This is a genomic window from Acidiphilium acidophilum, assembly GCF_033842475.1.
Classification (GTDB): domain Bacteria; phylum Pseudomonadota; class Alphaproteobacteria; order Acetobacterales; family Acetobacteraceae; genus Acidiphilium; species Acidiphilium acidophilum.
Genome location: NZ_JAWXYB010000008.1, coordinates 1 through 54,919, shown reverse-complemented (window position 1 = coordinate 54,919; position 54,919 = coordinate 1). Strand labels below are relative to the sequence as shown.

Sequence of the window (54,919 nt, the reverse complement as noted above, 5' to 3'; positions counted from 1 at the left end):
GGTCCAGGACGACCTGAAAATCACAGGCACCATTGTCTCCAAGCTTGCCCAGGATGAGATCAATGCCGCTCACGCGAAAATGGGCCAATCCATCATCCAGTCGATCGCCAAAGAGGTCAAAACCCAGATGCACGCACAGGCACGCGCGGCCTGGGTCATGTCGATCGTCTGCGCGGCCGGACTCATGGTGCTCGCAGGGATCGGTGGGCTCGCCTATGGCTATCACTGGGACCGCACGCGCATAGCGGCGTCGCTCAGGGATGGAAATGCCCTGCTCGGTGCGATCGCAGACACCCAGGGACCCAAGGCCGTCACCGATTGGAACATGCTGATGAGGTACAATCCGATTGTGTCCGTGATGAAAGAATGCCACGGCATCAATGTCTCCTATCAGCAGCATGGTCGTAAGGCTTGCCAAATGGTCTTCTGGATCGCGCCGGTGCCTCAACGAAAACCGCCAGTCTGATGCGATTGCCGATCAGGTGCGCATGCCGGTTCTGATTCATCCTCCTTGGGCTATAACGCGGGTATGAATACCGCCACGTCACCGACAGACACCGCCCATCATACGCAAATCGTTGCCGACGGGCGGCGGTCGATCGGTGACCTTGGCCAAATCAATGCGCGCCCTGGCTGCAAGAGCTTTGATCATGATGGATCTCAAGCAGCTGTCCACCTGAGCAAGGAGTGACCTGGTGATCAAAGCCTATCTTGCAGGACCCGACGTGTTTATGCCGAACGCGGTCGAGCATGCACGCTGCAAGATCGAGATCTGCGCGAAATACGGCATCACCGGTCTCGCGCCCCTCAATCAGGATGCCGAGCCCGCATCTGGCCAGGGCGCTGATATCAAGTGGACCGATATTTTCCACAAAGACATCGAGATGATGGAGGCCAGCGATATCATCATCGCCAATCTGACGCCGTTTCGGGGGGCTTCCGCCGATGCCGGCACACTCGTCGAAATCGGCTGGTTCCTCGGGCGAGATAAACCGATCTTCGGATACTCGAATTCCGCGCGCTTGTTCGATCAGCGCAGCCAGGACCAGACCAGCGTCATACCCGATCCGATGTGTGGCATAGCGGTCGAAGGGTTTGATCTTCCCGATAATTTGATGATTGCCGGTGCCGTGCTCGAAGGCGGCGGAGTTATGATCACTCTTCCTGAGTTGGGCCAGGACGAGCCATTTGACGCGCTCAGCGTGTTTGAAAGATGTGTCAGTCTCGCAGCCGATAAACTGGCTTCCCGGAAAGACCGCGCCTATTAACTCCGGCAATAATTTACTGCAAAAATCAATCGGCCAGGTTTACGGACGAAACAACACAGAACCGGGCAGCCACTGTGGGAAAGAGTTTCCTCTTTATTTATAGCTTTCAATAATCCAATAAAATTGTGTCGCTACGCAGAATTTATGAATCAGTAGGAATTTAACTCCGATTCCACCCTTCTAGGCATAGCCGATATTGGGGTAGAATGGGAGATCGGCGGCTCTCACACTTGATTTTTTTATGAATACAATTATCCTATCGAATTGTTTATTCATCTTTTTAGAAAGACTGCTTATGGTTGATATGACCGAAAACCAACTGCTGCTGCAACTGACAACTCAAATTGTTGTTGCCCATGTCTCGCATAACTCTGTGCCCGCCGACATGCTGCCAACCCTCATACATGACGTATATCAAAGCCTGGGCGGTGTTGAAACGCAAGAAACCGAAGCCCAAGTACCGCCAGAACCCGCGGTCAATCCCAAAAAATCAGTCTTCAACGACTATATCATCTGTCTTGAAGATGGCAAAAAACTGAAAATGCTTCGGCGCCACCTCAAGTCATCTTTTAACATGACGCCAGAACAGTATCGCGAGCGTTGGCAACTCCCAGCTGAATATCCGATGGTCGCACCAGCCTATGCCGCGACGCGGTCGGCCCTCGCCAAGAAAATCGGCCTCGGTACCAAACCCGTCCCTGAAGCCCCTCCCTCACCAGCAGCCGCCGCCTTGCGAAAGAAGAAAGCCGCCTGACACTTGAGTGACCTGGCCTCAAGGATCGGCGACGGAAATTTGATGCTCGGCCGGTCAATTCAAGACCGGCCGGCTTGCTATTTCGGCCCCAGAGATGGCGCCTGACGTGAGTGCGAACGGGGGCGCACAGAGATGGTACGCAGTCTGGCGCGGCGGAGACCACCTATTCGGTAATCTGGACCAAACGGTTCTCGAATATTGGATTCGTCTCCGCCGGTTTCTGATCATGGCCGGGGGCTATCGCTCGGCCCTGCGATTCTCCGCTTCGCGGGGTGAATCGTTCAGGTGATCCGTTCACCGTCCTGTCGCCTTTCCAAGGGGGCCAGCCGGTAGAGGCTCATTGTTTTCTATAATACCTGGTGCTATAAATTGTTCTACTGCGATTCTGGGTTAAGGGCAGGCGGGGCGATGCGCGTATTCAAAAACAAGGCGTTCGTGAGGTTTGCCCGAAAAGCCCGGATTACGGATATGGTTCTTTGCGCGGCGATTTCCGACGTTTCCCGGGGCCTGGTCGATGCCGACCTGGGCGGTGGTGTCGTCAAACAGCGGATCGCCCGGCAAGGCGGCGGCAAATCGGGAGGCTTTCGTACGATCGTCCTGTTCCGCGTGCGAGAGAAGGCGTTTTTTGTTCACGGCTTTGCCAAGAACGAACAGGACAACATTCGGGATGACGAACTCGCCGCGTTCAAGATGCTCGCGGTCGAAATGATGAACTACGACGATGATGCCCTGGCAAGGGCGATAGCAAACGGCACCCTAATGGAGGTGATGTGCAATGACGAAGCAGTATCGTAGCCCGGTGATGGCCTCGATCCACGAAACAGCCGAGGGGCTGCACGCGGCCGGCCTCATGGATAAGCAGACGATGCGGAAGTTTGATGAAGCGTGCCTGACGCCGGTGCGCCCACTCGCCCCCGAGGAAATCCGGAGCTTGCGGGAACGTGAGGGGGCGAGCCAGGCCGTATTCGCGCGCTATCTCAATGTCACCACCGGTCTCATCAGTCAGTGGGAACGGGGCGAGAAGCATCCGCAAGGCGCATCTCTCAAACTGCTCTCACTCGTTGCCAAACATGGGCTTGCCACCGTCGCGTAATTGGCCGGGTTACACGACGATCGAGTTCGACCCTACACTCACGGTTTGCTCTATAATTGTAGCTGCGCGACTTTATCCGCAGCCATGCGCGATTTCATCGGTGATTTCTGCTTAAATTAAGTGATCGCAGACCGTTTGCCGTGCGCAGATTAAGTGCCTCCATGCGCAAATTAACTGATCGGTGCACGACATCAGAGGGTCATGTTCATAATTCGTGATCCCAGGCTGCCCCGTTCAAGTCTACCCCAGCGGTACGGTCGGCTGAGACAGTTTTTCCGCCCCAATAGGATCGTTTTCATCGTTCTGAGGCATCATAGCTCGGACGTATAGAACCTTTCGAGACAAACCAGATGGCTCTCATACCCATTCCAGATCCGACCGACGTGATCGACTAAATCAGGAAATCTCAATGAGATCAAACGGCTAATGTTGTGTCACGATTTTTGCGCATGGGCGGTTGATGTCGCGCACCGATCAGTTAATTTGGGCATGGATGCACCTAATCTGCGCACGGCAAGCGGTCTGCGATCAGATAATTTGAGCAGAAATGGCCGATGAAATCGCGCATGCCTGCGGATAAAGTCGCGCAGCTACAACTAGCGCCTCACGAAGCGCTTCGATACAGAACCCGACTGTGAGGGTGTTGGTGGCTTTGCTAATGAAATTTGATTAACAGAATCGCGCCGGATTTTTGGGGCGTGTGCGCGGAGAGGACGAAACTCCTACGGTAAAACCAGATCCCAAAACTCTCAAAAGTGTGGGGACCGAAAGTCAGACCGGATGTTCACGCTTAAGTTGTCTTCAATGGATCAGATGCCATAAGCGTTCATAGGCCGCTACCAGGCTCTCGATCGATTTTCGACGATTAGGTTCTTCCAGTTTCTTATATGGTTTTTTCAAGAGTTCGTCGGCAATGGCAAGCAATTGCTTAGCGACATCGTATTGGCCTTGATCACAGGATTCGTGGAACAATAAGATAATCTTGTCAGTAAGCCGGCGACCCCGGTTGAGGGGGGCAGCCTCATTGATCCCCTCATATTGATTCCGCAACTATCGTTTGAAGAGAATCGAGAGGGCCGGGTTGGATTTTCGGAAGGAATCGGGATCGGTTGATCCAGGTTCTTTTCGTTCGAATTTTCTGGCTACCCTTGTTCCTCGGTGCACGATTCCAAGGTTGCCCGGCAATCAGTCTGGTTTCTGGAGGATCGGATGGCTGCCAGGAGGAGACCCATGTCGTTTGACGATGTTCAGCGCTTTCTGGAAGGTTTGCTGGGGGAGGACCTGCATGCCAAGCGGATCCTGTCCCTGGCAGGAGCAACGCTGGGGGTCATCGAGACCGCATCGCTGGCGATTGGGGCGATTGGCCAGGGGCTGGCTCTGGCACGTGGGCGACTGACCAAGCATGCGATCAAGCAGGTCGATCGCATGCTCTCGAACCCCGGGATTGATCTGGACGTCGTGCTGCGGCGGTGGGTATCGTTCGTGATTGGTGCGCGTGAGCGTATCGTTGTCGCGATGGATTGGACCGAATTCGACCCTGATGGTCAGGCGACCTTGATGCTCTCACTGCTGAGTTCGCACGGCCGTGCGACGCCGCTGATCTGGCATACGGTCGATAAGGCCAATCTGAAGAACCGGCGCAATGAAGAGGAATACCGACTGCTGGTCGCGCTGGCGGAAATCGTGCCGGCCGAGACACGCGTCTGCATCGTCGCCGATCGTGGGTTCGGCGATCATAAGCTCTACCGGGTGCTGACGGAGGAGTTGAAGTTCGACTACGTGATCCGCTTTCGCGGCAATATCCTGGTCACCGCGGCGAGCGGTGAGGCCAGACCAGCCGCTGAGTGGGTGATGGCCGCCGGACGCGCCAGAACACTCCGCGCAGCCGCGGTCACCGCCGAACGGTTCACCGTCGGCACGGTGGTTTGCGTGCAGGACAAAGGTATGAAGGAACCGTGGTGCCTGGCCGCGAGCACCACCGATGATACCGCGCGCCAACTGATCAATCTCTACGCGAAACGCTGGACCATCGAACCGGGGTTCCGCGACACCAAAAATTTGCGCTTCGGCATGGGGATGGGCGCCCTCCACGTCAGCACCCCGGAGCGGCGCGATCGCCTGTGGCTGCTCAATGCCTTCGCTGTCGCCCTGCTCACTCTGCTCGGTGCCACCGGAGAAGCTCTCGGCTACGACAGGCACCTCAAATCCAATACCTCAAAGCGGCGGACCCACTCACTCTTCCGGCAAGGATGCATGCTCTACGAACTCATCCCCAATATGCCAGAGCATCGCCTCCGCCCATTGATCGGTGGTGTAACCTGACGTCTGGAAATTCATTTTGGGTTGGGAGTTGGTGCCCTTGCCGGGGCATGCCCCGGCAAGGGCTGTTCATTCTGGTATTCCATGCAGTTGTTCACACCAACATGGAGACCGATGAATGGACGCCAAAAAGGATACGATTATCGAGGCACTTTTGGAACATCTGATCGAAAACGGCGCAGGCGATATCGCCACGGTATTTGCCAGGACCTTCGAACTCGCCATGCAGATCGAGCGCGAACGCTTCCTCCACGCCAGTCACTACGAGCGCAACCCCGATCGTCAGGGTTACGCCAATGGCTACAAGCCCAAGCGGATCGATACCCCGGCCGGGTCGATCACCGTCGATGTCCCCAAAACCGCCGGTCACGTGGGCGAACCCTTCTACCCACAGTCCCTCGAACGCGGCCGACGCTCGGTCCGCGCCGTCATGGTCGCCGTCGCCGAAATGTACATCAAAGGCGTCTCCACCCGCGACGTCGAGGCCGTCATGCGCGAATTCGGCATCGAAAGCCTCTCCTCCGCTCAGGTCAGCCGCGCCAGCAAGCTGCTCGATGACGAACTCGCCGCCTGGCGCACCCGACCCCTCGCCGAGATCCGCTACCTCATCCTCGACGCCAGATATGAAAAAATGCGCGATAATGGCGTCGTCCGCGATGCCGCCGTGCTCTCGGCCATCGGCATCGGACCCGATGAACGCCGCCGTGTCCTCGGCGTCTCGGTCGCCCTTTCCGAGGCCGAAGTCCATTGGCGTGCCTTCCTCGAAAGCCTCCATCAGCGTGGCCTGCGAGGCGTCGAATTCATCGTCTCCGATGACCATGCCGGATTGCACGCCGCACGCCGCGCCGTCTTCGGCGCCGCACACTGGCAACGATGCCAGTTCCACCTCGCCCAAAACGCCATCCACCACGCCCCCAACCACGCCATCCGCAAACGCATCGGCGCAGAACTCCGGACCGTCTGGAACGCAAATTCCCTCGCCGCTGCCCAGATCGCTCTCACAACCCTCGTCAATGCCTATCGCGACACCGCACCAAAGCTCGCCGATTGGCTCGAACGAAATATCCCCGAAGGCCTCACCGTCTTCACACTGCCAGAACCCCACCAGCGCCGGCTTCGCACTTCCAACCCCATGGAACGCGGCATCCAGCAGGAACTCAAACGCCGCACCACCAAAATCAGGGTCTTCCCCAACGAAGCCTCCCTCGAACGCCTCGTCAGCGCCGTCCTCGTCGAAATCGATGAAAAATGGGCCGCCGACACCAAGGGCTACATCAAGTGGGACTACCAGGATGCCTGACCCCCGCTCGCCCTATTTTCCAGACATCAGGTTGCTCAATCCATTGATCGAAAACTTCGCCCAAAACCTCGCTCAACAGTCAGTTTTCAATGGAACCTTCGGTACGATATAGGAATGAGGGGAGTCCTGAGAGCTCGAACAGCCGATTTGGTACTTTCGATCTCCGATGTCGAGGCGGACGAAATTGAACGCACCAGCGGCCGGCATGTAATTTATCTTCCGGCGGTCTCGGATTTAGCGTCATCAAGAATAAGCGTACGTCCATTCTCCCGTTTTACGGCGGAAACTAATGCGACGGCGTGTCGTTATGCAGCATTGATGGGTAGTGCCTATTGGCCCAACGTGGAAGGCTTCTTTAGCATATTTCCGGAGGGACTTGGTTTTCTTGCACAAAATGAGCAGATTTGGATTGCTGGCGCGCTTGGCAGTGCGGTACAAGAGGATGAGCGATTTCAAAATTTCATTAGTATCAACGAGAAACGCACTCGCATCATAGGATATCTTAATGAAAGTGAGAAAAGCGAGTTTTTCTCAGCGGCGCACTGTGTCATCGTGCCGGTCGAATTTGGTGCTGGCTCGAAATTAAAGACTGCAGATGCGATCGCTAGCGGTCTCCCTGTTATCTCCACTCGGCATGCTATCGACGGTTATGGTCCTATAGTTAGGGATGCGCTAAACCGTGGTGTTTATATTGCCGATGAACCAGCGACGTTTCGTCGTTTAGTACGAGAGGCGCTGCGCAATGGTTTGCCTGGCTGCGCATCATCGGTGCGTGCAGAGCTAAGCCTTGAGACCATGTCAAAAAATTGGGCTCAGCATATCAACCATCTGTTGGTTCCTGGCATCGCATAAGCAGTAAAAAGCATTCTTTGCCTCGCCCCTTCTTTGCAGCGGAGCTTCTTGTGTCGCATACGGTGCTTTGGGCCTTATTCCTTTTCTGGTTATTGAAACCCAAGACTTTCGGAACACCGGCCGGCCCGTGGCAAACCAAAGGATGGCATGTTTCAGAAACTATGACCGAAATAGAACGTTTCCGGACACTACGAAAATGCGTGACCAAAATATAGGGTTGACGTGGTTCAGCACATAGGTGATTATTGGGCATCCCTTTCGGACGAGTTGATGCCATCATGGCCCGCACATTCCTCTACACTCGCGTCTCCACCACCAGCCAGACCACCGAGAACCAGGTCGCCGAGGTGAAGGCGGCGGGCTTCGCTGTCCAATCGAGCCGGACCATTACCGAGACGATTTCCGGCAGCGCGCCGGCGATGCAGCGACCGGCATTCCGGCGCCTGGTCGATCGATTGGAAGCCGGTGACGTTCTGGTCGTCACCAAGCTCGATCGCCTCGGTCGCAATGCCATGGATGTTCGGAGCACCGTTGATGCGCTGGCGGCAATCGGCGTCCGGGTTCACTGTCTCGCCCTGGGTGGGGTTGACCTGACCAGCTCGGCGGGTCGGATGACCATGCAGGTGATCGCGGCCGTCGCAGAATTCGAACGCGATCTTCTGGTCGAGCGTACCCAGGCCGGATTGAGCCGCGCGCGAAGCACGGGGAAGACTCTCGGTCGCCCGGCAAGCCTGAACGAAGAGCAGAAACGACAGGTTGTTGCCCGGCTCGATGCGGGCAGTTCCGTGTCCGCGCTCGCCCGCGAGTATCAAACCAGCCGGCAGACCATCATTCGGGCGCGGTTTCGCTTGACATCAGAACCCAGCGATCGAACACTCTGATCCAGAGGAATGAACTGAATGACCCTGCTCCCAAACCACATGTCCGATGAGCCAGACACCGAGGCGTTCGTTGCCGTCGTCAAACGCAGCCTCACCTCGGCGGACGCCGGTCGCACCGTTCCCTATGAGGACGTACAGAAATGGTTGCTCTTGTGGGGTACCGAAGACGAATTACCCAAGCCTGAATGCCGGTAGTTCTTCGTCGTGATGGCTACCGCTTCTACTTCTACAGCCATGAACCGAACGAGCCACCGCATGTGCATGTGGACCGGGCCGAAGCAACGGCGAAGCTCTGGCTTGAACCTGTGGGAATAGCTTCAAATGCCGGATTTTCACCCCGAGAGCTCGGCCTCATCCTGCGAATGACCCGCGATCATCAACAGACGCTTTTGGAGGGTTGGCATGGCTTCTTCGGCCGAAACTGAAACCCCGGATATTCGGGTTCGCACCGTTTCTGTGACCGATGACGAGCTGGTCGTTGGTTTGATGGACGGACGAACCATCGCCGCGCCCCTTGCGTGGTTTCCGCGCCTGCTTAATGCCTCACCAGAACAACGCAACCACTGGGAACGGGCCGGAGCCGGACACGGCATCCATTGGCCCGATCTGGACGAGGATTTGAGCACGGAGGGATTGCTGCGGGGGGCTCCGGCACCACGCGGCTCAGCGACCTGGCAATCATCGACAACGTGACGTTTCGGGAGCGTTCTTGTGACCTGCTGCGACGGCTATGGAAAGTAGCAAAAGAGCTATGGGGCACCTCCCGCCATCCCCATTGACCAATCCCCGGCGCGCCTGCGACTACCCGTCGCCCGGCCCCGCTGCCGGGATTATGCCATGTTCCCCGTGACTTCCCACCGCTTTCCATAATAGATGATTCTGGGACAATATGAAACGCTCATTTATTTTTTTGGTATCGGCATTTTCCCTGTTGCTGTTGCTGGTCTCATTGATCCCCTCATATTGATTCCGCAACTATCGTTTGAAGAGAATCGAGAGGGCCGGGTTGGATTTTCGGAAGGAATCGGGATCGGTTGATCCAGGTTCTTTTCGTTCGAATTTTCTGGCTACCCTTGTTCCTCGGTGCACGATTCCAAGGTTGCCCGGCAATCAGTCTGGTTTCTGGAGGATCGGATGGCTGCCAGGAGGAGACCCATGTCGTTTGACGATGTTCAGCGCTTTCTGGAAGGTTTGCTGGGGGAGGACCTGCATGCCAAGCGGATCCTGTCCCTGGCAGGAGCAACGCTGGGGGTCATCGAGACCGCATCGCTGGCGATTGGGGCGATTGGCCAGGGGCTGGCTCTGGCACGTGGGCGACTGACCAAGCATGCGATCAAGCAGGTCGATCGCATGCTCTCGAACCCCGGGATTGATCTGGACGTCGTGCTGCGGCGGTGGGTATCGTTCGTGATTGGTGCGCGTGAGCGTATCGTTGTCGCGATGGATTGGACCGAATTCGACCCTGATGGTCAGGCGACCTTGATGCTCTCACTGCTGAGTTCGCACGGCCGTGCGACGCCGCTGATCTGGCATACGGTCGATAAGGCCAATCTGAAGAACCGGCGCAATGAAGAGGAATACCGACTGCTGGTCGCGCTGGCGGAAATCGTGCCGGCCGAGACACGCGTCTGCATCGTCGCCGATCGTGGGTTCGGCGATCATAAGCTCTACCGGGTGCTGACGGAGGAGTTGAAGTTCGACTACGTGATCCGCTTTCGCGGCAATATCCTGGTCACCGCGGCGAGCGGTGAGGCCAGACCAGCCGCTGAGTGGGTGATGGCCGCCGGACGCGCCAGAACACTCCGCGCAGCCGCGGTCACCGCCGAACGGTTCACCGTCGGCACGGTGGTTTGCGTGCAGGACAAAGGTATGAAGGAACCGTGGTGCCTGGCCGCGAGCACCACCGATGATACCGCGCGCCAACTGATCAATCTCTACGCGAAACGCTGGACCATCGAACCGGGGTTCTGAGCAGGATCACGTTGTTTGATGGTCGTCCGGTCGCGAAATTTGATGGACTTCCGGGTTCCACTTCCCGTGTTCTGTAGGGGTCCCGGGAAGCGGGAAGCGGAAGTATCGCAGTGGTGATGCGGGGCCCGTTGGGCTGGGTAGTTGAGGATTGCCATGCCTTAATTGCGGTTGATCCACGTGGCGCGAAGGGGGTCAGTTTTGGGTGAGGCGGTATCCGTCGGGGGATTTGATGACGCAGCCGTTGTCGATCATCGCGGTGAGGCGCTGATAGAGGGTGGCGGCGCGGATGCGGCAGCGGGCGCGGAGATCGGTGAACGGCTGGGGCTGGCCGGTTTCGGCGAGGGCGGCGGTGATGCGATCGTCGAGGGATTTTGGTGTGGCATTGTCGGGTGATGGTTCGCTCGCGTGAATGGGTTCGAGTGCCAAGGCAGTCTCGTGCTGGTTCAGTTCGAGTGTGATGCTGGGCATGGCGGGCGCGGCGCGATGCTCTGGGGTGAGGATGATGCGATCGTCGCCATCGCGGCGGAGATAGAGGTTGGAATCGCCCCAGGCGTGGAACTCGGATGATCCGCGCAGGGCCTGACCGGCGCGGAGTGTCCCGGCGCCTTTTTTTGCATGGTGGACGACAGCGACGGCGATAGCATGGTGCCGCTGCATGTCGCGCAGGAAGGCGAGCAGGGGTGCGACTTCGCCGCTGACGTTCTCATCGATGCGGTGCAGGCGCACGAACGGATCGAGCACGAGGAGCCGCGGTTTCAGCCTGGCGATGGTGTCGGCGAGACGCGCGCGGTCGTCTTCGAGATCGAGGCGCAGGCTGGGTGCGGTGATCACCTGAACATCGAGTGCGGCGAGTTGGGTACCGGCGGCTGCACAGATGCTTTCGAGGCGCTGGCGGACAATGTGAAGCGCGTCCTCGGCGGGGTAGAGCAGGACGCGGCCGGGGCGTGTCACGGCGAAGCGGCGCAGACAAGGGACGCCCGCGGCGACGGCGACGGCCAGATCGAGGGCGAGGAAAGATTTGCAGCATTTGGGTTCCCCGCCGATGATGCCGACGGCTTCTTCGGCCCACAGTCCCTCGACGAGCCAGCGGTGCTGCTCGGGGCGGTCGGTGAGGTGGTAGGCTGGCTGGACCGGAAGCGGGGTCATCGCCGTTGGCGGGCGGTCGCCTTGGTTGTGTTTGGCGTGGGTATGGCGAAGGTTTCGAAGAACAGCGTCTCGTCGATCTGACGCGCCTCGCGCTGTGCAGCGGCGTCCAGCAGGTCGGCCGCCATGATCATCAGGGTTCGCAGATTGCCTTGGGCGTGATCGCAGATCGTCGCGATCACTTCCGGGGTCATCAGGGTGGCGGCACCGGCCTGGCGGAGGGCAAGCTGCAGGGTCTCCTGCAGATCCTGCGGAGTGGCGCGTTCGATCGCCAGACGTACACGCATGCGGCTGGCGAGGGGAAGGAACTCCTCGGAGCGCAGGCGTTCGGCGAGCCGTCCGTCGCCGGCCAGGACGATGGTCAGGAGGATGTGGGAGTCGAGGTCGGCGGAGGCGAGCAGGCGGAGTTCGGCGAGCACGGCGGGCTGCATCTCCTGCGCTTCATCGACCAGCAGAACCGGCCGGGAGAGGGTCGTCTGGATATGAGCCTGCCAGCGCTGGCGCAGGATTTTAGCCCCGCCCCAGCGATTATGCGGGCGTAACTCGACGCCGAACAACTCGCCCATCTCGCGGTAGAAATCGGCGATGTTGGCCTGAGGCCGGCTGATCACGCCGACGGTCACGTCGCGCAATGTCGCCAGCGACGCGGCCAGAATGCGCAAGGCGGCGGATTTGCCGGAACCCGGTGCACCGGTGACCAGAGCGAAGCCGCCTTCGCCGGCAAGATGCTGGACGCGCCAACAGAACGATTCCAGACGAGGCGAGACATGCAGGGCCTCGTTCGGCACGTTGGGCGTGAACGGGTTCCATTTGAGACCGTACAGTGCGAGCAGTTTGTTGTTCACGCGTCGTCTCCTTCGTGTTTGGGGAGATAGGCTGGGGGCAGTCCGGTTGCCGCTTGCCGCTCGATCATATCGGCCAGCAACGGCGCGATCCCGCGGGTCGGCGGCGCGACCGGGTCGACGCTGACAGGCTGCAAACCGCGGCGCAGGCCGTTGGCGTTGGCGGCCTTGTCCTGGGGGAACAGCCGGCAGAGCACGGTGCCGGTTTGCGGATCGACGAGGTGAACCAGGGCAAGATCCCAGGCGGCGAAGCGGACCTCCAATGTGGTGAGGTGCCGATATTGGTTCGGCACTTCGAACCGGCGGCCTTCGATGACGATCGTGCCATCGCTCCTGCGCAAGGTCCGCTGCTCGCTGCGGGTGAACGCCAGTCTCAGCGCCGCGGCAACCGGGCATGGTCGTGTCACGGCGGGGCCGGCGAGGAAGCGCGCCAGGGGGGTGGCGTCGATCTCGCTGTGGTGTTTGCGATTATAGTCGTAGTCTACCCATGCTTGGGTCGCCTCGTTGAGCCGCGCCAGGGTGAGGTCATCGACACCTTCGAGCATGGCCATCAGCCGACCCTCGACCGATCCCCAGAGGACTTCCTGCTTGCCGTTCATGTAGGGGCTGTAGGGCAGCGTCGTCTGATGAACGACGCCAAGCCGGGCGAGGCCTTCGGTGATCTCGGTTGCGGTCATCGCCGCACCGTTGTCACTCATGGCCGAGCGGGGCATGCCGCGCTTCTGCATGGCCTGCGACAGACCGTGGGCGATAACTTCCGCGCTCTCGGACAGATACCATTGCAGGTGGCAGGCCAACCTCGAGCGGTCATCGAGCACACCGAACAGGATCGGCGTTCGCCACTCCCCTCGCGGCGTCAGCACCTTGCGCGAACCGGAATGACAATCCCAGTGCCAAGTTCCGTTCACATACTCGGCCTCATAGCTGCGGACCTCACGCGCATCGAGCTTGGCTGCGGCAGCCAGCGCGCCGGCGGTCTGGCGCGTCGTCATCGGGCACCGCTTGGTCAAGCCATGGGTCATCAGGAAGCGCCGGACCGTGGCGTAGGAGGGCACCGGGCGCAGTTCGGACCGGGTCTCGGCCAAGGCGACGAGATTGTCGTGATGCAACCGCATACTCCAACTCTTGTGGGCTTGATATTGAGCCCGCAGGGTCTGGCGGATCTCATCAGTCATCGACGCCTGCTGGCCGGCGTCCTCGCGACGTTTGCGCCGCAGCACGCCCACCGGGTCTTGGCGCTCATTGCGGCCGATGTAGAACCATCGCTCGATCGTCGAGACACCAAAGCGAACCGGTTCACCGGTACTCGGATGCCGCCATTCACGGGCCGCCAGTTGCTTCAGGGCCGCGCGCAGCGCGCCCGCCTCCGGCGGTGCGGCCAACAAGTGACCGATCACCGAGAACCGCAGTTGCGCCCAACGCTCCTGAACACGCGATCTGCCTCGTTCCGTCACGTCTGCCCTCCAAACCAATCAGCGGGCTTACGGTAAGCACCTCACCGATCGTCGGCGACGTGCATCTTCTGCGGATCGGCGACGCCCGTCAGAAAGCGCGCATCGCCGAGGCCCCGCCGGTCAACGGTCCGAGCAACCGAAGCAGGGAGATGATCTGTTGTTCGATGCCGCCGCGAAAACGATTGAGCAGCGAGGCTGGCAGGGTCGCGGTGTCGACCGGGGGCATGAAGGCGGCCGCAGCAACCGGTCGGAACGCGCTCGCCTCGGAGGTGAATATCGAGAGCCACCAGACGCGCCAGCGCGCGACCGTCCGCCGATCGATCCCGAGCGTGGCTGACAATTGCCGCAGGCGGGTGGCGCTGAGCCCATGGCACATCGCCGAAATCAACGTCACCACTGTGGCGAGATAGACCTTACGCCCCAGAAAGCGCAGCGATGCCGGGGTGGTTCGCTTGCGACAACCGTCGATCGCGCAGCAGAAGCTGAAGCGTTGGCCGAACGCCTCACTCAAACCTGGGGGACCACCGCGCGGTTTGCGCTGAAATTGCGCCGAATGAAGGACGCCACCGCATGTCGTGCATCCTGCCGCCCTGGCGGTCGCCGCGATATCGCGATCAAACAGGAGCAACTGTTCATGAAACTTGGCATCAGCCAGCACTGCTTGATACAAGGGGCACCATCCTTTGAATTGAAATTGGCGGGATGACCAAAGTCGGACGCAATAATCTCTGTCCCTGCGGCAGCGGCAAGAAATACAAGCGCTGCTGCATGGCCCAAGATGAGGCAACCGCCCGCGAGGCCCGCGCGAGCGCCGCAAGCGCCGCAGTGTCGCCCCTCTCGGCCCATCTCTGCGAGGATTGCAACCACGATCTGGATGATGCCGCCAATGCGGTGTTTGCTTTGATCGAGGCGAAGCAATTCGATGAGGCTGAACGGGGCGCCCACGACGTTCTGGCACGCTTCCCCAACGTCCACGACGGCTACGAGTGCCTGGGCCGGCTGCATCAGGCCAAAGGGGACCATCGCCAGGCGATCGAGTGTTACCGCAAGGTCATCGCGTTCGCCGTCGAGGAACCGCAGTACTACGACCCGGAATTCGTCGATCACTTCCAGGCACTGATCGCCCACATCGAAACTCAGGCATCCAGCGGCTGATCCTTCCGGCCCACCCCTGCCCAGCATCGCCGGGTGCTCGGCAGCGTCAAGGCATCCACGCCTGCGGCGCGGAGCCTCCTTGACCCTGCGTCGAGTAGGCGTGGCAGATTACTCCACCACGCCTCTCACAGAACCGGACATGCGGGCCCGCATCCGGCTCCTTGGGTCGATATCAGAGTGCCAGCGTAAGCTGGTCGCTGACCCGAGGGGTGTTGAGTTCGCTCCAGCGTGTTTTGAGTGAGACCATCCGCTCGCAAAACCAAGCGGGCGGGTAAGCCTTCGTCATGCCAGGCCGGTTCGATTTTACCCAGCTCCCCTTGCCGCAATACGCTGCCCCTGCAGCGGCCTTTTTGCTGATCTTTCGGGCAAGCAGATGCCGATAGAGGAAGCGCGATCGCTTCCTCTGGCGCACAATGATCGCCCTGAGCCGACGGCGAACGTGGGCGTCGATCGCCCCAAGTTCACGCGCCGCTTCCGGCGTACAAAGCCGGTAGTGCGCTATCCATCCGTTCAGGTAACGGCTGAGAGCCTCCATACAGGAGTTAATCGACCGACCCCAATTGGGCGGCGTCAGTTCCCGTATGGTGTTCATCACCGCCCGCTTCGCCTTGTCGGACAGCGTAATCCCCGTATTGGGGGACGCGCGATCGTTACAGAGGAAGCGGAAGCCAAGGAAATGAACCTGTTCCGGTTTGCGGACCGCGCTCTTCTCTTCGTTGATCTGGAGCCGCAGTCGGTGCTCCAGAAATCGCCGAAGAGATGCCATGATCCGTATCCCGGCCCGTTCGCTGCGCACGAAGATATTTGCGTCGTCGGCATAGCGGACGAAGCGCAGCCCGCGCCGCGCCAGTTCCTGATCGAATTCATCGAGTACGATGTTCGACAGCAACGGCGAGAGCGGACCGCCCTGCGGGGTTCCTTCCTCGACGGCGACACGTGTGCCGTCCGGCATCACCACGGCAGCTTTCAGCATCCGGCGTACAAGATTGAGGACACGTCGGTCGGTAATTCGCTGGCTCATACGATCCAGCAGGCGTTGATGATGAACCCGGTCGAAAAATTTCGCCAAGTCCAGATCAACCACCACCCGATAGCCCGCTTCCAGATAGCCGGTCGCTTCGGCAATCGCCGTGTGGGCGCCGCGGTTGGGACGGAAACCGTGACTGCTGGTGTGAAAAGATGGTTCGTAGATCGGCTCCAGGACCTGGAGCACGGCTTGCTGAACCACCCTCGTCACCACGTTCGGAATGCCAAGCCCGCGCTGACCGCCACCGGGCTTGGGAATCCAAACCCGCCGGATGTCGCCCGGACGAAAACGTTCCGCCAGAAGATCACGGCGTAGCACAGCCAGCAGGCGCGGAGCTTGCGCTTCGGCCTCCTCGACTGTCTGGCCGTCGACTCCCGGGGCACCCTTGTTGCGTATTACGTTCAGCAGCGCCCGTGCGAGGTTTGCCTCGGACGCCACTTCCTCCAGCAGCCGATCGGGATCGGCCGCCCGGGCGGCAGGACCTGCCGTGGTTTTGCGCTTCGCTGTATGCAGCAGCCACGGTCGATTCTCGGATGCGTCCGAGCGTCTCCCGTCGTCGCCCCCTTGCGGGCTGTCGGCGAACACGAAGCTCAATTGACGATGTCCCGTCCTTTTCAACCCATCTCTCCCTTTGCTCAGCTGGCTTTCACCAGCTTCATCGCTCCTACGAAGAGATCCGACTTCTGCATGGGCATCGTTCCGTCGTCGTTGCCTCCTCCGGGTCTACCGCTCACGCGGACCCATGCAGATCTCCCTGGGTAAGAGCACTGGATGTCCCGCCGCCTCCGCCCCCATTACCGTCCCGGCCTCGGTTGGATTTTGGGCATCGCGTTCGAAGACACGCTCACCCGACCGGTCCGGCTTGCACAGAGGTTCACTTTCGTTCGGTGCTGCGGTTCGCCTCGGGCTTCTTCTCCACACGGCCTCGCGGCGCCAGGGCCGGCGTCTCACGACGGCGTATCCCTGCATGCAGTTGCCTCTGGCTCGCGGTTGCTACCAACTCGCCCCGCGAAGGACTTTCACCTCCAATCCAGTGCCCATGCCAGGCACACCTCCGCTCCCGGCGGTAGCAAATGCAGGTCGGCGCCGAGGAATGGTCTTTCAGTCTCACCAAGGAATGAATGGAAGGAAGGAACGAGGGAAGGAATACCCTACCCACAGATTATCCACGATCCGCGAGGTCGCCACTCGGCCAAACCTCAAATACCGTGATCAAATACCGCCGAAAACCCATCGCTTTGCATGCTCAGGCTCATTCCGCGACACCAAAAATTTGCGCTTCGGCATGGGGATGGGCGCCCTCCACGTCAGCACCCCGGAGCGGCGCGATCGCCTGTGGCTGCTCAATGCCTTCGCTGTCGCCCTGCTCACTCTGCTCGGTGCCACCGGAGAAGCTCTCGGCTACGACAGGCACCTCAAATCCAATACCTCAAAGCGGCGGACCCACTCACTCTTCCGGCAAGGATGCATGCTCTACGAACTCATCCCCAATATGCCAGAGCATCGCCTCCGCCCATTGATCGAAAACTTCGCCCAAAACCTCGCTCAACAGTCAGTTTTCAATGGAACCTTCGGTACGATATAGGAATGAGGGGAGTCCTGAGGTTGCTGGTTCAAATTTCATTTGCTGATCCGGCCCCGCTCATGAGCGTTGGAACCGGAAGTTTTAGTTGTGGCAGGTGGGATCAAGCATGGATCGATAATCCAACCCAAATTGCGCTAGAGACTCAATGGGTTGCTGGATATGTTGTCGGGTCTGAATCTGTGTATAATAGATACACCAATAAACCAATTAGAATAAAAACAAAGGATCTAGATGGAATAAAGTTTTGGATCAAAGATTTTTGTGAAAAACATCCAACAAAATCTATTGCATGGGCCTCTGGTATATTCACATTAACTCATTTATACCAAAAATAGTTTATTAATTTCTATTTTGCCAATATTTTTTTAATATTAGCGAGACATTGAAGGCTAATTTTGTTTCCTGATTCCGTCTGATCTGTGATGATCTCTGGAATTTCGATTTCGAGGAGAGCGCTTGCTGGGGTCACAAACGCCAAGTCCGGTTCACCTTCGAAGCTGGAAGAAGCTACCCCGAAGACATCTCCTGCGCCATTGAAAACAGGCCCGCCGCTCGATCCCCCATGGAGATGTATGTTGGTTCGATAATAGGGCGGCCTTAGCTTCACCGAGGGACCGCGCTCAGCATAAAATTCTTGAAGAGCACCATCATAGAAGTCTGGTTGTAAATGTATCAATTGGCCTGTTGCTGCATCTCCGACGACTTGGTGGAGAGGGTAAGACCATGTACTAATAATGGATTCTATAGCAGGCTGAGTGGTTGTCAGTGAAAGAACCTTGGCGCGGTATGCCATACCAGTTTTGTCGTCGACAAATTCATAACGCGGAATTCCAAACGCAACGTCGGCCGTTTCGTGCATGAAAAACTTCCAGATTGGGCGGAACTTTATGCTGCCATTCGGTAGTGTGTCGGCTATTCCGACTGAGTCCGGATTCGTCGCGATAAGCTCCTGTGCCTCCTGGGCGACGTGCGCGGCAGTGGCGAATCCTCCTTTTGGCTGAAGATAGAATCCTGTGCCGATTAAACCTATTGATGTTGGGGTAAGTCGCTTGAGAATGGGAAAGATAGCAAGACGCCCGTCTGCTTGATCTCCATCAGCCGTCCCTATCATCCAGCTCCCTGGAATGGCGGTGCCAGCCAACGGATGCAGCGACGGAAGCGGGATCATTTGGCCGTTTTATACGGATTTCTTGAATTTCAACACTATCAGATCGGCTAATCCGGCAGTGACAGCCATCGTTCAAAAACCATGCTCAATAAAACTGAGTGTTCTTAATGCTCAAACCCTAATTTGTGGGCGTGGCAAAATTTTGGGCCCATATACGCACGATTTCGTCCATATAGTCCGGGCAGTGGCTCCCAAGCCGTAGTTTCACCCCTCACATCCCCATCCGTGGTCCCGGACGGTAACGCTGGCTCTCCTGTCTCATTTCCTCCATTTGCGCCTCCATCTGCTCGATCAGATCAAGATCACTGGCAAAATCCCGCAACGCCTTGTGGCTCAGCAATTTCACCTCTCTTGTGAAACGCGCCTTCGCCTCGGCCTCCCGTTTCTCCCGCGCAATCCGCGCCCGGTCGAACTCCGGCGACGCCCAGTATGGTGCTGGGTGCGCCGCGAGATCGTCATCCAGCCACAGCTTCATCTGCCGGTCGACCCACCGCTGGCGCAGGCCTTCAAGATCCGCCGCCTTGCTGATCTGGCTCGGACGATGACGGAACCGCCACACCGCCTGATCGATCAGCGGCGTCGCAGCCGCTATCACATCTTTCGACAGGCACCGTATCACCCGACCGATCTCCTGCAACGCCCCGCGTATGTCAGAAACCACCCGATAGGCGTCCGTCAGATCCTGGAACAAATGCGTCCGCCGGTTGCGCCGCCAGGTCTGCACCAGTGTCGTCGGGTCCTGCCGCTCCGCCTCACGCTGCTCGATCGGCTGAAACCCCGCATGCAACGCGCGCACCGCACCGGTCTGTACCCGGCACGCCCGCTCCAGGAACGACGTCGCACTCTCCGGTACCACCTGTCGCGACAGATTCTCCGCCATATGCGCCCACAGATCCGACAGGCCGATCGGACGCGGATCGCCGAGCGGGCGCCGCGCCATCACCGCGCCCCGCTCCGCCCCTTCCGATGTCACCATAAAACTCGCCACCCGATGCCGGCTCGCCGAAACATAGGCCTTGAACCCGTTCACCGTGCCACTGCCCCCCGGCATCGCCAGGATATGCTCGGTACCCGTCGACCCCTGCGCCGCGTCAATCGTCAGCACATCGCCATAAGTCAGCCGGACCCGGCCATGAACAGGGTCACGCAGCCGGTCCCAGGCAACCATCCCCTCCCGTCCGGTCCCACGCCGCAGGCGCAGCCCAGCGGCATCCACACCAGTCACCTCCAGTACCGAGCCGTTGTTGCCGATCACACCGTGACCACCATCGGCAAAACGCGCCGTCGTGCGCGCAAAGAGACGCACCCGATCCCCTATCGCCAAACGCAGGTCATACTGATCGTCCATCTGATCACACGCAGGCACTACCACCGCATCGGCACCGATCTCCCCCGCGGCACGACGCCGCTCCCGGATCGCCGTGGCAATCGCCCGGGCATCCGTATTGCGCGGCGCGGTCACGCTCAACGTATAATCGGCCTCATTCGCGTGCCGCGCCCGGTGACGCTGCCATAGATCGGCCACCGCCTCGACCGCCTGCTGGTAGCCACCCGGCACCATCATTGCCCGGTCCTCCGCTCGCAATCGTCCCAGGGCAAGATCGGCATAACCCGACCGGAACAACAGCGCCGTCTCACGCTCGCTCACCGTGACCTGCCGTACCGAGCTCAGCAGTTCCGGCACCGCCTGCGGCCCCACCGCCTTGCGTAGCAGATCGATCACCGGCCCCGCCTCGATCGACTGGCATTGCAGCGGATCACCAATCGCAACCAGCGTACAATCGCTCTCCGCCCGCACACGCAGCAATTCCAGCATCTGACGCGTTCCGATCAAACCCAGTTCATCGATCACAATGACACTGTCCCGATCGAGCATGATCTGCCCGGCTCTGATCCGGTCCAGCAGGACCGACAGCGCGGCCCGATCCTCGCTCGCGATCCCCGCCGCCTCCAGATCATCCGACTGCCGCCACGCCAGCGCCGCGCCATAAACCCGCCGACGCTGCGCCTTCCAGGCCGTAACCAGCGGGGCCAGAACGGTCGATTTCCCCGAACCAGCAACCCCGATCCCCACCGCAAACCGTCCACTCGTTCCCAGATGCAGCGCCAGATCAGCTTGCGCCCTCCCCTGCCCGGTCGGCGCATACTTCCCGAACGCCTGGGCAATATCAATCGCCAGATCCATTTCCGGCAGAACATCGCGCCGGTTGCGTGAAGCCCGACGCGCCAGATTGATCAGCTCCGCCTCGCGCGCCGCATGCATGGCCGTCGTCAGCCTCACCCTGGAACGTGGCCCAGTATCCGTCTCACCACGGATCAGACGCACCATCTCCCCATCCTGGCGCACCCCGTACTTAAAGAACATCGTCATCACCGCATCGACATCGGTCTCATCGGCAATGCCACTCACAATCAGACCACGCGCCGCAGCCACGCGCGCCACCGACTCATCGATCACCGCCCGACGCTTCAGATCCCGCTCAAGAAACGGTAGCGCCTCATGATAAGCGACGAGGATCCGTAGCGAATAATTCGCCTCACCGGCTTCCTTGCACCGACGCTCGAAGGCCTCCGTCATCCCCGCACCAGACACGGCGATCGGTGCCGGGAACCGCACCGGCGCCGGCACCTGGTGCAGCGCCCCACTGGCCTCGCCCGGTTGCGTGATGACGCTCCGCGCGCGCCATCCCAATGCCCGTGCCTGTTTCCACCAGGCCTGCCGGTCGCTCAGATCGTCCTGCTTGGCCTGGCGCGGATCACCCTGCACACCGCGTTTCGCGAACCCGATCTGCTGCTCAGGCGAAAGCGCATCCCAATCAAGCCCGGCATCGCGCGCATAACGCCGCGCCGCGTCCACCCCACGCTCGGTGCGTTTCGAGAACGCCTGCCGCAGCGCCTCCGGTATCATCGTGATCCGCGCCGAACCGCGCTGCGGGTCCAGCGACGTTGCAATCCCTGCGCGGCGCAGATTGGCCGCCAGATAGGCCTGGTACAGCGCACCCCATTCATGGACGCGCCCCTCCAACTGCTGCAGGTCAAGCGAGCCCACCCGGCCGCTCGGCGTCAGCACAACATTCGGCACCGCCACATGGGTATGCAATTGCGGATCACCCGCCACCTTCAGCGTCACCAACTCCGTGTGACTGGCCCCGCCCGCCTCGTCTCGTCGCACCACCTCCACCGTCGGCCGGCTGGCAAAATGCTCGAACGCAATCCAGCCGATCGCGCCCTTCTCCGCACCGTAACACCCCCCCTTGCCACGCCGCGCCTGCCCGATCCCGCGCTCGACCACGCGCATCGCCGATTCCACCGCCTCACGATGAGCCTGCAGAATCATGTTCTGCTCCACCGGCGTCGGCGCCAATGCCCAGGCCAGTGACACCGTTTTGTCCGCCGACCAGCACAGGTCGATATATCCGATCGCCGCGCGTGATGCGGTCAGACCCGATTGTAGCGACCCCGGCACCACTTCATGCCCGTTCGCCAGTCGCCCCGACCGGATCATTGCGAGGGCCGCCTCGTTGGGCTCCCTATCCCTTACCCCGTAGAGCCGCAGGAACCGTTGCCGCGCCGCGCCGGCATCGCCCCTCAGCGCCGTCCCGTCCGCTCGCTTGCCCTCCAGGATATGCGCGATCTGTACAGGCTGCGGCACCCCGGACGGATCAAGCCCCAGGAGATCGGCCAGCGCCACCACCGGACGCTGCACCTGCTTGCCATCAATCGGCCATCCATCCGCGCGCCGACCACCCAGGATCGCCGCAATCTCATCAGCCGCCGGATGACCTGTCGGATCGAGTGCCAACAGACGCACCAGACCGGGGTGCATGTCCGATCGCACCCGCGCCATCGTCTGCGCCAGATCCGCCAGCGCCGTCTCCGGCATCGCAGCGATCCGCCGGGCAAAAGCAATGCCACCGGACCCCAGGCCCGGTTCCGCGCGGATCGCTGCATCCAGCACCGCGGCATCACCGCCCCGCCCACGCGGAGACGACACGCTCTCCCTCATCGCGCCCAGCTGTGCCTCGCCGCGATCCGGACGCAGTGCCGCGGGCATGGTGCCGTGTTCGTAATATTGGGCCAGCGCCATCTGCGCCGATGACAGAGTCTGCTCAAGCAGATGCGCCGCCATCGCCCGTGCCGCACCGGGTGATCCCGCCGCACCAGTACGATACGTCAGCACCGGTTCATCCGATCATCCGCGACGACACGCGAGACACACGCGACACACGGGACACGGCAGATATCGCCATGTTGAACCACCGCTCTCCCGTCGTGATGGAGCACACCATAACAAACGCGATCAGCCCTCCGAGAGAACACGCCGCACCGCCGTCGCCACGCCGGTCCCGATCGTATCGGCCAGACCGTTGATATCTCCTCTGAGCTGCATGATCGCATCACTCTGTATGTTCAGCGTGGCAATCAGCTGTTTGATCAGCTGATTCAGCTCCTGTTCATCCTTTTCCGGTTCGGCAGCGGCAATCAGCAGACGGCGCAGCATTTCCGAATGCGTCTCCTCAATATCCAGCATCTTGCGCAGACCACGTTCCAGACCCTCAACCGTGTCACGCAGAGCCGTGAGCGATGCAGCGATCTCACGCTCGGTCATGCTTCTCCCTCCCGCACGCCCCAATCGTCACGCGATGTTGGCTTGGCGCGTAGAGGTGCACAGGCACAGGGACCACCGCCAAACCGGCACCCCGCACGGCGCGGTCGAACAGCCTTTCTTGTACTCAGATCTCCCGACCCAGCGTCCAGCCCATCAGACATGCCACCCTCGCCTTGGCTCCGACAACTGCCCCTCGGTTTAGCACAAGGGTGCCTTGGTCTGTAAAACATTTTTCTGACCTTGCTTGGCCAAAACATCGACACGGTCACACCATGATACCAGCACTTTATCGACCAGACGCTCAACCAGCCCCTCACAGATCGCTCGATCTTGATCATCGGCGGTCTATCCCGCCCCTGTCCCACCTCTGGACCGGCCGTCAGCCGGGCCAGGCGAGAGCAATGCACTGCGATCATGCCGAGGCCATCACCTCTGAGCGCTCTTCACAGCGTATTTTGATGAAGTCGGACTCTGACTTGGATAATATGAAGTGATCCTGCGGTCCTGATCTGCCGATACTCGATCGAGCTGCCGGATTGTTTCTCATCCCCGCAAGGCAGGAGGCCAATATGGCGTCTGGCAAGGATACCGGCTTCAAAATTACTCCGGACGAAATCAAGGCGATCGCCGAGCAGATGAAATCCCTGCCCCACGCGCGCGATGCCGCCATCACCAGCAAGCGCGATGCCCTGGTCAGCCTGGCACCCGCCATCAAGGAAATGCAGGACAAGGGATATACCATCGCGGCAATCGCCGAATGGCTGTCGCGCCATACCCAGGTCAAGGTCAGTGCCGCCACCTTGCGCGAGGCGATCAAGCCGCGCCAGCGCAATGTGAAGACCCCGATCCGTCAATCCAGATCAAAACCGAAAACATCGCTCCCGCAGCCAGAGATCACCCTGCTCGACACGCCCTCCCCCCGCCCGACATCCGATGCCGCGACGCTGCCACTCGACGGTCTATGAAACGCCGGGTCATCTCCATCCTGCGGTACCAGTCAGGGACACGGCACAATAACAATCCCGGGACAGGCCAAATCCTGGTGACGATCGCGCTGGCTGATCACGCCAGGCGGCGACGTGACGAGGCTTTCGTGCTGATCCATACCAATCCTGACCATCAGGCTGATCTCCTCTGTATCGGCGACGAGGCCGCCGCGATCCATAGAATCGATCCCGGACAGGCCGCAACAGAGAGCGAGCTCGCCGATATCATCGGCGCAACCCGGGAGAGGATGATCATCATCACCGGCGGGTCCGCTGATCTGACAACGATCCACCAATCAGGCGTGGCTCGAACCCAGTCCGACAACCGGATTTCAACCGCGTTCAGCACACTCCTGGTGATCCCGGACGCGCCACTCGCGCCACTCGAGCTGCACGAATTGACGCATATGGAACCGGATCGGCTTTGGCTCATCGGGCGTTCTCGCCCTGACCGGATCGATGCCAGACACCGCGATCCTGAGGGTCATCGCCCGGGGGACGTCGATCGAAATGATCCCGGTTATCTTACGTTCCCCGTCCCACCCGCCTGGGCCGTGCGCGCAATGCTGTTCGGTCATCGATCACCGGCCCATCTCCTCACCACGACGCCCTTGTTCGAACGGATTGCCCTCGAACAATGGCGCAATCGCTGTGCCGAATTCTTCCTGCCGATCCTGGGTCAACCACGACGGTCACGTGTTCCCAGCAGCGCATGTGCAATGCCATGACCTCTGCGCCACCCGACAGCACCCTGCCCGATGTCGCATCCCTCTATCGCGAAATCGCCGGCATTGAACCCGATACCATCACCATCACCCGCATCCGCCGGATCGGCCGGCTCCTCAAGCTCACGGAAACCGATAGCGGCTGGATCCTGCTCGTCGTGCTGGCAGCCCACGCCACCAGTGCCGCCACCAATCTGCAGGCAGCATCCACCCTCGCCGCTTCCCTCGGCGTCGCGACCGGCAACGTCACCCGAACCAGCGAGGCCTTACGCGAGGCAACCGAGACGGCCGCCAGCATAATCGCCGTGGCAATCGATCAGGCCAAACCGGCATTATCGAGTGTATTCGAAGCAGCGGAGATACAGACGCGTTGGTCGATCGCGGGGATCGAGGACAATCTCTCCCGTACGATCGAGGCAACCGGCAGCAAGACGGGAAATTCGATCGTCACGCAGATCGAAACGGCAGCCCGGCAAGCCACCGTGGCTTTCACCGGCGACACAAGGCAGATCATCACCCATATCGAGGACGCCATTGCCACCGCTATCGCCTCCGCCTCAAGGACACTTCAGGCATCGGCAACCGATCTGCAGGAGGGCGCCACCGCAGCGCGCGATGCCACGGTCGAGGAATGGCGATCCAGAGCCATCACCGCGATCAGCAAGGCCATCGAGGACCGTGTCAGGATCGATGCCACCGAGGCGCGCCTCAGTGCCCTCAAGATCGGCGGGACCATTGTCGTCGCAGTGCTCATCATGATCGCCGTCATCTTCTATGGTTCGCATCGGGTAATGTGGCAGGACGGATACACGACAGGCGTCACCGCGGCCGCGTTGCATGATGACCAGCAGACCATCCGGGCATCATGGGCGAATACCCATGACGGCAAACTGGCCTACCGGCTCTATCTGGCGGGATCGATCCCGCTACTCGCCAACTGCACCCAACCTGGTTGGAAACTCAGGAAAGGTGGCACGGTTTGCTATCCCTACGCCAAGGGGAAATCGACTTATGGCTGGGGGATCCACCCATAATCCCCCCGGCGGTCGAGGCACCAATCACCGGGGCTCGACATGCCCGATCGCCGTGGCAAAGCCGGAAACAACGAAACGCCCCGATTTTCCGTCCCCTCGCGATTCCGGCTTCCGTAACCGCCTCCGCGCTCAAACCCAGAGAACCCCTGAGGTTCGCCCCCTTCCGTGTTCTCAGTTTGTCCGCCTATGCTACAAATCGGGGCGTTTCGTCACTTCGGGCTGAGATTGCAAAAACAACCGGATTTCGGAAGGACGGGCGGGCCGAATGTGGTGGGAAGTCCGGAAATATTATGAGGCGCAAGCATCCCACGGGTTCAGGAGCACAACACCGGTCGGCACGAAATCGGCAACGTTCCGTGTGACGACCGTCATGCCATGAACCAGCGCTGTCGCGGCGATTAAAGCATCACGCTCGGCGCGCCGATCGGGAACATGTAGGCGCCCGCAGCACTGTGCGACAGCCGTATCTACGACAAAAATCCGGCCCCTGAAGGCAGGCAAAACAAGGGTATCGAGCCATGTGCGCAGCACGCCGCCTTGTTCCGGATCTTTCCGTTCGATCTGCAAGATGCCGATTTCCAGCTCGAGAACGGTGATGGCTGATATATACAAGCTGCCAGCATCCACGCTGTCAGCCCATTGCACGACGTTTGGGTCGGCTTTCCCTGAGCGGATTTTGCGCAGTTCGGAAACGACGTTGGTATCCAGAACAAACATCGAGACAAATCGGCCGGCCGGATACCGATGCTGACGCGGGGCGGATCAAATTCGATATCCTCCAGGCCCGGCATCGCCAGCGCGTCGGCGATTTTGCGATGCCCACCCGTGATGCGCTGATACTCCTCGATGCTGAGCAGCACATGCGCAGGCTTGCCTCGGTCGGTGATGAACACCGGCCCTGTCGAGGCGGCTTTCTTGGCCCGGCTGGTGTCCTGATTGAACTCCCGGCTGGATAGTGTGGTGATCGTCACGGGCGGCGCTCCTGCAAGGGTCGAATTGCCTGTATATCAATGTATAAACGTAAATACATCGCTCTGTGTCGTCAATGATCCGAGGTTTTACCCCACGCCAGCCAAACGGCTCTTTTCCCATTGCCTCTTTGCGGTATCTCCACAACGCATCGCGATTTACGTCAGAGCGAGCGCAGCGCGGGAGCGCCGTAGGCCGCCCGCGTAGCGGCGTCTGGCGCAGCCACTCAGGTCAAAGAGAGGCCAAAGGGGGTCGGGCACGAAAGTGAGTTTTACGTACGCTAGACGTGAACGAGGCGGGAACATTTTTCAGGTGGTGTAACCTGACGTCTGGAAATTCATTTTGGGTTGGGAGTTGGTGCCCTTGCCGGGGCATGCCCCGGCAAGGGCTGTTCATTCTGGTATTCCATGCAGTTGTTCACACCAACATGGAGACCGATGAATGGACGCCAAAAAGGATACGATTATCGAGGCACTTTTGGAACATCTGATCGAAAACGGCGCAGGCGATATCGCCACGGTATTTGCCAGGACCTTCGAACTCGCCATGCAGATCGAGCGCGAACGCTTCCTCCACGCCAGTCACTACGAGCGCAACCCCGATCGTCAGGGTTACGCCAATGGCTACAAGCCCAAGCGGATCGATACCCCGGCCGGGTCGATCACCGTCGATGTCCCCAAAACCGCCGGTCACGTGGGCGAACCCTTCTACCCACAGTCCCTCGAACGCGGCCGACGCTCGGTCCGCGCCGTCATGGTCGCCGTCGCCGAAATGTACATCAAAGGCGTCTCCACCCGCGACGTCGAGGCCGTCATGCGCGAATTCGGCATCGAAAGCCTCTCCTCCGCTCAGGTCAGCCGCGCCAGCAAGCTGCTCGATGACGAACTCGCCGCCTGGCGCACCCGACCCCTCGCCGAGATCCGCTACCTCATCCTCGACGCCAGATATGAAAAAATGCGCGATAATGGCGTCGTCCGCGATGCCGCCGTGCTCTCGGCCATCGGCATCGGACCCGATGAACGCCGCCGTGTCCTCGGCGTCTCGGTCGCCCTTTCCGAGGCCGAAGTCCATTGGCGTGCCTTCCTCGAAAGCCTCCATCAGCGTGGCCTGCGAGGCGTCGAATTCATCGTCTCCGATGACCATGCCGGATTGCACGCCGCACGCCGCGCCGTCTTCGGCGCCGCACACTGGCAACGATGCCAGTTCCACCTCGCCCAAAACGCCATCCACCACGCCCCCAACCACGCCATCCGCAAACGCATCGGCGCAGAACTCCGGACCGTCTGGAACGCAAATTCCCTCGCCGCTGCCCAGATCGCTCTCACAACCCTCGTCAATGCCTATCGCGACACCGCACCAAAGCTCGCCGATTGGCTCGAACGAAATATCCCCGAAGGCCTCACCGTCTTCACACTGCCAGAACCCCACCAGCGCCGGCTTCGCACTTCCAACCCCATGGAACGCGGCATCCAGCAGGAACTCAAACGCCGCACCACCAAAATCAGGGTCTTCCCCAACGAAGCCTCCCTCGAACGCCTCGTCAGCGCCGTCCTCGTCGAAATCGATGAAAAATGGGCCGCCGACACCAAGGGCTACATCAAGTGGGACTACCAGGATGCCTGACCCCCGCTCGCCCTATTTTCCAGACATCAGGTTGCTCAATCATTTTTCAGCTTTCTTGTCCGGAAACTGTTTTATCCACAATCTCGTCGGCATGTCAGGTTGTCGGACACTTCTGGGTTTGTCTGGCAAATCCTCGTTTTTCGGATAGGCGTACGTAAATGCTACTTTCGTGTGCGCTCCCCCATCCCTCCCCTCCCCTCGCCCGCGTCGATTGCTTGCGGGTCCTTGACCGCCGATAAAGCGGCATGCGCGTCGTGAGCTGGAATTTACTGTGGCAGAATGGGGCCGGGATCGACGATCTCGGCCGTCTCGTGGAGACCCATCGACCCGACCTGGTTCTAATGCAGGAAGCCACTCTCCCGGCTGACGCGCTGACACGGCAGCTCGGCGGGTTCTGTGTACGCAAGGCGATGTCGGGACAACTTTACGGCCTCGCCGTCTGGAGTCCCCGTCGCTTCACCACGACGGTGGAACCCCTCCCGGTGGCCAGTAAATTTGACCTGCCGGTCCCGCTGTTTCGGCTGATTGATGCCCGCCTCGCCCTCATCGTCTGTCTTGACGGACTTCAGATCGCCACCGTGCATCTGGATCATGGCCAGATCGCCAACCGTCGTCAGCTTCGCCACCTGCTCCGTGCTCACGAGCAACTTCATGCGGTGATCGGTGATTTCAACGCCCTCGGAACGCTCAGTCTGACCGGTTTTGCCGATGTCGGCCCACGCTGCGCGACCCATCGGGCCAAAGGTCTGGTGCCATTACGACTTGATCGGTGTCTGATCCGCGGCCTACGCTGCACGAATGCGGTTTCGCTGGCCTATGGCAAGTCTGACCATCGGCCGATCCTGATGGACCTGGAACCGATATAGCCCCGAACAATTCCACCACGCGCGATAATGTGAGTTATAAGCCTCCGAAGCAGCAAGCCGAAAATCTGCAATCGTCGAGATCTTTGACATCATTGATGGCAGTGCTACAAACGGTCCCTATGCAGATAAACGAAGGCTCACGACCCATGAGCAGCATCACGATCCGAAACCTTGATCCCGCGATCAAGGAGCGGCTGCGGGTGCGAGCCGCCCAACATGGCCACTCGATGGAGGCGGAACTGCGCAGCATCCTGCAGGCGACTCTGAAAGAACCGGAGCAGCGTCCCAGGCGCAATTTGTATGAGCGCATCCGTGCCCGTGTTGAGCCTTTGGGCGGCATTGAGTTGGAACTGCCGCCGCGCGAACTGGACCGCGATCCACCCCGGTTCGACTGATGCTGATCCTGGACACCAATGTCCTGTCGGAGATCATGCGGCCGCGTCCCGCGCTCGAAGTCGCTGCGTGGCTGGCGCGCCAACCCGACGATCTGCTGTATACCACCGCAATCTCGCAGGCGGAGGTTCTCTCTGGCCTGGCGATTATGCCTGAAGGGCGCAGGCACCGCGAACTTGAAGCTGCCGCGCGCGGCATTTTCACCGAGGATTTCGAGGACCGCATCCTTCCCTTCGACACGGATGCGACAGCGGCCTACGCTGAGATCGTCGCCGCGCGCCGACGCACGGGCCGCCCGACTGCGCCGCTTGACCTCATGATTGCCGCGGTCGCCGTGTCTCACAACGCATCGGTGGTCACGCGCGATACCAAAGGGTTTGATGGCTGCGGTGTGACGCTTGTGAATCCCTGGCAGGTTTCATGACCGGCGATGTCACAGATAAGATCGGCAAAACCATACCTAACTCCCGCAGCAATCCGGTATCCGATGCGGTTGGGCACATACGCCACGATGAGTTTGCGATCGGCGGGACATTTTGGTGCAGCGGCCACTTGGCGCGGCACCCCTCCCCCGATATCCCCCCGAACAATTCCACCACGCGCGATAGTCCACCTTCTCGTGCCAATGCTCGGAGCCGCCATCTCCCGATTCGGTGGTCGCTTACCGGACAAAGTCAGCTGCAATTACTCCATGATCGTCGCGAGCTTCGCCAGTACGTCATCCATGATGGCTGGTGGCAGACTTTCGAGCTTGCGGCCTTTCCGGGCTCCGATGTCGAGGGCGCGCGGCTGATCGCAGCGCACAACGCCCGTCGTCTGAATGCGCGCGCCGGAAAGCGACACCGTGAACCCAGCCGTGCGGGCGAAATTGCCGCCGGTCGTGATCGGTAGCACTACGGGCGTCTTGGTCAGGCGATTGAACGCACCCGGCGACACGAGCAGTACAGGTCGTGTCCCCTGCTGCTCGTGCCCCGACATGGAATCAAACGAGACGAGATAGATGTCACCCCGCTCCATTATAGCAGTTCGCGGCCGACCGGTTTGGCGTCGAGCCATTCACGGTCTTCGGCGGTCAACTCAGCCGCAGGATCGCATTGCGCCAGTAACTCGTCCAGCGTGTAGCGGGGGCGTTTGGCTGGTTCGACCACAAGGCGTCCGTTATCCACCGCGAGCCCGACCCTGGCGCCGGCAGCAAGATGGAGAACATCGAGCAACGCAGGTGGCACGGCGAGCATAATCGAACCACCGACTTTGCGCAGATTGGTTATGTGCATGATGTCCTCGAAATATTATATTTTAGTATAACAAAATGGATCCCGCTTTGCAACGCATTTGCGGAGCCATAATCGGACGGTGGCGCTCGCAGGTGGTCATGATCGAATTCGCGCGATGATCTGGCACCCCCAGTTAAGTGTATCCGCTGTCCACCAATCGGTCGACGGGAGCAGGAAATGGCTTGCGTGATCATACAAAAACTTATATAGCTCGTTATGGTTGATAGCTTCACGCTCAAGCCCGCGACGTTCCGGGGCACTTCATTGGAAGACCTCCGCGCCTTCCCAGCGTCAGCCCGCCGAGAAGCGGGCTACCAGATCGACAAGGTGCAGAACGGAGAGCCGCCGACCGATTGGAAGCCCATGGCCGCAGTCGGGCAAGGCGTGCAGGAAATCAGGATTCGGGATGAGGCAGGCGCGTTTTGGGTGATCTATGTCGCAAAGTTCGCTGATGCGGTCTACGTCCTGCACTGTTTTCAGAAGATGACGCAGGCGACGAGCAAGGCCGATCTGGATTTGGCAGAGAGGCGCTACCGGGATTTGGTGAAGGAGTTGAAGGCATGAGCGAAGAACAGACATTTGCGAGCATCTGGGACGCCATCGAGGACACCCCGGCCGAAGCTGAAAACATGAAGCTCCGCTCTGCGCTCATGCGGGCGCTGGAAGCGCATATCCGGGCCAAGGGATTGAGTCAGACCCAGGCCGCCAAACTGTTCGGCGTCACGCAGCCGCGTGTCTCTGATCTGCTGCGTGGTAAAATCAACCTGTTTGGGCTGGATACCTTGGTGAACATGGCTGTGGCGGCGGGTCTTCACGTGGAAATGCGCGTTCTGGAGGCAGCCTAAAAAATGACCCATGGTCGTTGTCAGGTGACCGGGCAATTCTGCCTATTGAGCAAACGAGAACCTTGCCGAACCCGGGGTAAAGTTTGAGTGCGGCCCCCGCCTCCATGATCCATCCGACCCGATGAAGAAACTGTACTTCAACATTCTCGACGCTTTCCGGACTGCCGAACGTGGATCCGCCTACGCTGCGGCGCTCCTGGGGTTTGCGCTCCACTACACGCGCACTTCAGGTCGGCGGTTCGAAGGGCTGTGGCGGTGATGCACGCGCTCATCATGGGCCAACTCGCCGGGGATGTCCCGCTATGCTGATCGCGTTCGGCGGCCTTCCCGGAACGGGGAAGACGACGATCGCGCAGGCGCTCGCTCGTCGTGTCGGTGCAATCTACCTCCGCATTGACGTGATCGAGCAAGCGATACGAGACGCTGGGGTGCTGGCTGGCGACATCGGGCCAGCCGGATACCAAGTGGCAAACGCCTTGGCGACGAGTAATCTTGCCCTCGGTCACATAGTCGTCGCCGACAGCGTCAACCCGGTAGCCGAAAGCCGTGCGGGCTGGGGCGCCGTGGCGGCAAGCGTTTCGGCCCGGTTGGTCGAGGTGGAGGTTGTCTGCTCTGACGCTACCGAGCATCGACGCCGGGTCGAGGAGCGCCCCTCCGATATTCCCGGACTATCACCACCGACATGGCAATCAGTGGCAACCCATCATTTCGAACCGTGGTCTGATCCACACTTTAGCATCGATACCGCTTGCCTCACGGCGGAGGAGGCAGTGATGGCCATTGAGGCTCATATCTCCAGAATCATAATCCAGGCTGGGTGACGCTGGTGCTACCAAAATTGCCCAAAGCTGACAGCTCCGCAGGCACTGGGCCGGATAGGGGCGCGCAATCTGGCAACCCTCGTCACCGCGCCGCGTAGGCGAACCACCCAAGCCTGGGAACCGACATGCCGTCTTCCGGCCGGAAAAACACTCTTCGTTTTCCTGCCCCCTCCCCTCCCCCGATATACCCCCGAACAATTCCACCACGCGCGATAATCGGGCTTATCGCGTGTAGATCACCGCAGCGGCATCATGATCGCGATGAAAAAGCCAATCGAAACAACCTATTGACCTATCCGCCACATGGTTGGCCCCCAGTTCCAGCTCTACCTGTCCGTTGCTGCGGGCGGTCGCTACCTGCCCCTTGGCGACCCGCTGATCTGGATCCTCTTAAGGATAGAGTCCGGCCAGAGCGCTGAGCACTGTCGCGCAAAGAGTTTCATCGTCTTCTGGCGACCCTCCCGAGGACCCGACACCACCCACAACCATTTCACGGTATAACAGGGGAACCCCGCCGGCGAGTGGCAGGCGACCGGGAAACGCCAGCAACGCGGGGTTACCCTTCACCTGATCCTGGAGCACCGCAGTCGGAGACCGGACAATGGCTGCCGTGCGCGCCTTCAGCCAGGCCGCCTCTGGTGTGTGCAGCCGAGCCCCGTCAAGACGATCCAGCGCCAACAGCACGCCGGCATGATCGACCACCGCGATACTGACCTCGAAGCCCCGGCGCTCAGCCTCGGCCCGCGCCGCCTGCATGAGAACCCGCACATCCGCGGCAACCAGTATCGGCCGGGTCTGCATGCCTTAACTCGAACTGTCCGGCGTCAGAGAAGTCGATTCCATCACCAGATGATAGAACCGCCCCTTGAACAATTTCATGACCTCAAGCGTGGCCTGATGCGCCTTCGGCAGGATATCAGACTTAAGGGCGGCCTCAATCGCGGCCATCGAAGGAAAATCCATCTCGAGGATCATCGGCGTCGGACGAGCGTCAGCATCAGCCTGGGTCGTTCGTAACACTCGCACCGCCGTGACCTGAGGAAACTTTCGCCACATCGGCTCCAGTTCGGATTTCACACGCGCAAAAAATTCATCCTCTCGTCCAGCTTCGATGGTTCCCTCGTAAATCGCGACGCGTGTCAGCACGAATGCCTCCCGTAAGTGTCTGGCGCGACCGCGGTGATCGCCGTGCAGCAACTGGATGTCCGGAAGGCAGATTCAAGTTATGGCGTGCCGCGCCGGTCAAGACCGATTGCAGCGGTCGCGGCGCTACGGGGGGGCCGAATGCCGTTGTTCCCATATCTATCTCCTTCTATGTAGTCGGACATCCATCCGTCCATGTTAAAGTGGATGGCCCAGATTAATGGTGCTCGGATTGGTGACCGCACCGGCCACAGCACCAAGAGCACCGCCGATCAAGGCTCCGCCCGCCGGCCCAGTACCCGTAACCGCACCAATCACCGCTCCCGTGCCGGCACCAATTGCGCCGCCGGAAAGTGCGCGGCTACCGGGCGTATACCCACATCCAGAAAGAGCGAACGCCGTCCCCACCAGCATAACACCAAGCAACATGTTTCGTTTCATCGCATTTTTTCCTGTCTATGTGGCTGTTACATACGTGAGGGGGGTGATCGGGAACTCGCAAAGGCCCAGCTCAGCCCCCGTTGCAGACGGACCCTCGAAAAGATCCGTGGTCGGTTTCAGGCAACTTTCTTCTTACGCAATGCGACAGCCGCCGGTGAAATCGGATCGACCGGTGCGGGTTTTCTTCCGAGTCCTCTTCCTTTCGCAAGAGCGGAACGGGTTGCAGCGTAGGAGGGAGCGACCATGGGATATTCAGGGGGAAGTTGCCAGCGTGCGCGGTACTGGTCTGGCGTCATGTTATATGCCGCCGGAGTATCTTCAGTCTCAACCCATCTTCAAGGCAGATAATGTAATCGTTGAAGACTGACGATACCCGGTACGATATAGATATCCGGTATCTTAATGATACCCGATATCTACTGCGTGCTTCGGTGAAGCTGAAGTAGATGTTCAATAAACGCCTCCAGCGTCTCGAACCCAAGAGCTGCACGATGGAATTCATCGCGAATCTCGGGTCGCAACTTCATATTGAGTTGCGCCGTGCGCGCGCTTTTTCTTAGCGTACGGCGATCAATTTTCATGCCATCTGCTCGCCCAGCAAAACCCTCCTTTTTTGCATCCTCAATCGCAGCATTGGTGATCCCACGTTCGATCTTGGGCCGTGCCGAAACTGCTTCGATCGCCCCATTAAAATCGATTTTAAGGCCTCGCTTTGGCTCGGTCATCATGCCGCCTCCTCTCCTGCCCTGATTTTATGCTCTGTGATTAGTACGTCGTTGATTTCGGCAGCGAAGGCCTCTGCATTATCAATTGCTACCCCAGGCTGTCGGACATCGGCCGCGGTGAGGCTGTAAATGCTGCCACCTAGCCTGAATGGCGCCTTGAACGCCGCACGATCCATCATAGCCACACGTAATGTCGGAATTCCCTGATCTCGAAGTTGCGATTCGATGTCGCGCATCCCGCGATCAGCAATCACTGGCGACGTCTGCGAAAAAAATACCCTAAACGGGATTTTACGGCGGAATACCAACTCTTGCCGCCGGATAAGCTTAATGACACTTGCGGCCTCATCGGCATCTAATTGCGATCCCTTCATGGGAATTAGTGCAAGATCAGCTCGCCCCAATCCAACTGAGACCTCGACATTTTTACTCCCTTCAAGGTCAACAATGACAAATGGATCTGTCGCACTATCAATGACCTCTGCAACTTCGCTTCCGAGTCCACCCTTAACGGTCAGGCCAGAAGGCAGGCCGTCGGGGAATCTATTGGCCCACCGAACCAGAGGGGCATTCGGATCTGCATCGATCAACGTCGTTCGCACACCGCTATGCGCAAGGACGAAGCTCAAGGCCAAGGCAGATGTCGTTTTACCCACACCACCCTTGCTGCTTGCAAAAACAATCGTTGGCATAGCAACTCCTCACCGCTGAAATAGCCGGATTAACCGGATATCTTCTATCTATGACATACCGGCTATTCAATAGGTAGCCAATACCTCACACATACCGGGTATCTGAAAAATATGCGATATCGACAGAATACCCGGTATCTCACGGATATCCGGTATCATTCGGGGAAATGCGAGTTCTTGGGTAACGAGCGCCGCCAGTTCTAAAACTCCAAATTGTGCGGTCCAAATGCAACGCCCCCTCCCGCGCTTTCGCAACCATCCCATTGAAATATCCCCCTGGTGTGGTGCGGAAATGCTCGACCGGTTTGGTGGAGACGATCGCGACGGCAATCGCTGCTTGTTCTCGTCCCATTGTCAGGCAAGCATCGCCCCAAAGCGGTTTTGATATGCCGAGGTCGTGACGAAGCCAGTCGGCCGCGTCGACGATCTCTGGCCAGGATGGCGATGCTCGCCGGAGGTATGGTTTCAAGCGAGGCGCGATCCTGATCAGCTCGTCCGGGCGGATTTTCATCACCGATCCCCGGTCTGTGCGCTTCTCGTTGTTTTGTTCAGTCCCCTGGCGCTGCCCGGAAGTACATTCATTCGATGCCAGTACCGTATCCGGAGGATTAAGATTTTCGGTTGTAGATGTAGTATGGCGCACATTTTTGTCTGGCCTGCCCGACATTTCAACAGAGTCAGAACCAGCACTAGAGCCATATGCGAGGGCCATTTCTAGCGCTTGGCGAGCGGTCCGTGCGGTTGTTTCCAGTCGCTCGACTGCGATGGCCAATGCATCGGCCGCGTCAATGCCACGCAGACCAGCGCTGGCGGCTTCCGCGGCGGCTCTAAGGGTGGGTAGGGCAGGGTCCTCTATCCGCTGCTCGTGATAGGTCTGCCAAGTCTGCCGTAGGCTGTTGCGCGCTATCGTCGCCCGGCGACGCAGGCGCGCAATCGAAGCGCGCTCGGCCCGATACGCCTCAGCCGCTGCACGAAACTCCTCGATCCTCGCCCCGATCGGCGAGAGGTCGAACCCATAACCCTCCACGATCCGCCCCCTGGCATCGCGGCGGCCATAGCGTTTGGCGTTCGGGCTATCGCGCATCACGATCAAACCAAGCTCGACAAGGTGCCGATTGATCCGCCGAGCCTGGGTCTCGGTCACACCCAGTTCTGCTGCCTGCATCGATGAGCTGGGCCACACGATCGGCCGTGCGCCAGGCTGCCAATCCTGGGGCTGGGTAAACCTGAACAGCCAATCGATCGCATGAATCATGCGCGGGGAAATCCCCAGCCGTGGCGCGGCGGCTTTGAGTGCGGCAAGCGCCTGGCCGGGGGTGATGTCACCCCCGGCGAAACGCTCGGCCGTCGCCTCGGCAGGCAACATGGCGGGGGTGATGCGGCGTAGGCCGGTGGCTGATCCTGATATCGCATGGCGCGTGTAGTCGGCGTCATGGCCGGCTATGGGCACAGTCTTCATGGGGTTCTCCTGTGAAATGAGGGAACCGCCGGGCAGGGGAGGGGGCTGAAAGCAGGACGCAGTTTCCCAAAGCAAGCCTGGGCTTGCTTTTTTCGTCCAGATGATCGATATCAGGGGGGAGATTAGTCCATTTCGCCTTGGTCAGTTTGCCGCTGCCAAAGCTCTCCAGATATCAATTGCCTGCTTAAGCCCCGCCTCTTCGGCGGGCTTTTGCTTTTTTAGGCTGGTGTCATCGCTCTCCTCTGTTCGTTTTTGTCATAGGTCGCGTCTCGCAGGCTTTGCGATTCGCGATTGCCATCATGAGCGTTCGCCGCAATACGGGCAAACATCGCCATGAATGTAAGCCATTAACGTCCGATTGGCTGGGCCACACTTCACCAGCAAACCGTCCAGACCTGGTAGGATGCGTAAATAAATTTGCCGTCATATTATAGCAATTATCGAAATAAATAATTTCTTCTAAAATAGAATAAATTATGATAGAAATTTTATCCAACTTAAATTCTATATAATTTAGATATCTATCCCATATCATTTGAATTACTTCATATTCTTTATATGAACTGCGGTTTCTTGCTCTTGATCTTCGATTTTATTTTTTGGGTGTTCCGGGCCAAGACCTGCCTTTTCTGACGCGATCATCAAACGACGATTTTCAATAGCTCGTTTAATAGCCGTAATACAAAAGTCAGTTACGCTCTCATTTCTGAAAACATACTCCTGGACGGCCGAAATGAGTTTTGCTTCTCGAAAAGACAACTCTCTTTCTGTCCCAGAGCGAATGAAAACCGCTCGATCCTCATCGTCTGTCAGCACCCTATCAATGCGCTCCAGCGTGCTCTGATCTAATCGCAAGGTCGTTTTCGCTGTCAATCGTTTGGGCCGTGCCATGCCCATACGATACTTCGACATTTGATTTGGCACCAAACCGCCACCTTTTAATATTTTAATAGCATGCTCTTATTGACTTTTAGGCATGCTCTTATTTAAATGCAACCCATGATTTCGGTCTCCCCATTTTTGAACGATCCCCCACCGAGGCTGGCATGCTTCTGAGCGCGGCTTTCATCGGCATGCTGGCCGCCCGCTGCGCCCCGGGCATTGCGGCGGGCACACTGGCGGCGATTGCCGGCACTGAATCCGGGTTCAATCCTCTGGCGATTCACGACAACACCACGGGCTTAGCCATGACCCCGGCGTCACGAATCGCGGCAATCAGCACCGCGCGCCGCCTGATCGCCGCGGGTCATTCCGTCGATCTCGGCCTGATGCAGATCAACAGCGCCAACCTCACCCGATTCGGCCTGACCGTGCGCAGTGCCTTCACTCCCTGCGCCTCCCTCGGCGCGGCCGGGCGGCTGCTGGCCCTGGATTATCAGCAGCCTACCTCGCCCGGCGCCGATCAGGCCGCCCTGCAGGTGGCGTTCTCACGCTACAACACCGGCTCCCCGCGCCGTGGGTTCCAGAACGGCTACGTCCAACGGGTCGTCGCCACCGCACGGCGCGTCGTCCCCGAGATCGATCCGGCGGCCCCGGTGGTGACACCACCTTCCCCTCATTCCCCTCCGCAAGGGCGGGTTTTCGGCTCCGGTTCGGCGGTGGCGGATCATCCCGCCGCCCCGGCACCGACCGCGCCCGCCTGGAACATCTTCCCGCGCTCGGTCGGCCCGGCCCGGCTCGCGCGGCATCGTACGGTGACCATCACCGCGCATCGCATCGACCCGGCCGGGGCCTCCACCCCTCACAACAGGACATCCCATGTCGAACATCCAGACTGACCTGCGGGCGCGCCTCCAGGCATGCGCCATCGCCAACCTCGCGGTCGCTCTCGCCACCGCGCAGCGGATCAACCGCTACCGCCCCGCTGCCCTGCTCGCCACCGCCCTGCTGGTCCCCGCGATCGCCCAGGCCCAGGTGGTCACCGGCGGCACCTCGCCCACCACCATCCTCAGCAATATCGCGACCTTCATCCTCGGTCCCTTCGGGGAAACCATCGCCGTGCTGGCGCTGATCGGCATCGGTGTCGCCTTCATGACCGGCAGGGCCGGGATCGGCCTGATCGGCGGCGTGGTCGGCGGCCTCGTGCTGATCTTCGGCTCCTCCTATCTGGTCACCCAGTTCGTCGGCTCGGGCGCCTGAACCATGGAACCCCTCGACCACGATCCGCTGTTCGTGGCCGCCACCAGGCCGGCGCTGTTCCTCGGCCTGCCGATCGGTCTGGTCACCCTGTTCATGCTGGCCTTCGGCCTGATCATCGTCCTGATCCAGAACCCGTTCGATGAACTGATCCTGCTCCCCGCATGGCTCGCGGCGCGGCTCCTCGTCCGCTACGACTACAACGCGGTCAGGGTGGCCGGGCTGTGGCTCCAGACCAAGGCCCGCTCCCTCGATACCACCCACTGGGGCGGTGCCTCGCCCAGCCCGTTCCCGGTGCGGCTGCGCCGGAATGGCGGGCAGGGGAGGGGGCTCGCGGGCGGTTCCGCCGGGGTGACCGGGCAGGAGGCCGCCGATGCGCGGTAACACCGGCTGGTCGGAACGCGATGCCGCGCCCTATCTGCCCTATCTCGGCCATATCCGCCCCGAGGTGATGCTGCTCGACGATGGCAGTCTCCTCGCCATGGGCGAACTCGACGGCCTGCCCTGCGAACTGGCCGACGATGCCGAACGCAACGCCGTGACCCGCATGCTCAACGGGCTGTGGAAGACCATCGCCGATGATAACCTGACCATCGCCACCCATCTGATCCGCCATCGATCCGTGGCAGACCTGCCCCCCGGCGTATTCCCCAACGCATTTTCCGGAACGCTCGACCGGCTGTACCGGCAGCGCGTGCTGGCCGGGCGGCTCTATCAGAACCGCTATCTCCTGAGCGTCCTCGTCGCCCCGCGCAATCCAGCCGGCGGGGCGATCGGCGGACGCAGATTGACCCGCACCCTGGCCCGGCTGCGCCAGCAACCGGTCGGCGCCTCCGATCACCTGCTGCTCCAACTCGAGGACATCTGGGGCGCGATCAGCCGCACCCTCGACGCCTATGGCCTGCGCCGGCTCGGCTTGCGCGACGGGCGGGGGGGCGCGTTCCAGTTCAGCGCCATCGCCGAGGCCCTGCGGTTGATCCTCACCGGGGACTTCCTGCCGGTGCCGCTGGTCAGCGGCCCGATCGGCTCCGCGATCTACACCGATCAGGTGATCTTCGGGCGACGCGCCTACGAGATCCGCAGCCCCGGCACCCCACGCTTCGGCGCGATCTTCGGTCTGCGCGAATACCCCGCCGTGACCTTCCCCGGCATGCTCGACCACGTCCTCTCGCTGCCGTTCCCTCTGGTGCTCTCCCAGAGCTTCGGCTTCCTCGCCCGGCACGACGCCACCGGCAAACTCGCCCTCAAGCAGAACCAGATGACCGCCGCGGGCGACAAGGCGCTGTCACAGATCGATGAACTGACCGACGCCCAGGATCATCTTGCCTCGGGCCATCTCGCGATGGGGGCGCATCACCTCTCACTCGCGATCTACGCCGATACCATCGCCACGCTGAACGCTCAGGCCGGGATCGCCCGCACCGCGCTCGCCGATGCCGGCGCGGTCGCCGTGCAGGAGACGCTCGGCAACGAGGCGGCTTATTTCGCGCAGCTGCCGGGCAACACGGTCTGGCGCACCCGGCCCGGCGCGATCACCACCCGGAATTTCGCGGCCCTGTCGGGGTTCGATGCCTTCCCGCGCGGAGCTGCCCACGGTCACTGGGGGCCGGCGCTCGTACGGTTCAGAACCACCGCCGGCACGCCGTACGATTTTGTCCCCCATGTCGGCGATGTCGGCATGACCGCGATCTTCGGCAAGACCGGCCAGGGCAAGACCACGCTGATGCTGTTCCTGCTCGCCCTGTTCCCCCGGTATTTCACCGAACGCGGCGGCGCCGTGGTGTTCTTCGACAAGGATCGCGGCGGCGAACTGCTCTGCCGCGCGGTCGGCGGACGCTATCTCGAGATCCGCGGCGGGGTCGATAGCGGCCTCGCCCCGCTGCGCGGCCTCGAGGACAACTCGCAATCGGTCGCTTTTCTGGTGGACTGGGTCGGCGGGCTGATCACCCAGGATGGTCACGGCCCGCTGCCGCCCGACGACGAGGCCCGGCTCGCGCGCGGGATCGCCGCCCTGCTGCGGATGCCGCCGGCCCTGCGCTCCTTCGCCGGGCTGCGGCAGTTCCTCGACTGGCGCAACCCGCTGGGGGCCGGAGCCCGGCTCGAACGCTGGTGCCGGGGCGGCTCGCTCGGCTGGGCCTTCGATGGCGAGGCGGACCATGTCGCCCTCGACGCCGGCATGTGCGGCTTCGATCTGACCGCGATCCTGGAAAACCCGACCGTCTGCGCCCCGGCGGCCAGCTACCTGCTCCACCGCATCCGCAACGCCCTCGATGGCCGCCGCTTCGTGCTCTCCTGCGATGAGTTCAATTTCTACCTGCTCAACCCGCTCTTCGCCAAGATCTGGGCGGATTTCTACCTCACCGCCCGCAAGGCCAACGCCGTGGTCATGCTGGCCACCCAGGAACCCGGCCCGGTGCTCGCCTCACCGATGGGCCAGAGCATCCTCAACCAGTGCCAGACCCTGATCTTCTGCCCCACCCCCGGGGCCGATGAACGCGTCTATTGCGGCGGCCTGGCCGGCGGCCTCGCAACAGCGGGGGGCAGTGCCGGCGGAAGCGGCGGGGGCGGGGGTGCCGGTGCGCGCGGCGGTCCCGGCGCCGGCGGTCCCAGCCTGAACCTGACGGCGGGCGAGTTCCGCGCCCTGCGCGAGGATATGCTGCCCGGCTCGCGGCAATACCTGATCAAACGCGACAGCGGCTCGGTGATCGTGGATTTCGACATCGGCGCCATCCCCGAATGCGTCGCCGTCCTCTCCACCCGCAAAACCACCGCCGCCTTCGCCGAAGCCCTGCGCGCCGCACACGGCGACGCGCCGGAGGCCTGGCTGCCCGCCTTCATGTCCCGTTGCCACGAAGCCGTCGATTAGGAGATCCTGATCATGACCCGCCTGCGCCTGCGCCTGCTCTGCCTCGGATTGCTGGCCGGTACCGCCAGCCTCGCCGCACCCTTGGCCCTGTCGCCCCTGCTGAGCCCCGCCGCAGCCCAGGTCCCGGTGATCGACAACGCCGCCATCGCCCAGCTGCTCCAGCAACTCGCCGAAGCCCGCCAGCAATACCAGGAGGCGGTCAGCCAGTACCAGCAATTGCGCCAGACCTATGCCGCCCTGGCCCAGACGGTGAACCCGAACCAATGGGCGCAACAACTCGAACAGCCGGCCCTGCAGGACGCAATGCCGAACACCACGCTGCTGCCCGGCCTCCTGGCAGGGATCAGCCCGCCCTCCCAACTCGGCGGCACGCTCGGTACCCTGGCCCAGCAATACCTCAGCCAGAACCAGATCTATCTGCCGCAAGGGCAGGGGGTGCAGCCGACGCAGCTTCGCGATGAGGCCAACACCACAGCCGAGATCGAGGCGGTCGCCACCCGCAACCTGCAATCGCTGCAAACCCGGGAAGCCGCCCTGCCGCAGATCCAGGACCAGCTGAACTCCGCCACCACGATCCAGCAGGTCACCTCGATCCAGGCGCGGCTGACCGCTGAACAGAATTACGCCCAGGCCCAGACCGCCCAGGCCGAGAACCTCCAGGTGCTCGCCACCGAACAGCAGCAGGCCCGGCAGGCCGCCCAGACCGAAGCCTACCGTCAGGGCCTCGACCAGGGCATCGCCAATGAATGCGCCAACCTCGCCCGGCTCGGGGCGGCCACCACCGGGTGCAGCCCATGAACCTCAAACTCACCCTCGCGATCGGCGTGCTGATGGCGGCCTCGGCCGGGCTCGGCGGGTTCGTCGTCTATCAGCGCATCGACACCCGCATCGCCGTGCTGCGCTCCCCACCGGCCGGTCAGCGCGATTACACCCGGGGGCTCGATCAGGGCATCGCCGCGGAATGCGCCAACCTCAAGCGCCTCACCGGACACGAGCCAGCCGATTGCCACATATCAGCCGGATCGTCGGCTGATCCATCCCGAACAGGGGGCTGAGACCGGCCATGGGATTCAGCGGCAACACCACCTTCGAGTTTCTCTACAGCCAGTTCACCCTCTACGTGATCGATTCGATCAAATCCGTGGTCAGCGATGCCCTGGTCGCCGGCAATGCCCCGCTGCAAGCCGCGCTGGTGCTGATGATCATGGTGCTCGGCTTCGCCTTCTTCACCGGTCGGGCGGATCGCGGCTACCTGTTCAACCGCCTGATCCGCATGCTGATCGTGGTCACCTTCCTCAGCGTCTCCGGGGTCTATTTCCACGACGTCCAGGATCTGTTCCTGACCGGCATCCCCGATTTTCTGAACACCCATCTGATGGTCGGCGTCGCCCGGCCGCCCGGCTACACCACCACCAACCCGGGCGGAGCCTTCGATGTCGTGCTCACCCAGATCCTGCACGACAGCAATCTCGTGCTCAAGGAAAGCCCCTCGGGCATCCAGGGCATCATTCCAGGGTTCGAGATCCTGCTCTGCGAGGCCATCGCCATCCTCGCCCTGACCTTCATGTTCGCGATCTTCGTGGTGATCCAGACCCTGATGGGCATCGTCATCGTGCTCGGCCCGATGCTGATCCTGTTCTACCTGTTCGACTACACCAAACGGATCACCGATGGCTGGGTCGCCGCCCTGATCACCCTGGCCATCCTCACCGCCGCGATCGACGTGGTGATCGAGATCCTGCTGTTCCTGGTCAACACCGTCTACAGCGCAATCGTCCCCACCGGCCAATGGCAGACCGATCTCGCCTCCCTGCTCGGCGGCGCCGCCGCAATCCTCTGCATCGGCTTCGCGGTCGCGGTGCTGCCGCGGGTGATCGAAGCGGTCGGTGGCGGGGTCGCCACCGGCCTCGGCCTGGAATCCTCCCATCGCTGGCTGCGCGGCGCCCCGCTCACCGATCCACTCGCGCGCGGCGGTGCCCGCCATGGCGGCCGTGCGGCGGTCTGGTCCGGCCGGCTGGCCGCCTCCGGGATCGGGATCGGCGCGCAGCGCGTGCTCAACCGGGTTCGTAACCGCAACCGCAATCGCTCACCCAACGGAGGCGCATGATGACCTCACCCCCCCTGATCCAATCCCTCAGGCTCGCGCTGCGACCCATCCTGACCCTGCTCGCCGTCGCTGCCCTGCTGTCGGGCTGCGCCACCCCCCACGCGCTCGCGCGCGCCCGGGGGCCGGTCTTTGCGCTCAACGCCGGTCTATGGCACCCGACACCGGGCGAATTGCACCGCCTGCCGCAGGTGGCGCACCCATGAGCGCCGCCACCCTGGGTGCTGCCGGCATGCCGCCCTCCCGGTTGCCGGAACCGCCCCTGCCGGACCTCAAGCGGGAGGATGCCCGCACGTCAGCCGCCACCCCGGTCAGCGCCGACCGGCTGGCGGGCTATTACCGGCAGGTCGAAGACTTCCAGGCCCGCCAGGCGCGCGGCACCCGTCGCTGGAGCCGCATTGCCTGGACCATCGCCTTCGTCTCGCTCGCAACCAACCTCGCCCTCGCCGGCACGATCGCCGCCCTGCTGCCGCTGCAACGCCTGGTGCCGCTCTATCTCTGGCTCCGCCCCGACGGCACCGTCGACAGCACCACCCGGCTCTCGGCCCTGCCGCCGACCCAATCCAACGCCGTGCTGCGCGCGGCAATCTGGCAATATGTCCGCGACCGGCAATCCTACGATTTTCCGGACGCGCGGTATCGCTACAATGTCGTCTCGCTGATGTCGGCCCCCCGCGTGCTCGACGCCTATCAGCAGGGTTTCCTGCCCTCCAACCCCGCCAGCCCGCAGAACACCATCGGTCGCAAAGGCCAGATCAGCGTCTCGATGATCTCGATGTCCTTCGTGCGCCGCCACGTCGCCCTGGTCCGCTATCGGCGCACCGTGCTGATGGACGAGGCCATGCCGGTCACCACGACATGGACCGCAACCATCGCCTTCCGCACCGTCGCCAAACTGCCGCTCACAACCCGCCTCACCGATCCCGGCGGCCTGATCGTCACGAATTACCAGAATTCGGAGGATACCCCATGACCCCCTTTGCTCCGTGGACCGGCAAAACCGCCGGTCAGCGATCCCATGGACGCGTCCGCACCGGTGCCGGCCGCAGTCTCGGCCGCAGCCTCGGTCGCAGCCTCGGTCTCGGCACCATCATCGCCTGTCTCGCTTTGGCCCCCGCCGCCTGGGCGGTGCAGAACCCGCAACCCGGACACCGCGACAGCCGGGTGCGCTACGTGCCCTATGAGGCCGGCAATGTCGTCAACATCTGGACCGCCCCCGGCGCGGTGATGGTCGTCCAGTTCGCGCCGACCGAGAAAGTCGTCGCGGTCGCCGCTTCGGACAGCGTCTATCTCCACGCCCATCCGGTCGATAATTTCCTGTTCTTCAAGCCGATGGCCCTGCTCGCCGCCCAGCCGGTCGCCGTGCTCTGCCAGCGCGCCGACGGCACGCTGCGCCGCTACGATTTCCAGTTCGAGACCAGGACCGCCTCGCTCGGGGTCGGGGCCAATGTCGATTACACCGTGGTCTTCACCTATCCGCATCAGGACGCCGAACGCGCCCTGGCCGCCCGGCGGCAGGCCGAGGCGCGCGAGATCCAGCAGGCCACCAAGGACCGGCTGGCAGAGCGGATGGCGGTGATGTCGGCCCGCACCGTCAACCGCTACCAGGGACCGCGTAATTACCACTATGCCGCGCGCGGCGATCGGGCGCTGGCCCCCGCCGAAGTCTGGGACAGCGGTTATTCCACCGTGTTCCGCTTCCCCGGTACCCAGCGCATCCCCGCGATCTTCGCTCTTCAGCCGGACGGCAAGGAGGCCACGGTCAATCTCTCGGTCCATGGCGATACCGTCGTGGTCCCCGGCACCGCCCCGGAATGGCGGCTGCGCGATGGCCATACCGTGCTCGATATCTACGACCTCGCCTACACCCCGATCGGTGCCACCCCCGGCACCCACACGATCAGCCCCGCGGTGCAGCGGCTGATCCGCACGCCGGATCACCAGGATCACCCGGATCGCCCGGAGACCGAAGATGGCCAGTGACGATACCCACCGGCTGAGCTGGGGACCGGACCCGGACGCCGCCACCCCGGACTCCCCCACCCCGGACTCCCCCGCCAGCGATCGCACCGATGATCCGGCTTCATCGTCCCGTCCAGGGTCGCATGCCCGGGCCGGGCGGGGGGCAGGGGATGGCGCAAGGACAGGCGCGGGGGCAACGAGGGGCGCGGCATCGCCGGTGGAGCATGAGATCTCACCCGTCGCCGGTCCCGGCCCGGGTCTGACCAGCGGCCGCAAGCTCGGCATCCTGCTCGCCGGCGGGGTCGCCGCCCTCGGCGTCATCGCGATCACCCATCTGCCGGGTCATCACCGCACGACCAGAGCGCACAGCTCACTTGATGCCGGCGCATTCGGTCGGCCGTTCCAGGCACCGCCCGCACCACCGCCCACCCCGCCCGCGATCACCAAAACCGCCCTGCCGATGCCGGCCCCCCATCCTGCCGCGCCCTTCGCCCTCGGTTTGCGGCAACCGCAGGAGACCGCCGCGATAAAGGCGCTCAAGGCGCCGATCTTCGCCTATCAGGGAGGCGGCGCGGTCCCGCCCCAGGGCAGTACCGGGACAGATCATGTGGCGGGGGGCGGATCAGGCCGCGGAGCCGGCGGTCTGGCGGGGAAGGCCGCAGGGGCAGGTCGTGCCCTCACGGGTGATCTGACGCCCTCCCGCTTCGCCCGTGTCGATGCCCGGCTGATCGCCCATCCGAATTTTACCCTCGCCGCCGGCACCATCATTCCCTGCACGCTGCAGACCGCGATCGATTCCGGCCTGCCCGGCTTCGTCAAATGCATCCTGCCGCAATCGGTCCGCAGCATGACCGGCGCGGTGACCCTGCTCGATCGCGGCACCCAGGTGATCGGTCAGATCCAGCAGGGTCTGATCCAGGGTCAGGACCGGCTGTTCATCCTCTGGACCCGCGCCGTCACCCCGCAGAACGTCGCGGTCGATCTCGCCTCCCCGGCCGCCGGCGCGCGCGGCCGGGCCGGCGTGTCGGGGGCGGTCGACAATCATTTCATGGAGCGGTTCGGGGCTGCGATCATGCTCTCGGTCATCGGCGGCAGCCTCCAGGCCGCCTCCAACGCCGCCCAGACCGGCTCGGGTAATTCCTACTTCCAGTACCTCAACACCAACACCAACCAGATCGCCAACACCGCCCTGCAATCGACCATCGATATCCCGCCCACCCTGCGCAAGAACCAGGGCGACAATGTCTCGATCTTCGTCGCCCGCGATCTGAATTTCTCTCACGTCTACAAGCTCGCGCTGGTCAAGCCATGAACATCATCGTCCACGACGGCGCTGTGGCCGAAAGTCCTGCCGCACCACTGCTGCGCTACCTGCTGGCGCCGATCCAGCCCTGGCTCAATGATCCCGCCACCGAGGAACTCTGCATCAACCGGCCCGGTGAATGCTGGGTGCGCCAACGCGGCGTATTCGAGCGGTTCAAGGTGCCGCTCGATCTCCCGGCACTCGAGGATATCGCCACCCTCGCCGGCGCGCTGCGGCGCCAGGATGTCGGCGGCACAACCCCCCTCTGTGCCACCGAATTGCCGGGCGGCGAGCGCCTGCAGGTGTGCATCCCGCCCGTGGTGCCGCACGGCACGATCAGCCTGACCCTGCGCAAGCCCAGTGCCTCGGTTGCACCGATATCATCGGTCGGCTCCCGCTACCGGAGCGAGGGCTGGAACCAATGGTCCCGGCGGGACGCGCGGCACGATCCCGGCCCGCTGCTCGCGCTGTTCGATGCCGGGGATCTCGAAGGCTTCCTCGCGGCCGCCGTGCAGGCCAGGCTGACCATCCTGCTCTGTGGCGCCACCGGCTCGGGCAAGACCACCATGAGCAAGACGCTGATCGCCGCAATCCCGCTCTCGGAGCGCATCATCACCATCGAGGATGCGCTGGAACTGGTGATCCCCCAGCCCAACCATGTCCGCCTGCTCTACTCGAAAGACCGTCTGTCGGCCGCCCCGATCGATGCCGAAGCCCTGCTCCAGGCCAGTCTGCGGATGCGGCCCGATCGCGTGCTGTTGCAGGAGCTGCGCGACGATGCCGCCTGGACCTACGTCAACGAAGTCGTCTCCGGCCATCCCGGCTCGATCACCACCATCCACGGCCGCTACCCCGATCAGGCCTTCAAGCGGCTGTTCGCCCTGGTCAAAGCCTCGGCCCGAGGCGCGTCCTTCGATGACCGGACCCTGTGCGACCTGCTCACCGCGGCGGTCGATCTGATCATCCCCTTCGAAACCCACGGCACCACCTATCGGATCAACGAGGTCTGGTTTGCCGCCGATGCCGCCCGCCGTGGTGAAACCGCTGCCGATCTGCTGCGAAGCCGCTGATGCGCGGCGGGTTTCCCGCAAAGCTGATCCTCGGGGCCCTGCTCGGCCTCGCCCTGTTCACCATCCTCGCCTCGCTGATCTTCCTGATCGGCACCGGCCTGTTCTGGCAATTCCAACACCCGTTCTTCCAATGGTGGCTCTACCTGTTCGAAGCCGGCGGCAATCCCGCCGTGCGGGTCTGGCTGATCGTGAGCGGTCTGGCCGGAGCCGCTGGTCCGCTCCTGCTGGGCGGCAGTTATCTGGTCCGGCGACTGATCCGGGGGCGCGCCGTCCAGGGCTGGTCGCTCCGGCGAGACCAGCCGGCGGCAAAACCGGTGGTCGGGCCGATCCGCAGCCCGACCGATAATCACGGCCACGCCCGCTGGATGACCTTCGATGAGGCCCACGATCTCTGGCCCGGCCCCGCGCGGGGCTATGGCGGCATCGTCGTCGGGGAAGCCTATGCCGTCCACGAGGACAACACCGCCACCGGGCGGTTCCGCCCGCGCGACCCGAAGACCTGGGGGCAGGGGGGTCAGGCGCCCTTGCTGATCGACCCCTGCGAGCAGGGTTCGACCCATAGCCTGATCATCGCGGGATCGGGAGCCTACAAAACCGTCAGCGCCGTCTCCACCCTGCTGAGCTGGACCGGCTCGGCGGTCGTGCTCGATCCCTCGACTGAATTAGCACCCATGCTCCGCGCCGATCGCGAGCGGCTGGGGCACAAGGTCTTCGCGTTGAACCCGCGCACCGCCCCCACCGTAGGCTTCAACGTGCTCGACTGGATCGATATCGCCTCGCCGATGGCCGAGATCGACGTGCGCGCCGTCGTCGAATGGGTCTGCGGCGATCGCGGTCCCGAGGACCGGGCGGATTTCTTCAGATCGCGCGGCAAGGCGCTGGTCACCTGCCTGCTCGCCGATCTGCTCTGGGATGACCGGCTCGCACCTGAAGAGAAGACACTGCGCACCCTGCGCGCGCGGGTTTCCGTGCCGGAGCCGGCAATGCGCACGGTGCTGAAAAAGATCCACACCGGATCGAACAGCCCGATGGCGCGGGACATGGCCGGGGCCCTGAAAGACCTCGTCGCCGAGACCTTCTCGGGCATCTATGCCAATGCCGATGAGGCGACCGCCTGGCTCGCCAGCGCGACCTTCGCCGATCTGGTCTCGGGCAGCTCGTTCCAGAGCCGCGATCTGATCGCCGGCAAGACCACGATCTTCGTCGGCATTCCGCTCAAGGCGCTGGACAGCGCCCCGGCGGTTGCCCGCGTGATCATCGGTGCGCTGCTGAACGCCGCCTACGAGGCCGACGGCGCGATCGAGGGACGGGTGCTCTATCTGCTCGACGAGGTGTTCCGCCTCGGGCCGATGGCGGTGATCAACACCGCCCGCGACGCCGGGCGCAAATACGGCATCACCCTGCATCTGATCTACCAGTCGGTCGGCCAGATCATCCAGCAATGGGGTCCGGAAGGAAAACGCGCCTGGTACGACACCGTGTCCTGGCGGGCCTATGCCGCGGTGAAGGACGAGGAGACCGCCAGGGAACTCGCGGCCACCATCGGCGAATACGGCGTCCTCGCCTGGTCCGAGGGCCACAACAGCGGCACCCATGGCAAGGGGCTGGAACCGGGGTCACGGTCGAAGGGCGAGACCCGGAACTACCACGAGACCAGGCGTCAGCTCGCCCGGCCCGAAGAGCTCATGCACGATGCCCGCGAGGACGAGCAGTTCGTGATCCCAAAGGGTGGGCGACCGCTGCGCTGCGGGCGGGCGTTGTATTTCAGGCGGGCGAAATTCGCCCGACGGGTAAAGGAAAGTCGGTTTGCCGGGGCAGAGGTGTCAACTCATTGAACAAATATAGAACGGGTTAACGGATCTCGGGCCCAAATAGCCCATGTCGTGAACAGATAAATTATCTGCAAAATTACGTTATGGTCCAGGATATTTGTTAATATATCGATACATTTATTAAGGAGACTCCATGAAGGGGAGCATAAGGATCTGTGGGGTATGAGCGAGATCGGGTAATCTGGGTGGATGAAGCGAACGCTGAAATCGACACTGCCAAAGGAATGCTCGGCGGCATCCGCCTCATCGGAGCCGGAATCGATCGTGCAGATCAAGGTTTGGCTGCATGGGATCAGCCCGATGGTCTGGCGGCGCGTTCTGGTGCCCTCGACGCTCACTCTTCGTGAATTGCATGGGGTGATCCAGGTTGCGATGGGCTGGGACGGCATTCATCTTTATCAATTCTGCCTCCGCGCCGCGGAATACGGTTCGGTGGAGCTTTCGGCGTCCTCGCCCGACGTGACGCTGGCAGCGCTCCGGCTTCGAAAGAACGCCCGGTTTACCTATGAATATGATCTGAACATTCCCTGGCGCCACGAGGTTCGCATTGAGGGCTGGCTCAACCCTGGGGACGGCAAAGCATATCCTGCTTGTGTCGCCGGGGATGGTGCCTGCCCACCGGAGGATTGTGGCGGCCCGGATGCCTTCATGGTCAATCGGGATGGTATCCTGTCGATGGATGGCCTGGAGGATCTGGGCACCATGATCGATATCATCGAGGGCGTTGTCCTTGAGGGCCGTCAGGAAATTCTCAACGATGAGGAGGCGATGTGGCGGCTGGAACAGGCTGTCGATCGCAGTCATGCGCGGGAACGTGCCCGAGGCCGGCCATTTTCACGACGCGCGGTAAACGCCCGACTTCGCCGCGCCGAGTATCGGGAGCTTATGCACCAGCAATGCTGACACGAGCCGCCCTGCGCTGCGCGAGCAGTTCGGCGGCCAGCAGCGCCGCCTCATCGCCACGTTGCTGTCGAATGCCGGAGATCAGTGCGTGAGCTGCCGGGTCAGTGAGTTGGTCGAACCGGCGCTGCAGCGTTGCCGCCGTGGTTTCGGCATACAAGCGCGTTGTGGCGATGCTTTCGTGACCGAGGAAGCGCTGTAGATCGGTGATGTCCATGCCCAGCGCAAGCAATCGAGTGGCGACCGTGTGACGCAGCAGATGCGGGTACACCCGCTTGGTGATCCCTGCCGCGCTGGCGACGTCCCGCACAATCTGGCCGACCCGCTGGCGGGTTAACACGTGGGGTATCGGGCCGGACCCCTGCTGGCGGCTGACGAAGAGCGGTCCGGCGCGGCGCGCGGCGATGTGCAGCCGAAGCAACTGCGCCAGATCACGCCGGATCGGCACCTCGCGACGTTTGCCGCCCTTGCCCTGGCGGATTACGACCATGCGCTCGACCAAACTGACATCCTCGACCCGAAGCTGCACCAGTTCGGAGGCTCGCGCACCGGTTTCCAGCAAGGTCTGGAGCATCAGCCCGATCCTGCCATCCCGTGCGTATGCCTGATCGAGAAAGCGAAGTTCTTCCTCGACGGTCAGCCTGTCCACACTCCCGCGCCGCTCGGGCGGTGCCCGCAGGCCAGCACGTTGCCTCGCCGCCCGGAACACAGCCTTGCTCTGAGCATAGTCCACCCCCTCGCGAACGAGCACGGTGGCAATGGCAGTGGCGGCGCGGGTGATGGAAGCCATAATTCAGTTTGCTATCTTTCGGTCGGAATGCAAACTGATGGTTCTTTGGGGCTAGGCCGGTGGCGAAATCGGGTGTCGCACAGGCTGTCGGCTTTCCACTCCGGCGCTTGTGGAAAACTCGCCCCGTCCGCACCGCCAGCTCGAAATGGGAGATATACAATGCGTGTCAGTGTCCTGCTCCAGATCACCGATGATGAGGGTGTTGCCCGTGCGGCCGAACCAGTTGCCGTGTTTGAAAAAGCGACAGAACGACCGGAAGACGTGGGTTTGTCGATCAGCGAGGGGAAAACTCTTATGACGGCTGTCCAGCGCCGGATCGTCGGGTCTCAGGTCGCATCGTGGACGGCGCGTCACCGGAATTGCCAAGCGTGTGGTGCCCGGCAGCGCAGTAAAGGCAATTATCCGCTCATATTTCGAACGCTGTATGGCGACGTGCCGCTTGCCGGTCTGCGATTGCATCGCTGCCCGTGCCAAGGCGATCATGGGCCAGCCACAACGTCACCGTTGGGCGAGTTCTTCCCGGAGCACATTGCCCCGGAACGGCTGTATCTGGAGACGCGCTGGTCATCGCTCGTACCCTATGCGGCCGCGGCGGGACTGATGGCTGACATCCTGCCGATCGCATCAGGCGCAAACGCGACGACGTTGCGCGACCACACCTTGCGCGTCGCGGCGCGCGCTGAGGCCGAACTGGGGGAAGAGCGACCTTGCTTCATCGATGGTTGCCCGGCGGAATGGGCCAAGCTGCCGATACCGGAAGGCAGGATCGTGGTCGGTCTTGATGGCGGCTACGTTCGGAATTGGGAAGAAAAGAAGACAAACTTCGAGCTGATCGTCGGACGGTCGATTCCCGAGGATCGCGCACCCCGCTACGTCGGCATGGTGCATGGATACGATTGCAAACCAAAGCGCCGCCTATTTGAAATGCTCAAGAGCCAGGGCTTACAGGCGAACCAGGACGTCACCTTTTTGACCGACGGCGGGGAGGAGGTTCGCGCATTGACCGAACTGGTTACTCCGATAGCCGAGCATGTCCTGGACTGGTTTCACATCACCATGCGGATCACCGTGCTTGGCCAGTTTGCAAAGGGGGTGGGGCAGCGGAACGAAGCAATCGGGGCCCGGCTGGCCAGCGAACTCGATCGCATCAAATGGAAGCTCTGGCACGGAAACGGGCACGGCGCCCGCGAGCTGATCAACGATTTTGAAACCGACCTTGCCGATCTCGACGTGGACTACCCCAATCTTCGAAAATTCATCACGCTCGCCCGTGAGTTCGGGGTCTATATCACCTCAAATCTGGCCAGCCTGATCAACTACGGCGAACGATATCGATCTGGCGAGCGGATATCCTCGGCATTCGTTGAGGCGACAGTTAATGCCGTGGTGAGCAAGCGGTTCGCCAAAAAGCAGCAGATGCAGTGGACCCGGCGCGGGGCACATCTGCTCCTACAGACCCGCACCCGGACACTCGACGGAACGCTGCGCTCAACCTTTGAACGCTGGCATCCTGGCATGGCCAATGACAATGGAGGCCACGCTGATCATGCCGCCGTGGCGTGAATACCCCACAGAACCTTATGCTCCCCATGAAAGCATCTGGATTATATTTGCGAACGCGAGGCTATAGTATTGCTCATTCCCCTATCATGCTGACCGCATGACTGGTTCCCCTGCACGACTGTTCAACGCTTTGGTATAGCGAGCAGTGAGAGGAGATATCGGACGTCGGCGAGTGCTGCGCGGTATCGGTCCTGTCTCATGGTGCCGGTCCCCCGCAGGCAGCAATGCCGCATGCCGACGGAAGGCCGCCTCCACCGCCACCGGATCAAGCCTCTGGATGATGTAGCGTATCGAGGTATGGGAAGGCGCGCGGCGCCATTTCAGTGCGAAGCTGCGGTTCAGTGTGCGGGATGGATGTCGATGAAGGGTAACCATCCGGTCTGAGCCGCCTGCCGCTACGGGAAGAAGCGGCTCATAAGAGCGCTGCTATGAGCTGATTCATATGCAGGGAGCTGTGGCGGATGGAGATCATCACGGGGGCTGAGCGCCGGCGTCGCTGGCGGGATGAGGACAAGCTTCGGATTGTCGCGGAAGCTGAGGCACCGGATTCTGTATTTGCCTTGGTGGCACGGCGGCACGAGATTTCGCGAGGGCAGTTGTGGAAATGGCGCGGGCAGGTTCGGCGCGGTGAGTTGGCGCCAGTGCGGGTGGAGCCGGAGTTCATTCCGGTCCGCGTGATGGCGAGTGCGGCGCTGTCGATGCCGCGGGCATTGGGCAAATCAGCGGCGGTAAACGAGTCTGGCGGCGAGCCGGTACCTCAAAGCCGAGCGACGCGATCGGATCCGAGCCGGATTGAGATCGTGCTGCCGGACGGCACCTGTGTTCGGGTTGATGACGGGGTTGGGATTGCCGCCTTGCGTCGTGTGATGACGGCGGTGCGGCGATGATCCCGGTTCCGGCCGGCGTACGGATCTGGCTGGCGTCGGGCCATACGGATATGGGTGGTGTAACCTGACGTCTGGAAATTCATTTTGGG

Annotated in this window: 60 protein-coding genes and 2 pseudogenes (1 of these 62 cut by a window edge); 41 read left to right on the top strand and 21 right to left on the bottom strand. The window is 61.5% G+C overall.

Features of this window, described 5'->3' with window-relative positions; translation table 11 throughout:
• The 13 genes from SIL87_RS02020 to SIL87_RS01960 form a co-directional block, all read left to right on the top strand.
• A protein-coding gene (locus tag SIL87_RS02020; RefSeq protein WP_319612613.1) for a hypothetical protein crosses the window boundary here: on the top strand, window positions 1-466 show its 3' portion. Its footprint begins 242 nt before the window's first position; 466 of the gene's 708 nt are visible here — the last part of the coding sequence; the start codon falls outside the window, past its left edge; its stop codon occupies window positions 464-466.
• A 229-nt stretch (window positions 467-695) separates the two neighbouring features.
• Window positions 696-1,268 (top strand): nucleoside 2-deoxyribosyltransferase, encoded by a 573-nt coding sequence (locus tag SIL87_RS02015; protein WP_319612612.1) that lies wholly within the window; start codon window positions 696-698, stop codon window positions 1,266-1,268.
• Between the two features lie 295 nt (window positions 1,269-1,563).
• Window positions 1,564-2,022: a MucR family transcriptional regulator gene (locus SIL87_RS02010; RefSeq protein WP_319612645.1), complete on the top strand. Its 459-nt coding sequence runs from the start codon at window positions 1,564-1,566 to the stop codon at window positions 2,020-2,022.
• Window positions 2,023-2,430: 408 nt separating this feature from the next.
• The gene (locus SIL87_RS02005; protein ID WP_319612611.1) at window positions 2,431-2,817 is read left to right on the top strand and encodes a type II toxin-antitoxin system RelE/ParE family toxin; all 387 of its coding nucleotides are present in this window, start codon (window positions 2,431-2,433) and stop codon (window positions 2,815-2,817) included.
• Window positions 2,798-3,115 carry a helix-turn-helix domain-containing protein gene (locus SIL87_RS02000; protein WP_319612610.1) on the top strand — a complete coding sequence of 106 codons (318 nt, stop codon included), beginning with the start codon at window positions 2,798-2,800 and terminating at the stop codon, window positions 3,113-3,115. Before SIL87_RS02005 ends, SIL87_RS02000 begins: the two co-directional genes overlap by 20 nt.
• Before the next feature lie 1,230 nt (window positions 3,116-4,345).
• Window positions 4,346-5,437, top strand: coding sequence for an IS4 family transposase (locus SIL87_RS01995; protein WP_319612609.1), 1,092 nt, complete (start codon window positions 4,346-4,348; stop codon window positions 5,435-5,437).
• Window positions 5,438-5,552: 115 nt separating this feature from the next.
• A complete protein-coding gene (locus SIL87_RS01990) occupies window positions 5,553-6,734 on the top strand; it encodes an IS256 family transposase (protein ID WP_319612316.1) in 1,182 nt (393 codons plus the stop codon).
• A gap of 114 nt (window positions 6,735-6,848) precedes the next feature.
• Window positions 6,849-7,586 (top strand): glycosyltransferase, encoded by a 738-nt coding sequence (locus tag SIL87_RS01985; protein ID WP_319612608.1) that lies wholly within the window; start codon window positions 6,849-6,851, stop codon window positions 7,584-7,586.
• Window positions 7,587-7,864: 278 nt separating this feature from the next.
• Window positions 7,865-8,467 (top strand): recombinase family protein, encoded by a 603-nt coding sequence (locus SIL87_RS01980; protein ID WP_319612607.1) that lies wholly within the window; start codon window positions 7,865-7,867, stop codon window positions 8,465-8,467.
• A gap of 18 nt (window positions 8,468-8,485) precedes the next feature.
• Complete coding sequence (locus SIL87_RS01975; protein WP_319612606.1) at window positions 8,486-8,662, top strand: CopG family transcriptional regulator; 177 nt, start codon at window positions 8,486-8,488, stop codon at window positions 8,660-8,662.
• Window positions 8,653-8,892: a DUF4160 domain-containing protein gene (locus SIL87_RS01970; RefSeq protein WP_319612605.1), complete on the top strand. Its 240-nt coding sequence runs from the start codon at window positions 8,653-8,655 to the stop codon at window positions 8,890-8,892. The genes SIL87_RS01975 and SIL87_RS01970 overlap by 10 nt, the downstream gene beginning before the upstream one ends.
• Window positions 8,870-9,160 carry a DUF2442 domain-containing protein gene (locus tag SIL87_RS01965; protein WP_319612604.1) on the top strand — a complete coding sequence of 97 codons (291 nt, stop codon included), beginning with the start codon at window positions 8,870-8,872 and terminating at the stop codon, window positions 9,158-9,160. Before SIL87_RS01970 ends, SIL87_RS01965 begins: the two co-directional genes overlap by 23 nt.
• A gap of 462 nt (window positions 9,161-9,622) precedes the next feature.
• Window positions 9,623-10,438, top strand: a complete 816-nt coding sequence (locus tag SIL87_RS01960) for an IS4 family transposase (RefSeq protein WP_319612603.1) — start codon at window positions 9,623-9,625, stop codon at window positions 10,436-10,438.
• Window positions 10,439-10,630: 192 nt separating this feature from the next.
• Here SIL87_RS01960 and SIL87_RS01955 read toward each other — a convergent pair whose 3' ends face one another.
• The 4 genes from SIL87_RS01955 to SIL87_RS01940 form a co-directional block, all read right to left on the bottom strand.
• The gene (locus SIL87_RS01955; protein WP_319612602.1) at window positions 10,631-11,584 is read right to left on the bottom strand and encodes an AAA family ATPase; all 954 of its coding nucleotides are present in this window, start codon (window positions 11,582-11,584) and stop codon (window positions 10,631-10,633) included.
• Entirely contained in the window at window positions 11,581-12,426 is an 846-nt protein-coding gene (locus tag SIL87_RS01950; RefSeq protein ID WP_319612601.1) for an ExeA family protein, read from the bottom strand. Before SIL87_RS01950 ends, SIL87_RS01955 begins: the two co-directional genes overlap by 4 nt.
• Complete coding sequence (locus tag SIL87_RS01945; protein WP_319612600.1) at window positions 12,423-13,877, bottom strand: DDE-type integrase/transposase/recombinase; 1,455 nt, start codon at window positions 13,875-13,877, stop codon at window positions 12,423-12,425. Before SIL87_RS01945 ends, SIL87_RS01950 begins: the two co-directional genes overlap by 4 nt.
• A gap of 88 nt (window positions 13,878-13,965) precedes the next feature.
• Entirely contained in the window at window positions 13,966-14,388 is a 423-nt protein-coding gene (locus tag SIL87_RS01940; protein WP_319612599.1) for a hypothetical protein, read from the bottom strand.
• 191 nt (window positions 14,389-14,579) lie between these two features.
• Here SIL87_RS01940 and SIL87_RS01935 point away from each other — a divergent pair, with 191 nt between their 5' ends.
• Window positions 14,580-15,032 (top strand): SEC-C metal-binding domain-containing protein, encoded by a 453-nt coding sequence (locus SIL87_RS01935; RefSeq protein WP_029314279.1) that lies wholly within the window; start codon window positions 14,580-14,582, stop codon window positions 15,030-15,032.
• Between the two features lie 172 nt (window positions 15,033-15,204).
• Here the strand turns inward: SIL87_RS01935 and ltrA are convergent, their stop codons facing one another.
• Window positions 15,205-16,644, bottom strand: a complete 1,440-nt coding sequence (gene ltrA, locus SIL87_RS01930) for a group II intron reverse transcriptase/maturase (RefSeq protein ID WP_319612644.1) — start codon at window positions 16,642-16,644, stop codon at window positions 15,205-15,207.
• Between the two features lie 700 nt (window positions 16,645-17,344).
• Between ltrA and SIL87_RS01925 the strand changes: the two genes are divergently transcribed.
• Window positions 17,345-17,644, top strand: coding sequence for a hypothetical protein (locus SIL87_RS01925; protein WP_405055203.1), 300 nt, complete (start codon window positions 17,345-17,347; stop codon window positions 17,642-17,644).
• A gap of 346 nt (window positions 17,645-17,990) precedes the next feature.
• Here SIL87_RS01925 and SIL87_RS01920 read toward each other — a convergent pair whose 3' ends face one another.
• The 3 genes from SIL87_RS01920 to SIL87_RS01910 form a co-directional block, all read right to left on the bottom strand.
• Window positions 17,991-18,812 (bottom strand): S1 family peptidase, encoded by an 822-nt coding sequence (locus SIL87_RS01920; RefSeq protein WP_319612598.1) that lies wholly within the window; start codon window positions 18,810-18,812, stop codon window positions 17,991-17,993.
• 211 nt (window positions 18,813-19,023) lie between these two features.
• Window positions 19,024-22,992 (bottom strand): MobF family relaxase, encoded by a 3,969-nt coding sequence (mobF, locus tag SIL87_RS01915; protein ID WP_319612597.1) that lies wholly within the window; start codon window positions 22,990-22,992, stop codon window positions 19,024-19,026.
• Between the two features lie 120 nt (window positions 22,993-23,112).
• On the bottom strand, window positions 23,113-23,421 hold the full coding sequence (locus SIL87_RS01910) for a hypothetical protein (RefSeq protein WP_319612596.1): 309 nt from the start codon (window positions 23,419-23,421) through the stop codon (window positions 23,113-23,115).
• 569 nt (window positions 23,422-23,990) lie between these two features.
• On the opposite strand from SIL87_RS01910, the gene SIL87_RS01905 reads away from it, so the two are divergent.
• From SIL87_RS01905 to SIL87_RS01895, 3 genes are all read left to right on the top strand, one after another.
• Window positions 23,991-24,386: a hypothetical protein gene (locus tag SIL87_RS01905; protein WP_319612595.1), complete on the top strand. Its 396-nt coding sequence runs from the start codon at window positions 23,991-23,993 to the stop codon at window positions 24,384-24,386.
• 77 nt (window positions 24,387-24,463) lie between these two features.
• On the top strand, window positions 24,464-25,135 hold the full coding sequence (locus SIL87_RS01900) for a hypothetical protein (protein ID WP_319612594.1): 672 nt from the start codon (window positions 24,464-24,466) through the stop codon (window positions 25,133-25,135).
• On the top strand, window positions 25,132-26,166 hold the full coding sequence (locus SIL87_RS01895) for a hypothetical protein (protein WP_319612593.1): 1,035 nt from the start codon (window positions 25,132-25,134) through the stop codon (window positions 26,164-26,166). The genes SIL87_RS01900 and SIL87_RS01895 overlap by 4 nt, the downstream gene beginning before the upstream one ends.
• 288 nt (window positions 26,167-26,454) lie before the next feature.
• On the opposite strand, the gene SIL87_RS01890 is transcribed toward SIL87_RS01895, so the two are convergent.
• Window positions 26,455-26,883, bottom strand: a complete 429-nt coding sequence (locus SIL87_RS01890) for a type II toxin-antitoxin system VapC family toxin (protein WP_319612592.1) — start codon at window positions 26,881-26,883, stop codon at window positions 26,455-26,457.
• A gap of 80 nt (window positions 26,884-26,963) precedes the next feature.
• Window positions 26,964-27,137 (bottom strand): annotated as a pseudogene (locus SIL87_RS01885) (type II toxin-antitoxin system Phd/YefM family antitoxin); the annotation flags it as partial.
• Between the two features lie 439 nt (window positions 27,138-27,576).
• Between SIL87_RS01885 and SIL87_RS01880 the strand changes: the two are divergent.
• From SIL87_RS01880 to SIL87_RS01865, 4 genes are all read left to right on the top strand, one after another.
• Window positions 27,577-28,758, top strand: coding sequence for an IS256 family transposase (locus SIL87_RS01880; protein WP_319612316.1), 1,182 nt, complete (start codon window positions 27,577-27,579; stop codon window positions 28,756-28,758).
• 245 nt (window positions 28,759-29,003) lie between these two features.
• Window positions 29,004-29,624, top strand: coding sequence for an endonuclease/exonuclease/phosphatase family protein (locus SIL87_RS01875; RefSeq protein ID WP_319612591.1), 621 nt, complete (start codon window positions 29,004-29,006; stop codon window positions 29,622-29,624).
• A 146-nt stretch (window positions 29,625-29,770) separates the two neighbouring features.
• Window positions 29,771-30,019, top strand: a complete 249-nt coding sequence (locus SIL87_RS01870; RefSeq protein WP_319612590.1) for a FitA-like ribbon-helix-helix domain-containing protein — start codon at window positions 29,771-29,773, stop codon at window positions 30,017-30,019.
• Window positions 30,019-30,441: a type II toxin-antitoxin system VapC family toxin gene (locus SIL87_RS01865; protein ID WP_319612589.1), complete on the top strand. Its 423-nt coding sequence runs from the start codon at window positions 30,019-30,021 to the stop codon at window positions 30,439-30,441. Before SIL87_RS01870 ends, SIL87_RS01865 begins: the two co-directional genes overlap by 1 nt.
• Window positions 30,442-30,701: 260 nt before the next feature.
• On the opposite strand, the gene SIL87_RS01860 is transcribed toward SIL87_RS01865, so the two are convergent.
• Window positions 30,702-31,034 carry a type II toxin-antitoxin system PemK/MazF family toxin gene (locus SIL87_RS01860; RefSeq protein WP_319612588.1) on the bottom strand — a complete coding sequence of 111 codons (333 nt, stop codon included), beginning with the start codon at window positions 31,032-31,034 and terminating at the stop codon, window positions 30,702-30,704.
• Window positions 31,034-31,291, bottom strand: coding sequence for an AbrB/MazE/SpoVT family DNA-binding domain-containing protein (locus SIL87_RS01855; RefSeq protein ID WP_319612587.1), 258 nt, complete (start codon window positions 31,289-31,291; stop codon window positions 31,034-31,036). The genes SIL87_RS01860 and SIL87_RS01855 overlap by 1 nt, the downstream gene beginning before the upstream one ends.
• Window positions 31,292-31,507: 216 nt before the next feature.
• Here SIL87_RS01855 and SIL87_RS01850 point away from each other — a divergent pair, with 216 nt between their 5' ends.
• The 3 genes from SIL87_RS01850 to SIL87_RS01840 all read left to right on the top strand — a co-directional run bounded on the left by SIL87_RS01850 (window position 31,508) and on the right by SIL87_RS01840 (window position 32,957).
• Entirely contained in the window at window positions 31,508-31,855 is a 348-nt protein-coding gene (locus SIL87_RS01850) for a type II toxin-antitoxin system RelE/ParE family toxin (RefSeq protein WP_319612586.1), read from the top strand.
• A complete protein-coding gene (locus SIL87_RS01845; RefSeq protein ID WP_319612585.1) occupies window positions 31,852-32,136 on the top strand; it encodes a helix-turn-helix domain-containing protein in 285 nt (94 codons plus the stop codon). Before SIL87_RS01850 ends, SIL87_RS01845 begins: the two co-directional genes overlap by 4 nt.
• A 302-nt stretch (window positions 32,137-32,438) precedes the next feature.
• On the top strand, window positions 32,439-32,957 hold the full coding sequence (locus tag SIL87_RS01840; protein WP_319612584.1) for an AAA family ATPase: 519 nt from the start codon (window positions 32,439-32,441) through the stop codon (window positions 32,955-32,957).
• A gap of 390 nt (window positions 32,958-33,347) precedes the next feature.
• Here SIL87_RS01840 and SIL87_RS01835 read toward each other — a convergent pair whose 3' ends face one another.
• The 8 genes and pseudogenes from SIL87_RS01835 to SIL87_RS01800 form a co-directional block, all read right to left on the bottom strand.
• A complete protein-coding gene (locus SIL87_RS01835) occupies window positions 33,348-33,758 on the bottom strand; it encodes a GlcG/HbpS family heme-binding protein (protein WP_319612583.1) in 411 nt (136 codons plus the stop codon).
• A 3-nt stretch (window positions 33,759-33,761) separates the two neighbouring features.
• A complete protein-coding gene (locus SIL87_RS01830) occupies window positions 33,762-34,103 on the bottom strand; it encodes a hypothetical protein (RefSeq protein ID WP_319612582.1) in 342 nt (113 codons plus the stop codon).
• A gap of 195 nt (window positions 34,104-34,298) precedes the next feature.
• Window positions 34,299-34,541, bottom strand: a complete 243-nt coding sequence (locus SIL87_RS01825) for a YMGG-like glycine zipper-containing protein (RefSeq protein WP_319612581.1) — start codon at window positions 34,539-34,541, stop codon at window positions 34,299-34,301.
• Between the two features lie 116 nt (window positions 34,542-34,657).
• Window positions 34,658-34,908: pseudogene (locus tag SIL87_RS01820) on the bottom strand (MucR family transcriptional regulator); the annotation flags it as partial.
• Window positions 34,909-34,957: 49 nt separating this feature from the next.
• Window positions 34,958-35,269, bottom strand: coding sequence for a hypothetical protein (locus tag SIL87_RS01815; protein ID WP_319612580.1), 312 nt, complete (start codon window positions 35,267-35,269; stop codon window positions 34,958-34,960).
• Complete coding sequence (locus tag SIL87_RS01810; protein ID WP_319612579.1) at window positions 35,266-35,958, bottom strand: ParA family protein; 693 nt, start codon at window positions 35,956-35,958, stop codon at window positions 35,266-35,268. The genes SIL87_RS01815 and SIL87_RS01810 overlap by 4 nt, the downstream gene beginning before the upstream one ends.
• A 139-nt stretch (window positions 35,959-36,097) precedes the next feature.
• Window positions 36,098-37,417, bottom strand: coding sequence for a plasmid replication protein RepC (gene repC / locus SIL87_RS01805; RefSeq protein ID WP_319612578.1), 1,320 nt, complete (start codon window positions 37,415-37,417; stop codon window positions 36,098-36,100).
• A gap of 540 nt (window positions 37,418-37,957) precedes the next feature.
• On the bottom strand, window positions 37,958-38,329 hold the full coding sequence (locus SIL87_RS01800) for a hypothetical protein (protein WP_319612577.1): 372 nt from the start codon (window positions 38,327-38,329) through the stop codon (window positions 37,958-37,960).
• A gap of 134 nt (window positions 38,330-38,463) precedes the next feature.
• Between SIL87_RS01800 and SIL87_RS01795 the strand changes: the two genes are divergently transcribed.
• From SIL87_RS01795 to SIL87_RS01730, 14 genes are all read left to right on the top strand, one after another.
• On the top strand, window positions 38,464-39,195 hold the full coding sequence (locus tag SIL87_RS01795) for a lytic transglycosylase domain-containing protein (RefSeq protein ID WP_319612576.1): 732 nt from the start codon (window positions 38,464-38,466) through the stop codon (window positions 39,193-39,195).
• Window positions 39,176-39,556: a TrbC/VirB2 family protein gene (locus SIL87_RS01790; RefSeq protein ID WP_319612575.1), complete on the top strand. Its 381-nt coding sequence runs from the start codon at window positions 39,176-39,178 to the stop codon at window positions 39,554-39,556. Before SIL87_RS01795 ends, SIL87_RS01790 begins: the two co-directional genes overlap by 20 nt.
• A 3-nt stretch (window positions 39,557-39,559) precedes the next feature.
• Window positions 39,560-39,937 carry a type IV secretion system protein VirB3 gene (locus SIL87_RS01785; RefSeq protein WP_319612573.1) on the top strand — a complete coding sequence of 126 codons (378 nt, stop codon included), beginning with the start codon at window positions 39,560-39,562 and terminating at the stop codon, window positions 39,935-39,937.
• Window positions 39,927-42,419 carry a VirB4 family type IV secretion/conjugal transfer ATPase gene (locus SIL87_RS01780; protein WP_319612572.1) on the top strand — a complete coding sequence of 831 codons (2,493 nt, stop codon included), beginning with the start codon at window positions 39,927-39,929 and terminating at the stop codon, window positions 42,417-42,419. Before SIL87_RS01785 ends, SIL87_RS01780 begins: the two co-directional genes overlap by 11 nt.
• A gap of 12 nt (window positions 42,420-42,431) precedes the next feature.
• Window positions 42,432-43,217 (top strand): type IV secretion system protein, encoded by a 786-nt coding sequence (locus SIL87_RS01775; protein ID WP_319612571.1) that lies wholly within the window; start codon window positions 42,432-42,434, stop codon window positions 43,215-43,217.
• Complete coding sequence (locus tag SIL87_RS01770) at window positions 43,214-43,474, top strand: hypothetical protein (RefSeq protein WP_319612570.1); 261 nt, start codon at window positions 43,214-43,216, stop codon at window positions 43,472-43,474. The genes SIL87_RS01775 and SIL87_RS01770 overlap by 4 nt, the downstream gene beginning before the upstream one ends.
• Window positions 43,475-43,482: 8 nt before the next feature.
• Window positions 43,483-44,526, top strand: coding sequence for a type IV secretion system protein (locus SIL87_RS01765; protein ID WP_319612569.1), 1,044 nt, complete (start codon window positions 43,483-43,485; stop codon window positions 44,524-44,526).
• Window positions 44,523-44,729 carry a type IV secretion system lipoprotein VirB7 gene (locus SIL87_RS01760; RefSeq protein WP_319612568.1) on the top strand — a complete coding sequence of 69 codons (207 nt, stop codon included), beginning with the start codon at window positions 44,523-44,525 and terminating at the stop codon, window positions 44,727-44,729. Before SIL87_RS01765 ends, SIL87_RS01760 begins: the two co-directional genes overlap by 4 nt.
• Entirely contained in the window at window positions 44,726-45,496 is a 771-nt protein-coding gene (locus tag SIL87_RS01755; protein WP_319612567.1) for a type IV secretion system protein VirB8, read from the top strand. The genes SIL87_RS01760 and SIL87_RS01755 overlap by 4 nt, the downstream gene beginning before the upstream one ends.
• Complete coding sequence (locus SIL87_RS01750; RefSeq protein ID WP_319612566.1) at window positions 45,493-46,506, top strand: TrbG/VirB9 family P-type conjugative transfer protein; 1,014 nt, start codon at window positions 45,493-45,495, stop codon at window positions 46,504-46,506. The genes SIL87_RS01755 and SIL87_RS01750 overlap by 4 nt, the downstream gene beginning before the upstream one ends.
• Entirely contained in the window at window positions 46,496-47,797 is a 1,302-nt protein-coding gene (gene virB10 / locus SIL87_RS01745) for a type IV secretion system protein VirB10 (RefSeq protein ID WP_319612565.1), read from the top strand. The genes SIL87_RS01750 and virB10 overlap by 11 nt, the downstream gene beginning before the upstream one ends.
• The gene (gene virB11 / locus SIL87_RS01740) at window positions 47,794-48,858 is read left to right on the top strand and encodes a P-type DNA transfer ATPase VirB11 (protein ID WP_319612564.1); all 1,065 of its coding nucleotides are present in this window, start codon (window positions 47,794-47,796) and stop codon (window positions 48,856-48,858) included. Before virB10 ends, virB11 begins: the two co-directional genes overlap by 4 nt.
• Entirely contained in the window at window positions 48,858-50,693 is a 1,836-nt protein-coding gene (locus SIL87_RS01735) for a type IV secretory system conjugative DNA transfer family protein (protein ID WP_319612563.1), read from the top strand. Before virB11 ends, SIL87_RS01735 begins: the two co-directional genes overlap by 1 nt.
• Before the next feature lie 186 nt (window positions 50,694-50,879).
• The gene (locus tag SIL87_RS01730) at window positions 50,880-51,593 is read left to right on the top strand and encodes an IS1096 element passenger TnpR family protein (RefSeq protein ID WP_319612562.1); all 714 of its coding nucleotides are present in this window, start codon (window positions 50,880-50,882) and stop codon (window positions 51,591-51,593) included.
• Here the strand turns inward: SIL87_RS01730 and SIL87_RS01725 are convergent.
• Window positions 51,574-52,380: a tyrosine-type recombinase/integrase gene (locus tag SIL87_RS01725; RefSeq protein WP_319612561.1), complete on the bottom strand. Its 807-nt coding sequence runs from the start codon at window positions 52,378-52,380 to the stop codon at window positions 51,574-51,576. The two genes, SIL87_RS01730 and SIL87_RS01725, sit on opposite strands and share 20 nt — an antisense overlap.
• 159 nt (window positions 52,381-52,539) lie before the next feature.
• Between SIL87_RS01725 and SIL87_RS01720 the strand changes: the two genes are divergently transcribed.
• Together SIL87_RS01720 and tnpA are read left to right on the top strand one after the other, a co-directional pair.
• Window positions 52,540-53,943 carry an ISKra4 family transposase gene (locus tag SIL87_RS01720; RefSeq protein ID WP_319612560.1) on the top strand — a complete coding sequence of 468 codons (1,404 nt, stop codon included), beginning with the start codon at window positions 52,540-52,542 and terminating at the stop codon, window positions 53,941-53,943.
• A 461-nt stretch (window positions 53,944-54,404) separates the two neighbouring features.
• Window positions 54,405-54,830, top strand: a complete 426-nt coding sequence (tnpA, locus tag SIL87_RS01715) for an IS66-like element accessory protein TnpA (RefSeq protein WP_319612559.1) — start codon at window positions 54,405-54,407, stop codon at window positions 54,828-54,830.
• The last annotated feature ends 89 nt before the right edge of the window (window positions 54,831-54,919 follow it).

Bases quoted from the DNA above. Each gene is read 5' to 3' on its own strand.
- SIL87_RS02010 (WP_319612645.1), top strand. From the start codon at position 1,564: ATGGTTGATATGACCGAAAACCAACTGCTGCTGCAACTGACAACTCAA.
- SIL87_RS02005 (WP_319612611.1), top strand. From the start codon at position 2,431: ATGCGCGTATTCAAAAACAAGGCGTTCGTGAGGTTTGCCCGAAAAGCC.
- SIL87_RS02000 (WP_319612610.1), top strand. From the start codon at position 2,798: ATGACGAAGCAGTATCGTAGCCCGGTGATGGCCTCGATCCACGAAACA.
- SIL87_RS01995 (WP_319612609.1), top strand. From the start codon at position 4,346: ATGTCGTTTGACGATGTTCAGCGCTTTCTGGAAGGTTTGCTGGGGGAG.
- SIL87_RS01990 (WP_319612316.1), top strand. From the start codon at position 5,553: ATGGACGCCAAAAAGGATACGATTATCGAGGCACTTTTGGAACATCTG.
- SIL87_RS01985 (WP_319612608.1), top strand. From the start codon at position 6,849: ATGAGGGGAGTCCTGAGAGCTCGAACAGCCGATTTGGTACTTTCGATC.
- SIL87_RS01980 (WP_319612607.1), top strand. From the start codon at position 7,865: ATGGCCCGCACATTCCTCTACACTCGCGTCTCCACCACCAGCCAGACC.
- SIL87_RS01975 (WP_319612606.1), top strand. From the start codon at position 8,486: ATGACCCTGCTCCCAAACCACATGTCCGATGAGCCAGACACCGAGGCG.
- SIL87_RS01970 (WP_319612605.1), top strand. From the start codon at position 8,653: ATGCCGGTAGTTCTTCGTCGTGATGGCTACCGCTTCTACTTCTACAGC.
- SIL87_RS01965 (WP_319612604.1), top strand. From the start codon at position 8,870: ATGGCTTCTTCGGCCGAAACTGAAACCCCGGATATTCGGGTTCGCACC.
- SIL87_RS01960 (WP_319612603.1), top strand. From the start codon at position 9,623: ATGTCGTTTGACGATGTTCAGCGCTTTCTGGAAGGTTTGCTGGGGGAG.
- SIL87_RS01955 (WP_319612602.1), bottom strand. From the start codon at position 11,584: ATGACCCCGCTTCCGGTCCAGCCAGCCTACCACCTCACCGACCGCCCC.
- SIL87_RS01935 (WP_029314279.1), top strand. From the start codon at position 14,580: ATGACCAAAGTCGGACGCAATAATCTCTGTCCCTGCGGCAGCGGCAAG.
- SIL87_RS01925 (WP_405055203.1), top strand. From the start codon at position 17,345: ATGGGGATGGGCGCCCTCCACGTCAGCACCCCGGAGCGGCGCGATCGC.
- SIL87_RS01920 (WP_319612598.1), bottom strand. From the start codon at position 18,812: ATGATCCCGCTTCCGTCGCTGCATCCGTTGGCTGGCACCGCCATTCCA.
- SIL87_RS01910 (WP_319612596.1), bottom strand. From the start codon at position 23,421: ATGACCGAGCGTGAGATCGCTGCATCGCTCACGGCTCTGCGTGACACG.
- SIL87_RS01905 (WP_319612595.1), top strand. From the start codon at position 23,991: ATGGCGTCTGGCAAGGATACCGGCTTCAAAATTACTCCGGACGAAATC.
- SIL87_RS01895 (WP_319612593.1), top strand. From the start codon at position 25,132: ATGACCTCTGCGCCACCCGACAGCACCCTGCCCGATGTCGCATCCCTC.
- SIL87_RS01890 (WP_319612592.1), bottom strand. From the start codon at position 26,883: ATGTTTGTTCTGGATACCAACGTCGTTTCCGAACTGCGCAAAATCCGC.
- SIL87_RS01880 (WP_319612316.1), top strand. From the start codon at position 27,577: ATGGACGCCAAAAAGGATACGATTATCGAGGCACTTTTGGAACATCTG.
- SIL87_RS01875 (WP_319612591.1), top strand. From the start codon at position 29,004: ATGCGCGTCGTGAGCTGGAATTTACTGTGGCAGAATGGGGCCGGGATC.
- SIL87_RS01870 (WP_319612590.1), top strand. From the start codon at position 29,771: ATGAGCAGCATCACGATCCGAAACCTTGATCCCGCGATCAAGGAGCGG.
- SIL87_RS01865 (WP_319612589.1), top strand. From the start codon at position 30,019: ATGCTGATCCTGGACACCAATGTCCTGTCGGAGATCATGCGGCCGCGT.
- SIL87_RS01860 (WP_319612588.1), bottom strand. From the start codon at position 31,034: ATGGAGCGGGGTGACATCTATCTCGTCTCGTTTGATTCCATGTCGGGG.
- SIL87_RS01855 (WP_319612587.1), bottom strand. From the start codon at position 31,291: ATGCACATAACCAATCTGCGCAAAGTCGGTGGTTCGATTATGCTCGCC.
- SIL87_RS01850 (WP_319612586.1), top strand. From the start codon at position 31,508: ATGGTTGATAGCTTCACGCTCAAGCCCGCGACGTTCCGGGGCACTTCA.
- SIL87_RS01845 (WP_319612585.1), top strand. From the start codon at position 31,852: ATGAGCGAAGAACAGACATTTGCGAGCATCTGGGACGCCATCGAGGAC.
- SIL87_RS01840 (WP_319612584.1), top strand. From the start codon at position 32,439: ATGCTGATCGCGTTCGGCGGCCTTCCCGGAACGGGGAAGACGACGATC.
- SIL87_RS01835 (WP_319612583.1), bottom strand. From the start codon at position 33,758: ATGCAGACCCGGCCGATACTGGTTGCCGCGGATGTGCGGGTTCTCATG.
- SIL87_RS01825 (WP_319612581.1), bottom strand. From the start codon at position 34,541: ATGAAACGAAACATGTTGCTTGGTGTTATGCTGGTGGGGACGGCGTTC.
- SIL87_RS01815 (WP_319612580.1), bottom strand. From the start codon at position 35,269: ATGATGACCGAGCCAAAGCGAGGCCTTAAAATCGATTTTAATGGGGCG.
- SIL87_RS01810 (WP_319612579.1), bottom strand. From the start codon at position 35,958: ATGCCAACGATTGTTTTTGCAAGCAGCAAGGGTGGTGTGGGTAAAACG.
- repC (WP_319612578.1), bottom strand. From the start codon at position 37,417: ATGAAGACTGTGCCCATAGCCGGCCATGACGCCGACTACACGCGCCAT.
- SIL87_RS01800 (WP_319612577.1), bottom strand. From the start codon at position 38,329: ATGTCGAAGTATCGTATGGGCATGGCACGGCCCAAACGATTGACAGCG.
- SIL87_RS01795 (WP_319612576.1), top strand. From the start codon at position 38,464: ATGCTTCTGAGCGCGGCTTTCATCGGCATGCTGGCCGCCCGCTGCGCC.
- SIL87_RS01790 (WP_319612575.1), top strand. From the start codon at position 39,176: ATGTCGAACATCCAGACTGACCTGCGGGCGCGCCTCCAGGCATGCGCC.
- SIL87_RS01785 (WP_319612573.1), top strand. From the start codon at position 39,560: ATGGAACCCCTCGACCACGATCCGCTGTTCGTGGCCGCCACCAGGCCG.
- SIL87_RS01780 (WP_319612572.1), top strand. From the start codon at position 39,927: ATGCGCGGTAACACCGGCTGGTCGGAACGCGATGCCGCGCCCTATCTG.
- SIL87_RS01775 (WP_319612571.1), top strand. From the start codon at position 42,432: ATGACCCGCCTGCGCCTGCGCCTGCTCTGCCTCGGATTGCTGGCCGGT.
- SIL87_RS01770 (WP_319612570.1), top strand. From the start codon at position 43,214: ATGAACCTCAAACTCACCCTCGCGATCGGCGTGCTGATGGCGGCCTCG.
- SIL87_RS01765 (WP_319612569.1), top strand. From the start codon at position 43,483: ATGGGATTCAGCGGCAACACCACCTTCGAGTTTCTCTACAGCCAGTTC.
- SIL87_RS01760 (WP_319612568.1), top strand. From the start codon at position 44,523: ATGATGACCTCACCCCCCCTGATCCAATCCCTCAGGCTCGCGCTGCGA.
- SIL87_RS01755 (WP_319612567.1), top strand. From the start codon at position 44,726: ATGAGCGCCGCCACCCTGGGTGCTGCCGGCATGCCGCCCTCCCGGTTG.
- SIL87_RS01750 (WP_319612566.1), top strand. From the start codon at position 45,493: ATGACCCCCTTTGCTCCGTGGACCGGCAAAACCGCCGGTCAGCGATCC.
- virB10 (WP_319612565.1), top strand. From the start codon at position 46,496: ATGGCCAGTGACGATACCCACCGGCTGAGCTGGGGACCGGACCCGGAC.
- virB11 (WP_319612564.1), top strand. From the start codon at position 47,794: ATGAACATCATCGTCCACGACGGCGCTGTGGCCGAAAGTCCTGCCGCA.
- SIL87_RS01735 (WP_319612563.1), top strand. From the start codon at position 48,858: ATGCGCGGCGGGTTTCCCGCAAAGCTGATCCTCGGGGCCCTGCTCGGC.
- SIL87_RS01730 (WP_319612562.1), top strand. From the start codon at position 50,880: ATGAAGCGAACGCTGAAATCGACACTGCCAAAGGAATGCTCGGCGGCA.
- SIL87_RS01725 (WP_319612561.1), bottom strand. From the start codon at position 52,380: ATGGCTTCCATCACCCGCGCCGCCACTGCCATTGCCACCGTGCTCGTT.
- SIL87_RS01720 (WP_319612560.1), top strand. From the start codon at position 52,540: ATGCGTGTCAGTGTCCTGCTCCAGATCACCGATGATGAGGGTGTTGCC.
- tnpA (WP_319612559.1), top strand. From the start codon at position 54,405: ATGGAGATCATCACGGGGGCTGAGCGCCGGCGTCGCTGGCGGGATGAG.